58 protein-coding genes (1 of these 58 running past the window's edge) are annotated in these 53582 nt (G+C 67.2%); 20 read left to right on the top strand and 38 right to left on the bottom strand.

The features are described 5' to 3' along the window. Nucleotides 1–324, bottom strand: partial view of an EF-P lysine aminoacylase EpmA gene (gene epmA, locus ASE63_RS16490; protein WP_056803439.1) — the beginning only. Its footprint begins 741 nt before the window's first position; the window shows 324 of its 1065 coding nt (coding positions 1–324); the start codon lies at nucleotides 322–324; its stop codon lies off the left edge, out of view. A gap of 118 nt (nucleotides 325–442) precedes the next feature. Here epmA and efp point away from each other — a divergent pair, with 118 nt between their 5' ends. Together efp and ASE63_RS16480 are read left to right on the top strand one after the other, a co-directional pair. Next, the gene (efp, locus tag ASE63_RS16485) at nucleotides 443–1012 is read left to right on the top strand and encodes an elongation factor P (protein WP_056803435.1); all 570 of its coding nucleotides are present in this window, start codon (nucleotides 443–445) and stop codon (nucleotides 1010–1012) included. Nucleotides 1013–1122: 110 nt separating this feature from the next. After that, the gene (locus ASE63_RS16480; RefSeq protein WP_056803431.1) at nucleotides 1123–1641 is read left to right on the top strand and encodes a DUF1993 domain-containing protein; all 519 of its coding nucleotides are present in this window, start codon (nucleotides 1123–1125) and stop codon (nucleotides 1639–1641) included. 234 nt (nucleotides 1642–1875) lie between these two features. Here the strand turns inward: ASE63_RS16480 and ASE63_RS16475 are convergent, their stop codons facing one another. From ASE63_RS16475 to ASE63_RS16430, 10 genes are all read right to left on the bottom strand, one after another. Beyond that, a complete protein-coding gene (locus ASE63_RS16475; RefSeq protein ID WP_056803425.1) occupies nucleotides 1876–2532 on the bottom strand; it encodes an MBL fold metallo-hydrolase in 657 nt (218 codons plus the stop codon). A gap of 26 nt (nucleotides 2533–2558) precedes the next feature. Next, entirely contained in the window at nucleotides 2559–2894 is a 336-nt protein-coding gene (locus ASE63_RS16470; protein ID WP_056803421.1) for a hypothetical protein, read from the bottom strand. Then, on the bottom strand, nucleotides 2891–4507 hold the full coding sequence (locus ASE63_RS16465) for a fumarate hydratase (protein WP_056803471.1): 1617 nt from the start codon (nucleotides 4505–4507) through the stop codon (nucleotides 2891–2893). Before ASE63_RS16465 ends, ASE63_RS16470 begins: the two co-directional genes overlap by 4 nt. A 151-nt stretch (nucleotides 4508–4658) precedes the next feature. Further along, nucleotides 4659–5120, bottom strand: a complete 462-nt coding sequence (gene ptsN, locus ASE63_RS16460; protein ID WP_056803468.1) for a PTS IIA-like nitrogen regulatory protein PtsN — start codon at nucleotides 5118–5120, stop codon at nucleotides 4659–4661. Nucleotides 5121–5207: 87 nt separating this feature from the next. Continuing rightward, nucleotides 5208–5795 carry a ribosome-associated translation inhibitor RaiA gene (raiA, locus tag ASE63_RS16455; protein WP_056803418.1) on the bottom strand — a complete coding sequence of 196 codons (588 nt, stop codon included), beginning with the start codon at nucleotides 5793–5795 and terminating at the stop codon, nucleotides 5208–5210. A 118-nt stretch (nucleotides 5796–5913) separates the two neighbouring features. Continuing rightward, nucleotides 5914–7443: an RNA polymerase factor sigma-54 gene (rpoN, locus tag ASE63_RS16450; protein WP_056803413.1), complete on the bottom strand. Its 1530-nt coding sequence runs from the start codon at nucleotides 7441–7443 to the stop codon at nucleotides 5914–5916. Between the two features lie 209 nt (nucleotides 7444–7652). Then, entirely contained in the window at nucleotides 7653–8525 is an 873-nt protein-coding gene (gene lptB / locus ASE63_RS16445) for an LPS export ABC transporter ATP-binding protein (RefSeq protein WP_056803410.1), read from the bottom strand. 94 nt (nucleotides 8526–8619) lie between these two features. Continuing rightward, nucleotides 8620–9324 carry an LptA/OstA family protein gene (locus ASE63_RS16440; protein ID WP_244491424.1) on the bottom strand — a complete coding sequence of 235 codons (705 nt, stop codon included), beginning with the start codon at nucleotides 9322–9324 and terminating at the stop codon, nucleotides 8620–8622. Between the two features lie 13 nt (nucleotides 9325–9337). Beyond that, a complete protein-coding gene (gene lptC, locus ASE63_RS16435; RefSeq protein ID WP_056803403.1) occupies nucleotides 9338–10111 on the bottom strand; it encodes an LPS export ABC transporter periplasmic protein LptC in 774 nt (257 codons plus the stop codon). 114 nt (nucleotides 10112–10225) lie between these two features. Then, complete coding sequence (locus tag ASE63_RS16430; RefSeq protein ID WP_056803400.1) at nucleotides 10226–10840, bottom strand: ribonuclease D; 615 nt, start codon at nucleotides 10838–10840, stop codon at nucleotides 10226–10228. 234 nt (nucleotides 10841–11074) lie between these two features. Between ASE63_RS16430 and ASE63_RS16425 the strand changes: the two genes are divergently transcribed. From ASE63_RS16425 to ASE63_RS16415, 3 genes are all read left to right on the top strand, one after another. Continuing rightward, nucleotides 11075–11554 carry a DUF805 domain-containing protein gene (locus ASE63_RS16425; protein WP_056803397.1) on the top strand — a complete coding sequence of 160 codons (480 nt, stop codon included), beginning with the start codon at nucleotides 11075–11077 and terminating at the stop codon, nucleotides 11552–11554. Next, complete coding sequence (gene dapE / locus ASE63_RS16420; RefSeq protein WP_056803394.1) at nucleotides 11497–12699, top strand: succinyl-diaminopimelate desuccinylase; 1203 nt, start codon at nucleotides 11497–11499, stop codon at nucleotides 12697–12699. Before ASE63_RS16425 ends, dapE begins: the two co-directional genes overlap by 58 nt. 67 nt (nucleotides 12700–12766) lie before the next feature. Then, the gene (locus ASE63_RS16415) at nucleotides 12767–13351 is read left to right on the top strand and encodes a hypothetical protein (RefSeq protein ID WP_156410416.1); all 585 of its coding nucleotides are present in this window, start codon (nucleotides 12767–12769) and stop codon (nucleotides 13349–13351) included. A 22-nt stretch (nucleotides 13352–13373) separates the two neighbouring features. On the opposite strand, the gene truA is transcribed toward ASE63_RS16415, so the two are convergent. From truA to def, 3 genes are all read right to left on the bottom strand, one after another. Then, nucleotides 13374–14123 carry a tRNA pseudouridine(38-40) synthase TruA gene (gene truA / locus ASE63_RS16410; RefSeq protein ID WP_056803387.1) on the bottom strand — a complete coding sequence of 250 codons (750 nt, stop codon included), beginning with the start codon at nucleotides 14121–14123 and terminating at the stop codon, nucleotides 13374–13376. Then, nucleotides 14123–15052 carry a methionyl-tRNA formyltransferase gene (fmt, locus tag ASE63_RS16405; protein WP_056803385.1) on the bottom strand — a complete coding sequence of 310 codons (930 nt, stop codon included), beginning with the start codon at nucleotides 15050–15052 and terminating at the stop codon, nucleotides 14123–14125. The genes truA and fmt overlap by 1 nt, the downstream gene beginning before the upstream one ends. A gap of 133 nt (nucleotides 15053–15185) precedes the next feature. Next, the gene (gene def, locus ASE63_RS16400; protein ID WP_056803382.1) at nucleotides 15186–15764 is read right to left on the bottom strand and encodes a peptide deformylase; all 579 of its coding nucleotides are present in this window, start codon (nucleotides 15762–15764) and stop codon (nucleotides 15186–15188) included. 122 nt (nucleotides 15765–15886) lie between these two features. On the opposite strand from def, the gene rmuC reads away from it, so the two are divergent. Continuing rightward, nucleotides 15887–17071, top strand: coding sequence for a DNA recombination protein RmuC (gene rmuC, locus ASE63_RS16395; RefSeq protein WP_056803379.1), 1185 nt, complete (start codon nucleotides 15887–15889; stop codon nucleotides 17069–17071). Between the two features lie 37 nt (nucleotides 17072–17108). Here rmuC and ASE63_RS16390 read toward each other — a convergent pair whose 3' ends face one another. The 5 genes from ASE63_RS16390 to ASE63_RS16370 form a co-directional block, all read right to left on the bottom strand. Further along, entirely contained in the window at nucleotides 17109–18110 is a 1002-nt protein-coding gene (locus ASE63_RS16390; protein WP_056803375.1) for an alpha/beta hydrolase, read from the bottom strand. A gap of 112 nt (nucleotides 18111–18222) precedes the next feature. Continuing rightward, entirely contained in the window at nucleotides 18223–18732 is a 510-nt protein-coding gene (locus ASE63_RS16385; RefSeq protein ID WP_056803372.1) for an OsmC family protein, read from the bottom strand. A 67-nt stretch (nucleotides 18733–18799) separates the two neighbouring features. Continuing rightward, nucleotides 18800–19582: an ABC transporter ATP-binding protein gene (locus tag ASE63_RS16380; RefSeq protein WP_056803370.1), complete on the bottom strand. Its 783-nt coding sequence runs from the start codon at nucleotides 19580–19582 to the stop codon at nucleotides 18800–18802. 11 nt (nucleotides 19583–19593) lie between these two features. Then, nucleotides 19594–20352, bottom strand: coding sequence for an ABC transporter permease (locus ASE63_RS16375; RefSeq protein WP_244491426.1), 759 nt, complete (start codon nucleotides 20350–20352; stop codon nucleotides 19594–19596). Nucleotides 20353–20441: 89 nt separating this feature from the next. Then, a complete protein-coding gene (locus ASE63_RS16370; RefSeq protein WP_056803363.1) occupies nucleotides 20442–21407 on the bottom strand; it encodes an aliphatic sulfonate ABC transporter substrate-binding protein in 966 nt (321 codons plus the stop codon). A gap of 356 nt (nucleotides 21408–21763) precedes the next feature. Here ASE63_RS16370 and ASE63_RS16365 point away from each other — a divergent pair, with 356 nt between their 5' ends. The 3 genes from ASE63_RS16365 (at nucleotide 21764) to ASE63_RS16355 (ending at nucleotide 25886) form a co-directional block, all read left to right on the top strand. Then, entirely contained in the window at nucleotides 21764–24499 is a 2736-nt protein-coding gene (locus ASE63_RS16365) for a [protein-PII] uridylyltransferase (protein WP_244491425.1), read from the top strand. Nucleotides 24500–24592: 93 nt separating this feature from the next. Then, nucleotides 24593–25198, top strand: a complete 606-nt coding sequence (grpE, locus tag ASE63_RS16360) for a nucleotide exchange factor GrpE (RefSeq protein WP_056803360.1) — start codon at nucleotides 24593–24595, stop codon at nucleotides 25196–25198. Between the two features lie 64 nt (nucleotides 25199–25262). Beyond that, entirely contained in the window at nucleotides 25263–25886 is a 624-nt protein-coding gene (locus ASE63_RS16355) for a trimeric intracellular cation channel family protein (RefSeq protein WP_056803358.1), read from the top strand. A gap of 11 nt (nucleotides 25887–25897) precedes the next feature. On the opposite strand, the gene ASE63_RS16350 is transcribed toward ASE63_RS16355, so the two are convergent. The 3 genes from ASE63_RS16350 to ASE63_RS16340 form a co-directional block, all read right to left on the bottom strand. Further along, nucleotides 25898–26521 carry an alpha-ketoglutarate-dependent dioxygenase AlkB gene (locus ASE63_RS16350; protein ID WP_056803355.1) on the bottom strand — a complete coding sequence of 208 codons (624 nt, stop codon included), beginning with the start codon at nucleotides 26519–26521 and terminating at the stop codon, nucleotides 25898–25900. Between the two features lie 12 nt (nucleotides 26522–26533). Then, on the bottom strand, nucleotides 26534–27340 hold the full coding sequence (gene dapB, locus ASE63_RS16345; protein WP_056803461.1) for a 4-hydroxy-tetrahydrodipicolinate reductase: 807 nt from the start codon (nucleotides 27338–27340) through the stop codon (nucleotides 26534–26536). A 213-nt stretch (nucleotides 27341–27553) separates the two neighbouring features. Continuing rightward, nucleotides 27554–28567: a Tim44 domain-containing protein gene (locus ASE63_RS16340; RefSeq protein WP_056803352.1), complete on the bottom strand. Its 1014-nt coding sequence runs from the start codon at nucleotides 28565–28567 to the stop codon at nucleotides 27554–27556. 200 nt (nucleotides 28568–28767) lie between these two features. On the opposite strand from ASE63_RS16340, the gene ASE63_RS16335 reads away from it, so the two are divergent. Further along, nucleotides 28768–29103, top strand: a complete 336-nt coding sequence (locus tag ASE63_RS16335; protein WP_056803349.1) for a hypothetical protein — start codon at nucleotides 28768–28770, stop codon at nucleotides 29101–29103. 723 nt (nucleotides 29104–29826) lie between these two features. Continuing rightward, nucleotides 29827–30999: an extensin family protein gene (locus tag ASE63_RS16330; RefSeq protein WP_056803346.1), complete on the top strand. Its 1173-nt coding sequence runs from the start codon at nucleotides 29827–29829 to the stop codon at nucleotides 30997–30999. Between the two features lie 97 nt (nucleotides 31000–31096). Here ASE63_RS16330 and mepA read toward each other — a convergent pair whose 3' ends face one another. Further along, on the bottom strand, nucleotides 31097–32044 hold the full coding sequence (mepA, locus tag ASE63_RS16325; RefSeq protein ID WP_056803343.1) for a penicillin-insensitive murein endopeptidase: 948 nt from the start codon (nucleotides 32042–32044) through the stop codon (nucleotides 31097–31099). 148 nt (nucleotides 32045–32192) lie between these two features. Between mepA and ASE63_RS16320 the strand changes: the two genes are divergently transcribed. Together ASE63_RS16320 and ASE63_RS26675 are read left to right on the top strand one after the other, a co-directional pair. After that, nucleotides 32193–33179 (top strand): tripartite tricarboxylate transporter substrate binding protein, encoded by a 987-nt coding sequence (locus tag ASE63_RS16320; RefSeq protein ID WP_056803340.1) that lies wholly within the window; start codon nucleotides 32193–32195, stop codon nucleotides 33177–33179. Between the two features lie 132 nt (nucleotides 33180–33311). Continuing rightward, nucleotides 33312–33485 carry a DUF3309 family protein gene (locus ASE63_RS26675; protein WP_082610017.1) on the top strand — a complete coding sequence of 58 codons (174 nt, stop codon included), beginning with the start codon at nucleotides 33312–33314 and terminating at the stop codon, nucleotides 33483–33485. A 142-nt stretch (nucleotides 33486–33627) separates the two neighbouring features. Here the strand turns inward: ASE63_RS26675 and ASE63_RS16315 are convergent, their stop codons facing one another. The 6 genes from ASE63_RS16315 to rpsA form a co-directional block, all read right to left on the bottom strand. Beyond that, entirely contained in the window at nucleotides 33628–34578 is a 951-nt protein-coding gene (locus tag ASE63_RS16315) for an ornithine cyclodeaminase family protein (RefSeq protein ID WP_056803335.1), read from the bottom strand. Next, nucleotides 34578–34916 (bottom strand): LapA family protein, encoded by a 339-nt coding sequence (locus ASE63_RS16310; RefSeq protein ID WP_056803332.1) that lies wholly within the window; start codon nucleotides 34914–34916, stop codon nucleotides 34578–34580. The genes ASE63_RS16315 and ASE63_RS16310 overlap by 1 nt, the downstream gene beginning before the upstream one ends. 205 nt (nucleotides 34917–35121) lie before the next feature. Further along, a complete protein-coding gene (gene ihfB / locus ASE63_RS16305) occupies nucleotides 35122–35406 on the bottom strand; it encodes an integration host factor subunit beta (RefSeq protein WP_056803327.1) in 285 nt (94 codons plus the stop codon). 28 nt (nucleotides 35407–35434) lie between these two features. Continuing rightward, nucleotides 35435–36403 (bottom strand): signal peptide peptidase SppA, encoded by a 969-nt coding sequence (gene sppA, locus ASE63_RS16300; protein WP_056803324.1) that lies wholly within the window; start codon nucleotides 36401–36403, stop codon nucleotides 35435–35437. Nucleotides 36404–36585: 182 nt separating this feature from the next. Continuing rightward, nucleotides 36586–37875, bottom strand: coding sequence for an Hsp70 family protein (locus ASE63_RS16295; protein ID WP_056803322.1), 1290 nt, complete (start codon nucleotides 37873–37875; stop codon nucleotides 36586–36588). Nucleotides 37876–38070: 195 nt separating this feature from the next. Further along, entirely contained in the window at nucleotides 38071–39774 is a 1704-nt protein-coding gene (gene rpsA, locus ASE63_RS16290) for a 30S ribosomal protein S1 (RefSeq protein WP_056803319.1), read from the bottom strand. A 408-nt stretch (nucleotides 39775–40182) separates the two neighbouring features. Between rpsA and ASE63_RS16285 the strand changes: the two genes are divergently transcribed. Together ASE63_RS16285 and ASE63_RS16280 are read left to right on the top strand one after the other, a co-directional pair. After that, a complete protein-coding gene (locus ASE63_RS16285; protein WP_056803315.1) occupies nucleotides 40183–40740 on the top strand; it encodes a LemA family protein in 558 nt (185 codons plus the stop codon). A gap of 34 nt (nucleotides 40741–40774) precedes the next feature. After that, nucleotides 40775–41842 (top strand): M48 family metallopeptidase, encoded by a 1068-nt coding sequence (locus ASE63_RS16280; protein ID WP_056803312.1) that lies wholly within the window; start codon nucleotides 40775–40777, stop codon nucleotides 41840–41842. A 23-nt stretch (nucleotides 41843–41865) separates the two neighbouring features. Here ASE63_RS16280 and ASE63_RS16275 read toward each other — a convergent pair whose 3' ends face one another. Further along, complete coding sequence (locus ASE63_RS16275; protein WP_056803309.1) at nucleotides 41866–42474, bottom strand: 2-hydroxychromene-2-carboxylate isomerase; 609 nt, start codon at nucleotides 42472–42474, stop codon at nucleotides 41866–41868. 252 nt (nucleotides 42475–42726) lie between these two features. Here ASE63_RS16275 and ASE63_RS16270 point away from each other — a divergent pair, with 252 nt between their 5' ends. Continuing rightward, nucleotides 42727–43959 (top strand): argininosuccinate synthase, encoded by a 1233-nt coding sequence (locus tag ASE63_RS16270; RefSeq protein WP_056803306.1) that lies wholly within the window; start codon nucleotides 42727–42729, stop codon nucleotides 43957–43959. A gap of 103 nt (nucleotides 43960–44062) precedes the next feature. After that, nucleotides 44063–44428 carry a hypothetical protein gene (locus tag ASE63_RS16265; RefSeq protein WP_056803303.1) on the top strand — a complete coding sequence of 122 codons (366 nt, stop codon included), beginning with the start codon at nucleotides 44063–44065 and terminating at the stop codon, nucleotides 44426–44428. A gap of 5 nt (nucleotides 44429–44433) precedes the next feature. Here ASE63_RS16265 and ASE63_RS16260 read toward each other — a convergent pair whose 3' ends face one another. The 5 genes from ASE63_RS16260 to fabA all read right to left on the bottom strand — a co-directional run bounded on the left by ASE63_RS16260 (nucleotide 44434) and on the right by fabA (nucleotide 47816). After that, complete coding sequence (locus ASE63_RS16260) at nucleotides 44434–44679, bottom strand: DUF2188 domain-containing protein (protein WP_056803300.1); 246 nt, start codon at nucleotides 44677–44679, stop codon at nucleotides 44434–44436. A 49-nt stretch (nucleotides 44680–44728) separates the two neighbouring features. Then, entirely contained in the window at nucleotides 44729–45562 is an 834-nt protein-coding gene (fabI, locus tag ASE63_RS16255; protein WP_056803298.1) for an enoyl-ACP reductase FabI, read from the bottom strand. A 111-nt stretch (nucleotides 45563–45673) separates the two neighbouring features. Next, nucleotides 45674–45946, bottom strand: coding sequence for a DUF3303 family protein (locus tag ASE63_RS16250; RefSeq protein ID WP_056803295.1), 273 nt, complete (start codon nucleotides 45944–45946; stop codon nucleotides 45674–45676). A 10-nt stretch (nucleotides 45947–45956) separates the two neighbouring features. Further along, nucleotides 45957–47183, bottom strand: a complete 1227-nt coding sequence (gene fabB / locus ASE63_RS16245) for a beta-ketoacyl-ACP synthase I (protein ID WP_056803292.1) — start codon at nucleotides 47181–47183, stop codon at nucleotides 45957–45959. A 120-nt stretch (nucleotides 47184–47303) separates the two neighbouring features. After that, the gene (gene fabA, locus ASE63_RS16240; RefSeq protein ID WP_082610022.1) at nucleotides 47304–47816 is read right to left on the bottom strand and encodes a 3-hydroxyacyl-[acyl-carrier-protein] dehydratase FabA; all 513 of its coding nucleotides are present in this window, start codon (nucleotides 47814–47816) and stop codon (nucleotides 47304–47306) included. Between the two features lie 291 nt (nucleotides 47817–48107). Between fabA and irr the strand changes: the two genes are divergently transcribed. Then, the gene (gene irr, locus ASE63_RS16235; protein ID WP_056803285.1) at nucleotides 48108–48572 is read left to right on the top strand and encodes a Fur family transcriptional regulator Irr; all 465 of its coding nucleotides are present in this window, start codon (nucleotides 48108–48110) and stop codon (nucleotides 48570–48572) included. Between the two features lie 6 nt (nucleotides 48573–48578). Here the strand turns inward: irr and ASE63_RS16230 are convergent, their stop codons facing one another. After that, a complete protein-coding gene (locus ASE63_RS16230) occupies nucleotides 48579–49115 on the bottom strand; it encodes an SH3 domain-containing protein (RefSeq protein ID WP_082610021.1) in 537 nt (178 codons plus the stop codon). 200 nt (nucleotides 49116–49315) lie between these two features. Here ASE63_RS16230 and ASE63_RS16225 point away from each other — a divergent pair, with 200 nt between their 5' ends. Beyond that, nucleotides 49316–50311 (top strand): D-glycerate dehydrogenase, encoded by a 996-nt coding sequence (locus ASE63_RS16225; protein ID WP_056803279.1) that lies wholly within the window; start codon nucleotides 49316–49318, stop codon nucleotides 50309–50311. Nucleotides 50312–50329: 18 nt separating this feature from the next. Here ASE63_RS16225 and ASE63_RS16220 read toward each other — a convergent pair whose 3' ends face one another. Then, nucleotides 50330–50995 carry an HAD-IA family hydrolase gene (locus tag ASE63_RS16220; RefSeq protein WP_056803274.1) on the bottom strand — a complete coding sequence of 222 codons (666 nt, stop codon included), beginning with the start codon at nucleotides 50993–50995 and terminating at the stop codon, nucleotides 50330–50332. A 22-nt stretch (nucleotides 50996–51017) separates the two neighbouring features. Then, nucleotides 51018–52028, bottom strand: a complete 1011-nt coding sequence (locus ASE63_RS16215; RefSeq protein ID WP_056803271.1) for a complex I NDUFA9 subunit family protein — start codon at nucleotides 52026–52028, stop codon at nucleotides 51018–51020. A 1192-nt stretch (nucleotides 52029–53220) separates the two neighbouring features. Between ASE63_RS16215 and ASE63_RS28070 the strand changes: the two genes are divergently transcribed. Further along, nucleotides 53221–53582 (top strand): HAMP domain-containing protein (locus ASE63_RS28070; protein ID WP_210169320.1); only part of this gene is annotated, 362 nt, incomplete at both ends.

The following is a 53582-nucleotide window of genomic DNA, read 5'->3' as shown; positions in this document are numbered from 1 at the left end:
ACGCTCGCGGTTGCGGAAAACGCGGGCGAAATCGAAGATCCGCTCCTCTCCGGCGGCGAGCAGTTTCTTGCAGGCGAATTCCGGCGAGGTGTGCAGATAATAGGGATGAGCGGCTGCAGCGTTGTCGATCAGCGTCGTCGCGAAGCCGTGCAGATGCGTCTCATTGCCAGGCGACAGCTGCAGGATCGCGGCCTCGACCTCGACGAAGTCGCGCGCCTCGAACCAGCCGCGCAGTGCCGCCTTGATGCGCCCCCGAGCCAGCAGAGCCGGGCGGCGGTCGGCATGGATGTCGGGCCGCCAGAAGGGCGGGTGGAACGAACTCATCGAATCTCGCGTCGAAACCGTAGGGCAGCTTTCGCTTCGCGCGCGAATGCGGTAGTTGCGCGGCAAGCGAATTCGCATAGCGCGCGGGAGTGCCGCGCACCAAGCCAAGGACATTCACGTGGTCAAGGTCATCGCATCCTCCGTCCGCAAGGGCAATGTGCTCGAGTTGGACGGCCATCTCTGCACCGTCATCTCGGCCGAAAGCTTCTTCCCCGGCAAGGGCACGCCGACGACGCAGATCGACATGCGCCGCATCGCCGACGGCGTGAAGATGACGCAGCGCTACAAGACGACCGAGCAGGTCGAGCGCGCCTATGTCGAGGACCGCGACTTCACCTATCTCTATCAGGACGGCGAGCAGTACGTCTTCATGAACCCGGAGACCTACGACCAGATCCCGGTCGACAAGGACGTGATCGGCGACGCCGCTCCCTATCTCCAGGAGAACATGAAGGTCTCGCTCTCGGTCTTCGAGGACAAGGCCGTGGCGATCGAACTGCCGCAGCGCGTCACGCTCGAGGTCGTCGAGACCGAGCCGGTGACCAAGGGCCAGACCGCCTCTTCCTCCTACAAGCCGGCGATCCTGTCGAACGGCGTGCGCAGCGCGGTTCCGCCGCATATCGGCGTCGGCACCCGCATCGTCGTGATGACGACCGACGGCTCCTATGTCGAGCGCGCCAAGGACTGATGAGAGGCAAGGATTGATCGACGCCGCCTGCTGCAATTGCGGCGGCAGCGCCTATATCGACGACGTAAGCGGGCCCTTTCCGGGCCCGTTTTTCGTTCGAGGATCCCTCCATGTCGCTCACAGTCCAGACTGCCGCCCTTTCCGGCTTCGCACAGACGCTCCGCGCGCTCGACGCCATCCTCGACAAGGCCGCTGAGCAGGCGGAGAGCCGCAAGATCCAGCCCGAGGTGGTGCTGAATGCGCGGCTCGCGCCCGACATGCTGCCCTTTACCCGCCAGATCCAGCTCTGCTGCGATTTCGCCAAGAACGCCGTGGCGCGACTTTCCGGCGGCGACAACCCGCGCATCCCGGACGAGGAGAAGAGCTTTCCCGAGCTGAAGGCGCGCATCGCCAGGACGCTGGCCTTCGTCGCGGCGGCCGATAGTGCGGCCCTCGAGGCGGGACTTACGCGCGACGTCACCTTTCCGCGCGGCCCCTCGGCGACCGTGACGATGACGGGCGAAGCCTATCTCACCCGCTTCGCCATCCCGAATTTCTATTTTCATGCCGCGACCGCCCACGGCATCCTGCGCCATAACGGCTTCCACATCGGCAAGCAGGACTTCCTGCTCGGTGTCTTCGACGCCTGAGGCGAGGAATCGCCGCCGCTGCGAGAACAATTTCCGCAGCGGCCCTTGAAAGGTCAGGACCGCTTCCCCATCTCAGGCGCACGGCGATGTCGAGGGCGTTCCACAGCCTTCCAGCGCCGCAGAAGACGGCCATGAGCCGAACGTTTGACGCCGGATGTACGCGCACCCGTTCAGGACATGGCCGTTGGTTCATCCCGAGGCCCGTAGCGGATTTCCGCTGCGGGTCTTTTCGTATCATCCTTGCAGAAACGGATTGCTCGCCCGTTCCTCGCCCAGCGTGCTCGCCGGGCCGTGACCGGGCAGGAACTGCACGTCGTCTCCGAGCGGCAGCAGCTTTCCCTTGATGCCGGCGATCAGCGTCTCGTGGCTGCCATAGGGAAAATCGGTGCGGCCGACCGAGCCGGCGAAGACGGTGTCGCCCGCCAGCAGGAAGCGCAGATCCTTCTGGAAGAAGGTGACATGGCCGGGCGTATGGCCGGGCACATGCTGCACGGAGAAGACGACTTCGCCGACCGAGATCTCGTCGCCTTCGGCAAGCCAGCGCGCCGGCGCGACCGCGCGCATGTCGTGGATGTCGAAGCGCAGCCCCGCCGTCGGCAGGTCGTCGAGCAGGAACTTGTCCGCCTCATGCGGCCCGATGATCGGAACCGACAGCGTCTCTGCCAGTTCGGCGGCACCGCCGGCATGGTCGAGATGGCCATGGGTCAGCCAGATCGCGGCCGGCGTCACGCCGATCTCCTTGAGCGCTCCCAGGATCAGCGGGACATCCCCGCCGGGATCGACGATGGCGGCCTGCCTGGTCTTCATGCACCAGATGAGCGAGCAGTTCTGCTGGAACGGCGTCACGGGCAGGACGGCGACGCCGAGAGGCGATTGCGGCTGGTCGGTCATCTGCGTTCTTTCCAGTTCGGGAATGGTCAGCGCCTGCCGCCGCAGCGATTGGCGAGCAGCGCGCGGTAATCCGCCAGCTCGGAATCCATCAAGGCGACGCTCTGCTCGCGCTCGCGCCCGGCCTGGCAGCTTGCGAAGACCGCGCGCGCATTCTGCAGGAAGCCGACATGCTCACGCCAGGTCCGGCACTGCGTCGCCTGGTCGGCGTTGGCCACGGCGGAAAGCCGCGTCTGCTGCCGGTGCATCCCGCCCTCGTTCTGGAAGAGGTCGCGCGAACAGGTCGCGGGCCGCGCTTGCGCCGAGGCGAACTGCGCCGGCACGAGCATCAGCAGAGCGAGGGCGGCCGTCGCGAGGTGCCTCATCCGAGGTTAAGCTCCTTGAAGAAGTCGTTGCCCTTGTCGTCGATGACGATGAAGGCCGGGAAGTCCTCGACCTCGATGCGCCAGACGGCCTCCATGCCGAGCTCGGGATATTCCAGAACCTCTACCTTGCGGATGCAGTCCTGCGCGAGCCGGGCTGCCGGGCCGCCGATCGAGCCGAGATAGAAGCCGCCATGGGCCTTGCAGGCTTCCCGCACCGCCGCGGACCGGTTGCCCTTGGCCAGCATCACCATCGAGCCGCCGAAGGACTGGAACTGGTCGACGAAGGAATCCATGCGGCCGGCCGTGGTCGGCCCGAAGGAGCCCGACGCCATGCCTTCTGGGGTCTTGGCTGGGCCGGCGTAATAGACCGGATGGTTCTTGAAATAGTCGGGCATGCCCTGCCCGGTCTCGAGCCGCTCGCGGATCTTGGCATGGGCGGAATCGCGCGCGACGATAATCGTGCCGGTCAACGAAAGCCGCGTCTTGACCGGGTACTTCGTCAGGGTGGCTAGAATCTCGCTCATCGGCCGGTTGAGGTCGACCTTGACGACGTCGCCGCCGAGCGAGGCGTCCTCGACCTCGGGCAGGTATTTCGACGGATCGGTCTCCAACGCTTCGAGGAAGATGCCATCCTTCGTGATCTTGCCCTTGGCCTGACGATCGGCCGAGCAGGAGACGCCGAGCCCGATCGGCAGCGAGGCGCCGTGGCGCGGCAGGCGGATGACGCGCACGTCATGGCAGAAGTATTTGCCGCCGAACTGGGCGCCGACGCCAAGCGCCTGCGTCAGCTTGTGGACCTCTTCCTCCATCTCCAGATCGCGGAAGGCATGGCCCGAGGGCGATCCTTGCGTCGGCAGAGCGTCGAGATATTTGGTCGAGGCGAGCTTGACCGTCTTCAGGTTCTGCTCGGCCGAGGTGCCGCCGATGACGATGGCGAGATGGTAGGGCGGGCAGGCCGCCGTGCCGAGCGTCAGGATCTTCTCCTTCAGGAACGCCATCATCCGGTCCTTGGTCAGGAGCGAGGGAGTCGCCTGGAAGAGGAAGGTCTTGTTCGCCGAGCCGCCGCCCTTGGCGACGAACAGGAATTTGTAGGCGTCCTCACCCTCCGCATAGATGTCGATCTGCGCCGGCAGGTTGGTCGCCGTGTTCTTCTCCTCGAACATGGAGAGGGCTGCGACCTGGGAATAGCGCAGGTTGCGCTTGAGATAGGCGTCATGGACGCCCTCGCCCAGGGCCTCCTCGTCCTGCCCTTCCGTCCAGACCATGCGGCCCTTCTTGCCCATGATGATGGCGGTGCCGGTATCCTGGCACATCGGTAGGAGGCCACCTGCGGCGATGTTGGCGTTCTTGAGCAGGTCGTAGGCGACGAACTTGTCGTTCGAGGTCGCCTCCGGATCGGCCAGGATCTTGGAGAGCTGCGCGAGATGGCCCGGGCGCAGCAGATGGTTGATGTCGATGAATGCCTGCTCGCTAAGGCGGCGGATCGCGTCGCGCGAGACGCTCAGCACCTCGCGGTCGCCGATCTTCTGAACCGACACGCCCTCGCTGCCCAGCTTGCGATAGGGCGTCTCGTCCTTTCCGAGCGGGAAGAGATCGACATGCGTGTAGGCCATCGGCAGCACTCCGACATTGAAACGGCGCCCCTCGGCCCGGCGGGGCATGAAGGTCGCGGCACCGAATAGACGAAGTTGCGATCTGGTCAAATGCCAGAGAAGGCGCCGGCCCGCCGCGCCGACGTGGCGCAGCAGGGTGCGCGGGCCGCGATCAGGCTGCCTGCGCCGCCGATTCCGCCAGCACGGCGTAGATCGCGGCGGGATCGCGGATGCTGCGGACCTGTTCGAGCACCGCTTGGTTGCGAAGCACGCGCGCGACGCGGGCCAGCGCCTTGAGATGGTCCGCGCCAGCCCCTTCGGGTGCGATCAGCACGAAGATGATGTCGACCGGCTGGCCGTCGAGCGCGTCGAAATCGATCGGCTTCTCGGCGCGGGCGAAGAGCCCGACCAGACGGTCGATGCCCGGCATGCGTCCGTGCGGGATGGCGATCCCGTCACCGATGCCGGTCGAGCCCAGGCGTTCGCGCTGCAGGAGCGACTCGTAGATGTCGCGCTCGGGCAGGCCGGTGGCCAGCGCCGCGTGCTGTGCCAGTTCCTGCAGCGCCTGTTTCTTGCCATGGGCCCGCAACGGAGAAATCACCGCTGCGGGAGTCAAGAGATCGATCAGCGTCATGCGCCAGTCCAATGCATGTCCCGTGCCGCGCTCACGCGAGCATTGCGGCAGGGTCAGGTTCGGGGCCTGCGCGGTCGCCCGCCAAGCCTACGACAGAGCAGACGGCGGATCGATCCAACCGATATTGCCGTCGCGGCGGCGGTATACGACGTTCGTCCGGCCATTGCCAGCATGCCGGAAGATCACCACCGGCGCACCGGTCATATCGAGCTCCGCTACGGCGTCGCTGATCGTCAGGACATGGAGAGATTTGGTCGATTCGGCCACGATGACGGGGTTATCGCCGCCAGTCCCGAACTCGACCTCCTCGATTTCCTCGTCTGGCGCGGCAATCACATAGCTGGGGATTTCGGCGGCAGGTTCGCGGCCATTGGTCGAAGCGGAGCGATCCTTGAGCCGGCGTTTGTAGCGGCGCAGCCGCTTTTCGATGCGCTCCGCCATCTTGTCGAGGCTGGCATAGGCGTCGTGCGCCGTGCCCGAAGCCTCGAGCGTGATTCCCGAAGAAAGATGCAGGACGCCGTCCGTCTTGAAGGCAGTTCCATCCTTGCCGACGGTGACATGCCCCTGAAAACCGCCTTCGTAATATTTGCCGAGAGCGGCGGCGACACGGGACTCTGCCTGACCGCGCAGGGCCTCGCCGACATCGAGATTCCTGCCGGAGATTCGCAAGCTCATGGAGTGCTTCCCCTTGTTTAGCCATGGCCTGGGAGGTGGCCATCACTAGGAGCTAAGAACTGCCCCCCGGGGATGTCAATGACATGGCGCAAACGAACACGTCTGCCTTGCGCCGGCCTCAGCGACCGCCCATGGCCATGGCGACTTTCTCCCGCCGACGCTCCATCGACGAAGGAATCCGCAATGATTCGCGGTATTTTGCCACGGTGCGGCGTGCGATATCGATGCCGCCGGCCTTGAGCCGCGCGACGATCGCATCGTCGGAGAGCACCTCGGCCGGAGCCTCGTCGTCGATCATCTGCCGGATGCGGAAACGCACGGCCTCGGCCGAATGCGCCTCGCCATAGCCCGTGGCAGCGATCGCGGCGGAGAAGAAGTATTTCATCTCGAAAATGCCGCGCGAGCAGATCAGATATTTGTTCGAGGTGACGCGCGAAACGGTCGATTCATGCATGCCGATCGCATCCGCCACCGTCTTCAGGTTGAGCGGGCGCAGATGCTCGACGCCATGGGCGAAGAAGCCGTCCTGCTGGCGCACGATCTCGCTCGCGACCTTCAGGATGGTGCGGGCGCGCTGCTCCAGCGACCGGGTGAGCCAGTTCGCCGTCTGCAGGCATTCGGCGATGAAGGCCTTGTCCACATCGTTGCGGGCAGCCCCTGAGACGCGGGCATGGTAGGTCTGGTTGATCAGGACGCGCGGCAGCGTGTCGGGGTTGAGATCGACCAGCCAGGAGCCGTCCGGCGCGGCGCGGATGAAGACGTCCGGCACCACCGTCTCGGCCGCGGAACCGCCGAAGCCCCGGCCCGGCTTGGGATCGAGCCGCCTGATCTCCGAGACCATGTCGGCGATGTCCTCGTCGTCGACGCCGCAAAGGCGCTTCAGCGCGGCGAAGTCCCGCTTGGCCACGAGGTGGAGATTGGCGACGAGCGCCTGCATCGCGGGATCGAAGCGGTCGCGATCGCGCAGCTGGATCGCGAGGCATTCGGCGACGTCGCGCGCCGCGACGCCGGAAGGATCGAAGCCCTGGACAATGCGCAGCACGCTCTCGACGCGGGCGACCGAAGCCCCCAGCCGCTCCGCGATCTCGGTCACGGGCTCGGTAAGATAGCCGGAATCGTCGACCGCATCGATGAGGTGCTGGCCGATCAGCCGCTCGGCCGGTTCCTGGATCGCAAGATCCAACTGCGCGCCGAGATGGTCGCGCAACGAGGCCTCGGCGGTCAGGCTGCTCTCGAAGCCCTCCGCGCCCTCCTCGAAGGAGCCGCCGCTGCCACCATAGGCGCCGCCGATGATCGGCAGGCTGTCGGCACCGCGGCTGTCGAGCCGCGCCACGCTGGGCTGCTCGCCCTGGAAGACGTTGTCCAGCCTGGTGCCCAGGCGCTCTTCCATGCCGTCTTGGCTGTGCAGGCTCTCCGCCCGCGCAAAGCTCTCGGGATCGGCAGCATGGGGGCTGTCGGTTCCATTGGCATGAAGCGGACCGTCGCCGGCCTCGTCACGTTCCAGCAGCGGATTGCGCTCGAGCTCGCCCTCGACGAAGTTCTGAAGTTCGAGATGCGACAGCTGCAGGAGCTTGATCGCCTGCAGCAGCTGCGGTGTCATGACCAGGGACTGGCCCTGTCGCAACTCCATGCGCGGCATCATCGCCATGTCGGCATAGACCTCTTCACGCCAGCGCGCCGCGTCGGCACGCTTTTTGCTTCGACGGAAGACTAGCGCCGTCCAGCAGGCACGTCAAAGCCTTGCCTGCGCATTGTGCAGGAAAATTGCCGCACCGCAACATGCGCTGGAAATGCGGCAGCTCCGCCGCATGATCGGTATCGATTCGCTTCCGAGGACCGAGCCGTCGGAGAGAGCGCTCAGAGCCTGAAGTCCTCGCCGAGATAAACGCGGCGAACGTCCGGGTTGGCGATGATCTCCGCCGGAGAGCCCTCGGTCAGCACGCGGCCCGTATGGATGATGTAGGCGCGGTCGACGAGACCGAGCGTCTCGCGGACGTTATGGTCCGTGATCAGAACGCCGATGCCGCGGTCGGTGAGCTGCCGCACCAGCGCCTGAATGTCGCCGACCGCGATCGGATCGATGCCGGCGAAAGGCTCGTCGAGCAGGATGAAGGACGGCTTGCCGGCCAGCGCGCGCGCGATCTCGCAGCGCCGCCGCTCGCCGCCCGAGAGCGCGATCGAAGGCGCCTTGCGCAGGCGGGCGATGGTGAACTCCTCGAGCAGTTGGTCGAGCTGGCGCTCGCGGGCCTTGCGGTCCGGCTCCACCACCTCGAGCACCGCGCGGATGTTGTCTTCGACGCTGAGGCCACGGAAGATCGAGGCCTCCTGAGGCAGGTAGCCGATGCCGAGGCGCGCGCGCTGGTACATCGGCAGCTTCGTGATGTCGTGGCCTTCGAGCGAAATCGTGCCGAGATCGGCCGCGACCAGACCCGTGATCATGTAGAAGATCGTCGTCTTGCCGGCGCCGTTCGGGCCAAGAAGCCCGACAGCTTCGCCCTGGCGCAGATACAGGCTCGCATCGGTGACGACGGTGCGGCCGCCATAGCTCTTGCGCAGGCCGCTCACCGCGAGAATGCCTTGGCCGCCGATCGCCGCAGCCTCGGCCGAGCGCAGTCCGGCGGCGCTTTCAGCGCGACCGAACAGGCGGCCGAACAGCCCCCCGCCGCGCCGGTAAACCGGAGCCGGCTCGGTTGACGCCACATCGGCTTGCGGCATGTCGGATTGCGGCATGTGGGACGTCGTCACGGCAGTCGGCTGCGCCTGTTCTGGAGTTGCTCTTCGCGGGTCGCCAAACAGCGCCGGAGCGCCACGGCGCGACGCCGGCTCAATTGCCGGGCGCCGCCGGTCTGGCGGGCGTTCCTGCGGCGGGTTTCTCGCCCGGCTTGGCGCCCTCGGCCGCGTTCGGCACGAAGAAGCCCTGCACGCGCCCGCCCTCGACCTTGGCGACGCCGGTGACCGTGTCGTAGGTCAGCCTCTCGCCGCGCGTGATGTTGGGGCCGTCGTTCAGGGCGACATTGCCCGTCATGATGACCTTGTTGGCGGCGCGGTCGAAGACCGCATTGTCGGAGGTCGCAGCCTGGGTCTTCGAGACGACGGTGACAGGCCCCTTGCATTCGATCCGCTTGATCGAGCTGTCATTCGATTGCCCGGGCGCACCACCTGCGGCCGGCGCCGCGGTGGCCGCCGGCGCGGGCGCAGCCCCTGCCTGCTGGCCGCCGCGCCCCTCGTAGAACACCGTCATGATCGAGCAGCGGACGGTGGTCTCGCCCTGAACAGCGACGACATTGCCGCTGAATACGGCCCGGTTGTCCTTGTCGAGCACGTCGAGCTTGTCGGCATCGATCTTGATCGGCTCCTTGCTGTCGCCGCCGAGCCCGCCGAGCGCGGAGCCCGACGTGTTGCTGCGGCCGCGGCCCTGCTGGGCGAAGCCGTCCTGCGGCAGGAAGGCGAGCAGCGCCATGGCCGCAGCCGCCACTGCCACGCCCTTACGGAAGGCGCCGCCAATCCCGGGCGGACTGAAATGGCTCATGTCCGTCTGCATCTTACTGTCCCACCCCATTCGCCTGGCCTTGCGCCTTCGATGCGTCTCCGGATGCCTCGCGGCCGGGCGCAAGCAATTCCGGAGCCGGCGTGCTGCCTTCCCGCTCGGGGCCGGCGATCACGCCGGCAGGCGCGTTGGGAATGTAGACACGTACGCGCCCCTGGAAAGCGATCAGCGCGCCATTATCCTTCACGTCCAAGGTGTCCGCATCGACCGTCGTCGTGCCGAGGCTCACCTTCACCGGCTCCTTCGAGACCACCGTGCCGCTCTTGAAGTCGACATCGGCGGTGCGCATGCGGATGTCGTAGCCAGCCTCGGTCGTAACCCGGACATCGTCGACGAGCCGCAGGCTCTCTTTCTGCGTGTCGAAATGGCCCGTCTTGGCGTTCACCGTCACCCAGCCCTCGCGCTCCATCTGCAGCCTGGCCGTCAGCGTCTGCAACTCGACCTGCGTCGGGTTGCGGATCTCCTGGAGTGCAGCCTCGGCCCGCACCTCATAGGGGCGGTTGCCTTGGCGGTAGCCCGAAAGGCGCGGCGTATCCATCTTGACCTTGCCTTCGGAGATCCCGACGGCACCGAGCGACACGCTGGCGACGCCCTGCAGCGGATTGAGAAACGGGGTGACGACCACGGCGAGTACCGCGAGGCCCGCGCCGAACGGGATCACGCGGCGAAGGACATGCACCAGCATGGTGTGCCGCCGCGCGGCACCGAAGGCCGCCTGCCGGCGCGCAAAGGACCCATCGGGGCGGGCGGCCCAATCATTCGATGTCATCGCCACAGTCATGTCCCGCGCAATGGCAGTCGCTAACGGCTTTTTCGTGTCGCCGGCGCGCGCCCTCGCGCCGCTCACGTTCAGCCAGACTGACGCTGGATGGCTTGGAATTTGTCAAGTATGCGCGAAAATATCGGTCTCCGGCCAGCCCTTCAGATCGAGCTCGGCCCGGAACGGCAGGAAATCGAAGCAGGCCCTGGCCAGATGGCTGCGCCCCTCGCGGGCGAGCATGGCCTCGAGCCGCGCATGCAGCGCATGGAGATGCAGCACGTCGGAGGCCGCATAGGCGAGCTGGGCCTCGCTCAGCGTGTCCGCGCCCCAGTCCGAGGATTGCTGCTGCTTCGAGAGGTCGATGCCGAGCAGCTCGCGTACCAGGTCCTTCAGGCCGTGCCGGTCGGTATAGGTCCGGGCGAGCTTCGAGGCGATCTTGGTGCAGTAGACCGGGCCTGTCACGGCGCCAAAGGCATGGCGCAGCACGGCGATGTCGAAGCGCGCGAAATGGAACAGCTTGAGGACCGCAGGGTCCTCAAGCAGCCGTACGAGATTGGCCGGACGCTCGCCGTCCTTCGGGATCTGGACGACATCCGCGGTGCCATCGCCGCGCGAAAGCTGGACGACGCAAAGCCGGTCCCGGTGCGGGTTGAGGCCGAGGGTTTCGGTGTCGATCGCCACGCTGGCGCCGGCATCGAACCCGTCAGGCAGGTCGCCGCGATGGAAACGGATGGTCATGTCGCAAACCTCGCTCGGGCATCCGCGGCCCCTCGACCGGGTGGCTCGCATGACCGCGCCACGCCCTGTCTCGCCTACGGAATGCCAACACCTGCCGCCGCAGCTAGCGGTGCGGCACGCGGCATTCAAGCCTTTTCTGCAACGAGGCTTTAGTGACTGCGTTAACCTTTTATTCACCATAAGCTTCCCGCCGCCGCCGCGGCATGGCAGAAAGGCAGCATCGGAGCCCGAACGATGTCCCTTTTCCGCCTGCTGACAGACTTCGACGGACGCATCGGCCTCGCCCGTTTCTGGCTGGGCAGCGCGCTGATGGCGTTCCTCCTGCTCGGGGTCCAGCAAATGGCCCCTGCCCTGTTCGGGCATGATGCCGGGCGGGCGGTCGCATTCGCCCATGCCTTCGCGCTGTTCCCCTGGGCTGCGCTCGCGGCCAAGCGGGCCGTGGATCGAGGCAGCAGCGGGCTTTACGGAATCGCGCTGATCTGCGCGATCGTGCTGCCTGGCCAGCTCCAGCCCTGGCTGCCCTATGCCTGGGCGCCGTCGCTCGACACGGTGTCGCTGATCGCCTGGCTCTTCGCCCTGGTCGATCTCGGCCTGATGCCTTCGGCCAAGGGCGGTGAAGCGCTTGCGGCCGACGGCCCGGATGCTAAAGCGGGGGCATGGACACAAGCCCGCTCCCACGCCCCGACTTCGATCCCCTCGACCCGGTCGCCCTGACGCAGGCGCTGGTCCGCTGCCCATCGGTGACGCCGCATGAAGGCGGGGCGCTGGCCCTGCTGGAGGCAGTGCTGGCGGCCGAAGGCTACAGCGTGCAGCGGCCGGTCTTCAGCGCACCCGGCACGCCCGAGGTCGAGAACCTCTATGCCCGGATCGGCACGGAGGCTCCCGTCTTCGTGATCGCCGGCCATACCGATGTCGTGCCGGTCGGCGATGCGGCGGCCTGGACGCGTGACCCATTCGGCGGAGAAGTCACTGACGGCGTGCTCCATGGCCGCGGCGCCTGCGACATGAAGGGCGGGCTGGCCGCGATGGCCAGCGCGGCGCTGCGCTTCCGGCGCGAGAATCCGGACGCGCCCGGCTCGATCGCCTTTCTCGTCACTGGCGACGAGGAGGGGCCGGCGGTCAACGGCACCGTGAAGCTGCTCGAATGGGCGCACGCACGCGGCGAGCGCTTCGACCACTGCCTGCTCGGAGAGCCAACCAACCCGGCCTCGATGAGCGACATGATCAAGATCGGCCGGCGCGGATCGCTGACCGGGCGGCTCACGGTCCACGGCAAGCAGGGCCATGTCGGCTACCCCCATCTCGCCGAGAACCCGATCCGCGGCATGGTGCGGCTGCTGGCAGCACTCGATGCTACGCCGCTCGACGGCGGCACCACGCATTTCGACCCGAGTAATCTCGAATTCACCACCCTCGACGTCGGCAATCCCGCGTCGAACGTCGTGCCGGCCCAGGCCAAGGCCGTGTTCAACATCCGCTTCAACGATGTCTGGACGCCGGAATCGCTCGCGGCCGAGATCGAGCGGCGCCTGCGCGAGGCGGCCGGCAACGCCGTGCGGTACGAGATCGGCTTCGAGCCGACCAATGCGGTCGCCTTCCTCACCGAGCCCGGCCCCTTCGTCGCCTTGGTCGCCGCGGCCGTCGAGGCCGAAACGGGCCGGCGCCCGGCGCTTTCGACCACGGGCGGGACCTCGGATGCGCGCTTCATCAAGAGCTACTGCCCGGTCGTCGAGTACGGCGTTGTCGGCCAGACCATGCATCAGGTGAACGAATGCGTCGCGGTCGCGGACCTGCTGGCACTGGAGCGGATCACGCATCGTTTACTCGCCAGCTATTTCGCAGAGCCCCCCTCCGCTTGACGCGCTGGAACCACGGGCCATTATCATCGTTAGACGAAAGTCTAATACGCGGATGATGGAGACCGTGATGAGGCTAGCAGCCGACGACATCGCGCGCTCGCTGCGAGGTTCCTGGCACCTGATGACCCGTGGCGCCGAAGCCCTTTCCGAGCTCGACCTCAGCCGGGACGGGTTCTGGCGCTCCTACCTCGCCTTCGCGCTGATGCTGCCCGCGACGATCGCGATCCTCGCCGCTGCGCGCCTGATGGCCGGGTTGCCGAACAGCGCCGGCCTCTTCACCGCTCCGACGCTGGTGCTGGCGGTCGTCGGAGCGCTCTGCCTCGCCATCCTCGCCGTGCCGGCGCTGCTGATCGCGCTGCGGCCCGCGCTTGCCCAGGCATCGCGCTTCACCAGCTTCGTCATCGCCTGGAACTGGGCCGGCATCGTCTCGGCCAGCCTGATGGCAGTCCCGGCCGCGGTCTTCGCGATCGGCTGGTCGACGCCGCAGCTCGCTCTGGTGCAATCGGCCTTCTTTGTCGGGATCGTGCTCAGACTGCGATATTGCGTGGCGCGCGCCGCCTTCGGCCCGGAAGGCCGCGCCATCGCGCTGCCCCTGGTCGTCGCCAGCATCGTGCTGGACTATGGCGTGATCCGGCTGTTCGGGCTTTTCTGATCTTGGCGCGAAACGCGAGGCCTCAAACGTCGTTCGGGTAATCGACGCCTGCGAGATAGAGCCCGCAGGACGGCGCCAGCGCGGCGCATTGCGAGCGGTCGCGTGCCGCCAGCACCTTGCCCAGCTTGTTCTCCGGCCAGCGCCCGGCGCCGACCATCTTGAGGCAGCCGACGATCGAGCGGACCTGGTGGTGCAGGAAGGAGCGGGCATGCGTGTAGACCACGATCTCGTCGCCCTCCCGCCTCACATCGAGCCGGTCCAGCGTCCGCATCGGGCTGTTGGCCTGACATTCGGCCGCGCGGAAGGTGGTGAAGTCGTGATGGCCGAGCAGGGCCTTGGCCGAGCGATCCATCGCCTCGTGGTCGAGCTTGACGGGCACATGCCAGAGCCGGTCGCGGTCGAGCGCCGGCTGGGCACGCCGGTCGATGATGCGGTAGATGTAGTAACGCCGCATGGCGGAAATCCGCGCATCGAACGTGTCCGGCACCGCCTCGGCGCTGACGATCGCGACGGGCAGGCGCTTCAGCCGGGCATTGCCCGCGTCTCGCACGACATCGGTGCGCCACTCCCTGTCGAGGTCGACATGGGCGACCTGATGCGTGGCGTGGACGCCGGCATCGGTTCGCCCGGCACAGTGCAGCCGCACGGCGTGGCCGCAGAAGGCCTCGATCGATTCCTCGACGCTCTGCTGCACAGATTGCCCGTTGAGCTGGCGCTGCCAGCCCGAGAAGGGCGTGCCGTCATATTCGATGACCAGCTTGTAGCGCGGCATCAGAGCTTCGCGCCGGCTGCGAGCCTCGCGCCGCGCAGGAACTCGGCGCCACTCATCGGCCGCCCGCCGGCACGCTGGACCTGGAGCAGCTTCACGGCGCCTTCGGCGCAGGCGACCGTGCCCTCGTCGTCCAGCAGCATGCCAGGCTCGGCCGCCCCTCCCGCAAGAGCCGTGCGCAGGACCTTGAGGCGCTCCGCCCCCTTGCCGAGGTCGATTTCGGCAAAAGCGCCCGGGAACGGCGAAAGGCCCCGCGCCAGATCATGCACCTGCTTCGCCGGGCGGGCCCAGTTCAGCTTGGCCTCGGCATTGCCGATCTTGGCGGCATAGGTCACGCCCTCTTCCGGCTGCGGCGTGAAGCGCAAGCCACCGCGGCCCAGTGCCGCCAGTGCCCGCACCATCAGGTCCGCGCCGAGTGGAGCCAACTGGTCGTGCAGTTCGCCAGCGGTCATGTCCGGGCCGATCGCCAGTCGCTCGACCATTCCGACCGGGCCGGTATCGAGGCCTGCCTCCATCTTCATGACGCAGACGCCGCTCTCGGCATCGCCCGCCATGACGGCACGCTGGATCGGCGCCGCGCCGCGCCAGCGCGGCAGCAGCGAGGCGTGGAGATTGAGGCAGCCCAGCTCCGGCAGGTCGAGGATCGCCTGCGGCAGGATCATGCCATAGGCGACGACGACGGCGACATCGGCCTGATGCGAGGCGATCTGCTCGGCCGCCTCGGGCGTCTTCAGCGTCCTGGGCGTGAACACCGGGATGCCGAAGCGCTCGGCGGCCTTGTGCACGGGAGACGGCTTCAGATCGAGGCCGCGCCCGGCCTGCGCAGGCGCACGGGTGTAGCAGCTGACGACCTCGTGGCCCTGCCCGATGATCTCGGTGAGGGTCGGCACCGCGAAATCGGGCGTGCCCATGAAAACAACGCGCAGGCTCATAGGTCGGACTTACCTCGGTTCGGCTGGTAGCGCCCGCCGGTCAATGATCATACGAGCCCTCATCGTGAGGAGCGGGCGAGAGCCCGCAGCTCCTCGGGATGAGGGCTGAGGACGTTGCGTACCTTGGCTCCGCCTAGCGTCTGGCCTGCTTGGCGAAGCGCTTGGTGACGCGCTCGCGCTTGAGGCGCGAGAGATAGTCGATGAAGAGCACGCCGTTGAGATGGTCGACCTCGTGCTGCAGGCAGGTCGCCAGCAGCCCGTCAGCCTCGATCTCCTGCTCCTTGCCGTCGAGGTCCATGTACCTGACCTTGACAGAGGCCGGGCGCTCGACCTCCTCGTAGTATTCAGGGATCGAGAGGCAGCCTTCCTCGTAGACGCTGTGCTCCTCCGACGACCAGGTGATCTCCGGATTGATGAAGACCATCGGGTTGCGGGGCTGCTTGTCGCGCGCTTCCTGATCGGCGCCTGCGCCTTCCTCGTCCTCGCCCGCCTCCGCGGCCTCGTCCTCCTCGGAGCGCTTGGCGACGTCGAGCGTCACGACGCGCTTCGGCACGCCGATCTGGATAGCCGCGAGGCCGATTCCCGGCGCGTCGTACATCGTCTCGAACATGTCGGCGACGAGCGTGCGGATTTCGGGCGTGATCTCCTCGACCGGGGTCGAGACCAGCCGAAGCTGGGCATCAGGCAGGATGACGAGTGGGCGGATGGCCATGAAGGGGGCTTTTCTGCACGGAAATGGCGTGGTGACGCCGCGACATAAGCCCTTGCACGCGGCCGGTCAAACTGTTCCGCTTTCGTTCGAATTGATTCACCGGAATCGGCTAGGCTCTCCCGATGACAGAGATCGCCTTCATACTGCTCGAACGGCCCGTCACCTGGGCAGAGGCCGCGCTCGGCTTCGCCATAGCCAGCCTCGCGCTGCTCGTGATCGTCGCGCTCTCCGCCTGGCGTGGCGGCAGTCAGCGTGCCTTCGAGGCCGCCATGGCCGCGGAGCGGGCCCGCGAGATGGACGACAAGGTCGCGGAGATGAGCCGCCTCCAGGCCGAGCTGACAGGGCGGATGCAGTCCATGGCCGAGATCCTCTCAACGCGGCAGGGCGACCTGGCCCGGCTGGTCGCCGACCGGATGGACGGCCTGCGCCAGCAGGTCGGCGCGGGGCTGGAGCAGAACACCCGCCAGACCAATGAGAGCCTCGGCAGGCTGCAGGAGCGGCTTGCGGTCATCGACACCGCCCAGAAGAACCTGACCAGCCTGACCTCGGAGGTCGTGACGCTGCGGGACGTGCTCGCCAACAAGCAGGCGCGCGGCGCCTATGGCCAGGGCCGTATGGAAGCGATCATCCGCGACGGCCTCCCGAGCGCCTTTTTCGCGTTTCAACCCCAGCTCTCGAATGGCAGGCGACCGGACTGCCTGGTGACGCTGCCGGGCGACGGGCGCGGCCTCGTCATCGATGCCAAGTTCCCGCTGGAAAGCTTCACACAGCTCCGGGAGGCCCGCGGCGAGGATGCGCGCAAGGCTGCCGGCTCGCGCGTGCGCAACGATGTCGGCGTGCATGTGAAGGATATCGCCGAGCGCTATTTCCTGCCCGGCGAGACGCAGGACATCGCCCTGCTCTTCGTGCCGTCGGAGTCGATCTATGCCGATCTGCACGAGCATTTCGACGACGTGATCCAGAAGGCGCATCGCGCCCGGATCATGATCGTCTCGCCGTCGCTGCTGGCATTGGCGATCCAGCTGATGCAGTCGCTGGTGCGCGATGCGCGGATGCGCGAGGAGGCGCAGGTCATCCAGAGCGAGGTCGGCAAGCTGCTCGCCGATGTGCGACGCCTCGGCGAGCGGGCCGAGAAGCTCGACCAGCATTTCCGCCAGGCCCAGGACGACGTCGCCGGCATCCGCACCTCGGCCGGCAAGATCACCAGCCGCGGCGAGCGGATCGTCGCGCTCGACTTCGACGACGCCAAAGCCGAGCCGACTCTGCCCTTCGCCCAGGGGCTGGCCTTGAAGAACGCGGCAGAGTGAAAGGCCGCGTTCTCGGAGGCTCCTGCGCGAGCCGCTGTTACTTCACCGCCGCGAGCAGCGCCTTGTGGAATTCGACCGGGGCCTCGACCTGCGGCGAATGGCCGAGCTCCGGGAACGCCACGAGCTCCGCCTTCGGGATGGCCTTGGCCGCGGCCTGGCCGAGCTCGGCGTAAAGTCCGAGCTCCTTCTGCAGCTCCTGCGTGGCGCGGTTGCTGCCCGGCGCCGTGCGGTCTCGGCCGCCGATCATCAACGTCGTCGGCACGGCGATCCGCGGAAACTCGTGCACGACCGGCTGGGTGAAGACCATCTCGGAGGTCTGCGCCTGGTTCCAGGCGACGATTTCGCGCCCCTCGCCGGCATACATCCCCGCCAGCATCCCGACCCAGCGGTCATATTCCGGCTTCCACTGGCCGTTGTAGTAGATGCGCTGCTGATAGGCCTTGATGCCCTCGAAATTCGTCTTGAGCTCGCCCTGGAAGGCCTCAGCCAGCGGCTGGAAGGGCACGCCCTTGGCCTGCCAGTCCTCGAGCCCGATCGGATTGACCATCACCAGCCGCTCGACCGCCTGCGGATACATCAGCGCGTAGCGCGCCGCGAGCATGCCGCCCATCGAATGGCCCAGCACGATCGGCTTCTCGACGCCGATCTCCTGAAGCAGACCATTCGTATTGGCGGCGAGCTGCTGGAAGCTGAACTGGTAGCCCTGCGGTTTGGTCGACTTGCAGAAGCCGACCTGATCCGGCGCGACGACGCGGAAGCCGGCGCCCGAAAGCGTCTTGATCGTCTCGTCCCAGGTGCCGGCGCAGAAGTTCTTGCCGTGCAGCAGCACCACGGTGCGCCCGTTCGCCTGCCCGGTTGGCGCGACATCGAGATAGGCCATCTCGACATCCTGCCGCTGCGAGGCGAAGCGATGGGTCTTCACCTCGCGCCCGTAATCGAACCCCTCGAGGCGGGCGCCGAAGCGCTCGCTTCCCGGAGTCTGGGCGACAGCGGCAGTGGAGAGCAGCGCGAAGGCGGCGGCGGAAACGGCAAAACGCATAGTCAGTCCCTTGCGAAAGTCACAATGGGACCTGTTAGGCATCGCCGGCCGGCAGCTTCGTGACGCGCCGGATAACTCCGAGTCACGTTTCCATCAGCTGCCGCAGCGGTACTCAGCCGCGCTGGAGGCTAGCAGAGAGCTCCGGCTTCACGTTCAGCGTCTGGAAGACGACGCAGTAGCGCTCGGTGAGCTTCAGCAGCGAGTCGAGCTTCTCCTGCGGCGCGTCGGTCTCGACGTCGAAGAAGAGCCGGATCGCCTTGAAGCCGACGGCGGCATCCCTGGCGACGCCGAGCGTGCCGCGGAAGTCGAGATCGCCCTCGGCACGGACGACGCCCTTCTTCAACTCGATCTCGAGCGCGGTCGCGACCGCTTTCAACGTGACGCCGGCGCAGGCGACCAGCGCCTCCAGCAGCATGTCGCCGGAGCAGAGCTCGGCGCCGCTGCCGCCGGTCGCCGGATGCAGGCCGGCGAGCGCGATGGCGCGGCCGGTCTCGACCTTGCAGGCGATGTGCTGGTCGTCGAGCTCGCCCTTCGCCTTCAGCGTGATGACGGCGGCATCGGGATTGTTGCGGTACTCGTCCTTGAGCGGGGCCTGGAGGGCGCGCAGAGCGGTGACGTCCATGGGTGTTTTGCCTCGGTTCAGCGTCGATCCTGACTGTGACCTTGGTAGCTGCTGTCGCGGCCCGCGGCTACCACCACATGCCCGCCGTCTCGGCCGTCTTCTGCTGATGGGGCGCCTCGTCGCGCAGCGACCGATCGAGACTGCGCAGGATCTCGCGCTTGGCCGCCTCGAAGGCCGGCGAGAGCCGGTCGCGCGGGCGGGCGAGCGGATTGTCGAACTCGTCGAAGATGCGCCCGGGCTTGGGCTGCATCACGACGATGCGGTCAGCCAGCGTCACCGCCTCCTCGACATCATGCGTCACCATCACGACGGTCGGGCGGCTCTCGGCCCAGAGCGCCAGCAGGTGGCCATGCAGGCTGGCGCGCGTGGTGGCGTCGAGCGCCGAGAAGGGCTCGTCCATCAGCAGGAGCTTTGGCCGCGTCACCAGAGCGCGGGCGATCGCGACACGCTGCTGCTGGCCGCCGGAGAGCTCGCGCGGCCAGCGTCCTTCATGACCGGCGAGGCCGACGCGGACGAGCGCATTGGTGACCAGCCCCTCACGCTCGAAGGCCGAGAGATGCGACAGGCCGAAGCCGACATTCTCGGCGACCGAGAGCCAGGGGAACAGGCGCGGCTCCTGGAAGATGACGCCGACATCAGCGCGCGGCTCGGTGATCGTCTCGCCGCTCAGGAGGATGCGCCCGGCGCTCGGCCGGTCGAGGCCTGCGATCAGCCGCAGCAGCGTGGTCTTGCCGCAGCCGGAGCCGCCGACCAACGCCAGGATTTCCCCGGCAGCGACCTCGATCGTGACGGCGGACAGGGCCTGCGTGCCGTCCGCATAGGTTTTGGACAGGGTCTCGAAGCTCAGCATCGAGGGGGCTTTCAGAGTTTGTCGCGCGCCGTGTCCTGCCAGGCGAGAACCGGCCGCGTGAGTGCGACGAGCAGCCCGTCCGCCAGCTTGCCGAGCACGGCGAAGCTGATGATGGCCGCGATGATGGTGTCGGGGCGGCCGAGCTGCTGGCCGTCCACGAGCAGATAGCCCAGCCCCTCGCTCGCCCCCATGATCTCGGCCGCGACCACGAACATGAAGCCTAAGCCCAGGCCCGAGCGCAGCGCCGTGATCCAGGCCGGCAGGATCGCCGGCAGCAGCACGCGGCGCGCCATCGCCAGCCGGCCAAGCCGGAAGACGCGGCCGACCTCGACGATCTTGCGGTCGATGCCCTGGATCGCCGCCGCGACGCCAAGATAGACCGGGAAGAACACGCCGACCGCGATCAGCGCGACCTTCGACGCCTCGAAGATGCCGAGCCAGAGGATGAAGAGCGGCACCCAGGCGATCGAGGGGATGGCGCGCAGGGACTGCAGCGTGGGGTCGAGCAGGTTGCGCGCCACCGGCAGCGCGCCGGTGATGGCGCCGAGCACAGTGCCGGCCGCCGCGCCGAGCCCGAAGCCCGCGGCGACACGCCAGAGCGTCGCTGTCGCATGGGTGAGCAATTCGCCCGAGGCCGCGAGCGACCAGAGCGTGTTGCCGACGACGCTGGGCGGCGGCATCAGCCGGCCATTGGCGAGGCCGGTCCGAACCGCGATTTCCCAGAAGATCGCCAGCAGCACCGGCAGGACGAAGCCGGCGAGCGCGAGCATCCGGCGGCGTGGCCGGGGGCGGGCCGGACCACCCTGCTCAGCCGTGCCTGCCGCCTCGATGCCGAGCGCGCTCATCCGGCCCTGCCGCCTCAGTTCGTGACGGCGAAGCTGCGGTCGAGCAGATCGTCGACCACCGCCTTCACGTCGGCGGTCGCGGGCAGCACGCCGGCTTCCTGGAGGGCAAGGCCGGCGGCAAGGATCGTGTCGGCCTGGGCCTGGCCGATGCTCGAATGGGTGAGTTCGGTGCGGGTCAGCTGGCGCTCGATCACGGCATCCGAGAGCTTGGTGTAGGCCACCAGCGTCTTCTTCAGCTCGGCCGGGTTCGCCAGCGCCTGCGCGCGCGCCTGCTCATAGGCGGCGAGGACCTTGCGAACGAGCGCCGGGTTCTCCTTGGCGAAGGCCTCGCGGACATTGAGCACGCCCCAGGTGTTGTCTTCCGCCTTGCGGTGGAACAGCTTCGCGCCGCTCTCGACTTCGGCTGCGGCCATCAGCGGATCGAGGCCGGCCCAGGCCTCGACATCGCCGCGCTCCAGGGCGAGGCGTCCGTCGGCATGCTGGAGCAGGACGAGCCTGACGTCCTTCTCGGTCAGCTTGGCCTCCGCGAGCGCGCGAACCAGGAAGATGTGCGGATCGGTGCCGCGGGTCACGGCGACGCGCCTGCCCTTGAGATCGGCGACCTTGGTGATCTCGCTCTTGGCGCCGGTGACCAGCGCCGTCCATTCCGGCCGCGAATAGACATAGATCGACTTGATCGGGTTGCCGTTGATCTTGCCGATCAGCGCGGCGGCGCCTGCTGTCGAGCCGAAATCGAGCGAGCCGGCATTGAGGAATTCGAGCGCCTTGTTCGAGCCGGCCGACTGCACCCAGCGCACGGTGATACCGTCCGCTGCCAGTGCCTTCTCGAGGATGCCACTGTCCTTCAGCACGAGGCTGACGGGGTTATATGTGGCGTAATCGACGCGGATTTCCTTCGGCTGGGCGAAGGCGGCCTGCGAGGCGAGCGAGATCGAGGCGGCGGCGAGCCCTGCAAGGGCGAGGCGGCGGGTGATCGACATGGACGGTCCTCTCGATGTGCGGAGGGACCGAGCGACAGGATGATGCCCGTACCCCACGCTTTAGCTGCACTTGTTTCGCGCCCGCAAGCTGGTGGCTCAAATCGGCGCGTATCCGCCTTTTAGGTCCGATCGTTCTGTATGTCAAACACCACGCGACACTGCGTTCAATTGGATATTTCACAATTTTTTCTGTCTAATTAAACGACTTGGCGAATTCAGGCCGCGTGGTAACCAGCCATGACGGCGCTCGCGCCGACAGACGCTGCAATCGAGGTCAGGCCTTGTCATCCATCGCCGATCAGCCGGTGCTCGAACTCGGCCCCGTGCTGGAAAACCCGCCGCGCGCGGTTTCCCAGCTGCTGGCGCACGCGCGAGGCGGAAGCCATACCGACATCCGCAACCAGCTCGTCGCCGGTCTGCGCCAGGTCCTCAACCAGGGCCACGCCTCGGCGCGCGAATTGCTGAAGCGCCCGCGTCACGGCCTGATCTGCGCGCGGCATCTTTCGGCGGTGATGGATGCGGTCGTCGGCTGCCTGCATGTCGCGGCGACCGAGCACTTCTACCCGGCGCTCAACCCGTCGCAGTCCGAGCGCATCGCCGTCGTCGCGGTCGGCGGCTATGGCCGCGGCACGCTGGCGCCGGGCTCGGATGTCGACCTGCTCTTCCTCTTCCCGCACAAGCAAACCGCCTGGGGCGAAAGCGTGGTCGAGGCGATGCTCTATCCGCTCTGGGACCTCAAGCTGAAGGTCGGCCACTCCGTCCGCTCGGTCGATGACTGCGTGCGCGAGGCGCGCGCCGACATGACGATCCGCACCGCACTGCTGGAAGCCCGCTTCATCGCTGGCGACACGCTGGTCTTCCACGAGATGCTGCGCCGCTTCGGCGCCGAGGTGGTCGAGGGCACGGCGCCCGCCTTCACCGAAGCCAAGCTGGCCGAGCGCGAGACCCGCGTGCGGCGGGCCGGCACGTCGCGCTATCTGGTCGAGCCCAACGTCAAGGACGGCAAGGGCGGCTTGCGCGACCTCAACACCCTGTTCTGGATCGCGAAATACGCCTACCGGGTCAACGATGTGCGCGAGCTCGTCGCGGCCGGATTGTTCGACCGAAAGGAACTCCTGATGTTCCAGCGCTCGGAGGAGTTCCTCTGGCGCGTGCGCTGCTGGCTGCACTTCATCACCGGGCGGTCCGAGGAACGCCTCTCCTTCGACCTGCAGCGGCAAGTGGCTTCCGCGATCGGCTATGCCGGGCGCAGCGGCCAGGCGCCGGTCGAGCGCTTCATGAAGGCCTATTTTCTCGTCGCCAAGGATGTCGGCGACCTGACGGCGATCGTCTGCGCGGCGCTGGAGGCGCGCCAGCAGAAGCCGCGCGCTTCGCTGTCGCGGCTGCTCGGTTCCTTCACCAAGCGCAAGCGGGTGCGGGCGCTGGGCCACCCCGATTTCACGCTGAAGAGCCAGCGGCTGAACGTCGTCGACGAAGAGGCCTTCCAGCGCGACCCGGTCAACCTGCTGCGGCTCTACGAGATCGCCAGCCGTGACGATATCGCCGTCCATCCCGATGCCAGCCGGCTCGTGACGCAGTCGCTGCGGCTGGTGACGCCGCAACTGCGCAACGACCGTGAGGCCAACCGCATCTTCCTGGAGATCCTGACGGCGCGGCGCTCGCCGGAAGCGGTGCTGCGGCGCATGAACGAATCCGGACTGCTCGGAAAGTTCGTGCCCGATTTCGGGCGGATCGTCGCGATGATGCAGTTCAACATGTATCATCACTACACCGTCGACGAGCACCTGATCCGCGCGATCGGCGTGCTCTCGGAGATCGATGCCGGCATCCTCGAATCCGAGCACCCGCTCGCCAACGAGATCATGCCGACGATCGCCAATCGTCGCGCGCTCTATGTCGCGCTCTTCCTGCACGACGTCGCCAAGGGACGGATCGAGGACCACTCGCTCGCCGGCGCCCGGATCGCCCGCAAGCTCGGGCCGCGGCTAGGCCTGACGGACGCGCAGGCCGAAACCGCCGCCTGGCTGGTGGAGCACCATCTCGACATGTCGACCGTGGCGCAGAGCCGCGACCTCGGCGACCCCAAGACGATCGAGAGCTTCGCCGCCATCGTTCAGACGCTGGAGCGGCTGAAGCTCCTGCTGTTGCTGACGGTCGCCGACATCAAGGCGGTCGGCCCCGGCGTCTGGAACGGCTGGAAGGGCCAGCTCCTGCGCACCCTTTATTCCGAGACCGAGATCGTCCTCGCCGGAGGCCATTCGCAGTTCGAGCGGAAGGCGCGCGTCCAGCGCAAGCAGGACGATCTGAAGGAGCGCCTCGCGGACTGGGCACCGGCCGAGCGCGACGCCTATTTCGCCCGCCACTACCCGGCCTACTGGATCAAGACCGATCTCAAACGCCAGGAGCAGCACGCCCGCTTCATCCGCCAGGGCGAGCAGGAGGGGCGCACCACCGCGACGCTGGTCGAGACCGACCAGTTCCGCGGCGTGACCGTGCTGACCGTGCTGGCGCCCGATCATCCCCGCCTGCTCGCGATCGTCACCGGGGCCTGCGCGGCCGCCGGCGGCAACATCGTCGACGCCCAGATCTTCACGACGACCGACGGGCTGGTGCTCGACACGATCGCCATCTCGCGCGCCTTCGACCGCGACGACGACGAGTTGCGCCGGGCCGAGCGGATCGCGGCCGCAATCGAGCGCGCGCTCAAGGGCGAGATCAAGATCGCGGACCTCGTCGCCCAGCGCCGCGCGCCGCCGCCGCGGGGCCAGACCTTCCAGCTCGCGCCCGAGGTCATCATCGACAACGTGCTTTCGGCGCGCCACACGGTGCTGGAAGTGGCGGGGCTGGACCGGCCCGGGCTGCTCTACGATCTCACCACCGCGATCGGGAAGCTCAACCTCAACATCGCCTCGGCGCATATCGCGACCTTCGGCGAGAAGGCGGTCGACGTTTTCTACGTCACCGACCTGACCAATGCGAAGATCGTCTCGACCGCGCGCCAGTTGACCATCCGCAAGGCGCTGCTCGAGGTCTTCGGCCCGGAGGCCGAAAAGGCGCCGGCCGCAAAGGCGAAAGCACCGGCCCGTGCTTGATTTAACCGGCCACAAGCCCGATATCGGCCACGAACGCAGCCGCGCGCCGCTGAAGCGCGGCTGCCATGATTTGGTAGGGAATTGGATCACGCCATGACGCAGAACCCTGCGACGGACAACCCAAACGCAGAGCCCACGCCGGACGAGACCGCGACCCTGTCGCCCGAAGAGATCATCCAGGCCAATTTCGCCAAGCTCGAAGCCGAGCGCGACGATTTCAAGGACAAGCTCCTGCGCACGCTCGCCGACATGGAGAATCTGCGCCGCCGCACCGAACGCGAGATCGGCGACGCCAAGGCCTATGCGGTGACGAGCTTCGCCCGCGACATGCTGGGCTCGGCCGACAATCTGCGCCGGGCGCTGGAAAGCCTCCCCGAGGCGGCGCGCTCGGCCGAGAACGCGGCGCTGCAGGCGCTCGTCGAGGGCGTCGAACTGACGGAGCGCGAGCTTCTGAAGACGCTGGAACGTCACGGCGTCCGCAAGATCGACCCGCAGGGCGAGAAGTTCGACCCGAACCTGCATCAGGCCATGTTCGAGGCCCCCGATCCGGCGATCGCAAAGGGGTTGGTTTCGAAGGTGGTGCAGACCGGATACAAGATCGGCGAACGCGTGCTGAGGCCCGCCCTCGTCGGTGTCTCCGCCGGCGCGCCCAAGCCTCAGTCCGCCGAGGGCGAGGACGCCGCCTCATCTGGGCACTAGGACACATGGGAGCACGGCTCATGCAAAAGGCCGGCTCCCTCAGTCCAGCGTCCTGCTCTGAACCATGATCGAGTTCGCCGGCGTCTCCGTCTTCGCGTTGACCGGCGCTCTCGTCGCCGCCCGCAAGGGTATGGACCCGTTCGGCTTCATCCTGCTGGCCAGCGTCACCGGCGCTGGCGGCGGCACGCTGCGGGACCTCCTGCTCAACCGCAGCGTCTGGTGGGTGGATGCGCCGCTCGGCGTCGTGGTCTGCATCGCGGTCGCGCTCATCGCCTGGATCGTCGCCTTCGTGCGGCCGGGCCTTCTCGACGACTGGGGCGCCAAGCGCCTGCTGATCTGGGCCGATGCGGCGGGGCTGTCCCTCTTTGCCGTCGTCGGCACGAAGACGGCGCTCGCCGCCGATGTGCCGCTGCTCTCGGCGATCGCGCTCGGGGCAATGACAGCCTCCTTCGGCGGCATCCTGCGCGACATCCTGGCCGGCGACCGCGCGATGGTGCTGTGGAGCCGGGATTTCTACGTGACCGCCGCCGCCTGCGGTGCAGCCACCACCGCGCTGATGACGCATTTCGGCTTCGGTCCGCTCGCCGTCATGACCGGCGGGCTTGCGGCAGGCTTCGGCCTGCGGGCGGGCTCGATCCTATTCGGCTGGTCCTTCCCGCATCTGCCGGGACACGACGCGCCGCGCTGAGGCGCGGTCGGTCAGGCGCGGGGTTTCGTCACCCGTCGCAAGGTCAGGTTGATGCGCCCGCCCTGCGGCAGCAGGCTGGACAAGCCGGCGATGATCCGGTCGATGCCGTGATAGGCCAGCCTCGCCTCGCCGCCGAAGAGCAGCGCATCGCCGGAGGCGAGCTTCAGCGAGACGGTCTTGCCGCCGCGCTGCGTTCCGCCGATCCGGAACACCGCCGTGTCGCCAAGCGACAGCGAGAGCACCGGCGCATCGAATTCCTGCTCGTCGCGGTCCTGATGCAGGCCCATCTTCGCCCCGGCCTCGTAGAAATTGACCAGGCAGGCCTCGGGCAGATGAGCGTAGCCGGCCAGGTCGCGCCAGGCCTGCGTCAGAGCGACAGGCATCGGCGGCCAGGGCTCGCCGGTCACCGGATGCAGCGGCTGATAGCGATAGCCTGTCTCGTCCGAGACCCAGCCGAGCGAGCCACAATTGGTCATGCGGACGGAGAACGGCTTTCCGGTCTTCGGCATGCGCGGCTGGAAGAATGGCGCCTGCCGCGCCACCTCGCGGAGTTCGACGACGAGCGCCGCTTGCGCTTCCGGCGGGAGATAACCCGGCCAGTGGACGACGCCCGGAGCGACGACGAGCCGGGTCACGGCACGACCCCCTTACAGCGCATCGAGGCCAAGCACATCGGCCATCGAATAGAGGCCGGGCGCGCGCCCCTTGCTCCAGAGCGCGGCCTTGACCGCGCCCTGCGCGAACAGGCTGCGATCCTCGGCGATGTGGCTGAGCTCGAGGCGCTCGCCCATGCTGGCGAAGACGACCTTGTGGTCGCCGACGACGGTGCCGCCGCGCAGCGTCGCGAAGCCGATCGTGCCGGGCTCCCGCGCACCCGTATGCCCGTCGCGGACGGCGACACGCTTCTCCGCCAGATCGACCGCCCGCCCCTGCGCCGCCGCCTCTCCGAGCAGGACCGCGGTGCCGGAGGGGGCATCGACCTTCATGCGATGATGCATCTCGACGATCTCGATGTCCCAGTCGGTCCCGAGCGTCGCTGAGACCTTGCGGACCAGCGCCGCAAGTAGATTGACGCCGAGGCTCATATTGCCGGAGCGGATGATGGCCGTCCGGCTCGCCGCCGCCTCGAGCGCGGCCAAATGTCGTGGCTCCAGCCCCGTCGTGCCGACGATATGGGCGATACCGGCCTGGGCGGCGAGCGCGGCGAAGGCGACGGTCGAATCGGGGGTGGTGAAGTCGAGCACCGCATCGGCCGCGGCGAAGGCGGAGGCCGCGTCGTCCGTGACCGTCACCTTGTTGGCCGGCAACCCTGCGAGCAATCCGGCATCCTGGCCCAGCATTGCGGAACCGGGCCGCTCGACCGCTGCCGCCAGCACACAGCCCGGCGCCTCGTGGACCGCCTTGACCAGCATCCGGCCCATCCGGCCGGCGGCTCCGACGACGACGAGGCGCAAATCGGTCATGGGGTCAGGTCTCCGGCAGAACGAGGATCTCGCCTTCGCCTATAGGACGGTTCTCGCAACCGCGACACCCGAAAGCCGTGCCTGCTCCAATCCGAGCCCTATATTGAGGAGACGATCAGAAATCCGGAGCTGGGCCCCGCGCCCAACGAAAAACGGCCGAGTTGCCCCGGCCGTTCTCGGATCATCTTGCGTAAGCAGCGAGGCTCAGGCGGCCTGCTGGATCGCGGAAAGCTTCCACGGGCCGCCGCGCGAACGCGCGAAGGTCCAGTGCTCCGTGACTTCCTGAGGCACGGTCGCGTTGCCGTCGACGACCTTGCCGCTGGCGCGCTCGTAAAGCGCGTTGATCAGGCTGAAGCGCATAGCCACCGTCGCGTAGTCGAAACCGTCCTCGGTCCAGGCCTCGGCGAGGTCGCCCTGCAGCAACTTGACGTCGGAAACACGGTCGACCAAGCCCTTGGCGGCGTTGCCGGACAGGTCCTCGTCGAAATAGCCGAACATCTCGGGCGTGACGCGATCGCGCAGGCCCTTCTCGTCCTCGTTCGAATAGGCCTCGTTGATCTCGCTCAGCAGGCGCTCGAAGGTGCCGAAATCGTTACCGGACAGCTCGAGCGGCTGACTCTGCGGCTCGGCGGCCGGACGGCCCGCGGCAGCCCCACCCAAGGCAGCAGCGCCCATGCCGGAACCGCCCATGGCGCCCATGCGATTGCCCGGCTGGGGCTGCTGCATGTTGCGCCCGAGCGGCGCGCCGGCGCTGGCGAGCTGCGGCTGCGACCGGCGGCGGAAGAAGCGCAGCGCCAGCCAGATCGCACCGCCGATCAGGGCGATCTGCAGCAGGAAGCCGAGCATCCCGGCCATCGAAGCCAGCCCGCTGAAGAAGCCGGAGCCGGACAGCATGCCGAAGAGGCCGGCGCCGAGCAGGCCCGCACCGACGCCCATCATCAGGTTGCGCGCCATCGAGGGCCGCGCGGCCTGGGCCGCAGCAGCGGCGCCGGCTGCCGGAGCCGCCTGGGACGGCGAAGGCTGGGCGCTGCGCTGGAACGGCTGGGCGCCGGTCGGCGCGGTGTTGGTCGAAGGCGGCGCCTGGTAGGTCCGCGAGCCGCGGCTGCCGAAACCACCCTTACCGCCGGGGCGAGCCTCGGCGATCACCGGAACGAGAAGCAACGCACCAGCGAGCACGGCAACGACACGGCCTCGGCGGGCCAACGAAATCAGTGACATGGATCCTCCCGGGAGCCCCCCTTGGGCTCTCTCGCGGTGGAATATGGCCCATGACTGCCGGCTTCGCAAGGTCGCCTCGAACAAGCGGCTGTAATATAACAATATTCTGAAAGTATCTCGGCGCTGTGCCAATCGGTCGCATTGTGATAGACTGTCGCCATCGCCGCTGCGTTGTTGAAACTCGCCCATGGGAGCGAGCCATGATCGCTGTTGCGCCCAGGCTCTCCGACAAGAAAACTGGCCCAACCGGGCCTGTTCATTGGTCGTGGCGAACTCTGCCCCCGGCACTTCTCGCAGCGCTGCTTCTCCTGATCACGACCGAGGCGCTGGCTGGCGACGCTGCGGTCGCGCTCGAACCGCCCCGCCTGGCCCAGGCGCCGGAGCCGCTCTGCTTCTGCTGGAACGAGGGCCGGAAGATTGCCGAGGGCGCCGCTTCCTGCATCCGCACGACACAAGGGCGGCGCATCGCCCAATGCGGCCGGGTCATCAACATGATGTCCTGGCACGTCACGGACACGCCTTGCCCCGAAAGTTGAGCCGGCGCGCCTCCGCGGCCGAGCAGGCGCATTCTCGGCCGCTGCTTTCCCAGCCAGACATGCAAACGCCGCCGGGAGAGGCTCCCGACGGCGTGCCATAAAGGCTCTCGTGGTCCTTTTGACTTGAGACTGACGTCCGTCAGAACGCTCCCAGCACGATCAGCATCATGAAAACGAAGGCCGCCCCCATGATCAATCGGTCGAGACGTAGCGTGAGGCTCATCACACCCTCCTTTGTCATTGACCTGACACGAACCTAGCCAGATCCGGCGGCGGCCGCAAGGGGGCGAGAGCGTGGCGGCCACGCGGCAGAGGCTAGAGTATCCTTAACCATGCGTTAAATCATTGAATAGTTTTGGGGATAATCTGATCGCAACCGCCCGTTCGACGAGGCTCTTTGCCCCATCCGCCACAGCGATGACATGATCCCAGCAGCCGAATCCACAATGATCTAAACGGTTGCCGGCAAGCCGCGCGGAAGAGGCCCGGGCGACAGGGCAAGGCTGAGAACGCCGGCAACAACCAGATGCCGGTCGCCGCCTTTCACCTGAGCGCCAAAGCTCTCCTCAGACACGCCCGCCTCCCACGGTCGGACGACCGGTTAACCGATCCGGGCAGCCGTTTAACCCCGCATTTACCGAGCGGCCAAACTTAATCGCGCTGTGGCGCGGCGGGCTCAGGCGGTTGAGAAACCGTTCACCAAACGGCTCGCATTTGAACGGTATGCGACGCGTTCATCTCGCCCTCATCGCGCTCGGTCTGCTCGGCTCCGGCCTTGCCGGCTGCGGCAAGTTCCAGAAACCCCAGCGTGCCGCCTGGCGCGACCAGGCGGAGGCCGCCTGCCTGTCCTCGCGCCAGGTGCAGCTCTCCTCCTATGTCAGCCTGCGCGGAAAACCGATCGAAGGCCCCGGCACCTGCGGCATGGAGAAGCCGCTCAGGGTCTCCGCCTTCTCCAATGGCGGCATCGGGCTGACCAGCACGGCCACCTTGTCCTGCCCCGTGGTCGCGACGACCGACAAATGGCTGTCGGAGGTCGTCCAGCCGGCGGCGCAGAACGTACTCGGCGCGCAGGTCATCGAGATGCGCACCGGCTCCTATTCCTGCCGGGCCATGAACAACGGCACCGGCACCCGGCGCACCTCCGAGCACGCCTTCGGCAACGCCGTCGACGTGTTCTCCTTCCGCCTCAACGACGGCCGCAACATCACCGTGAAGGATGGTTGGCGCGGCTCGCCGGCGGAGCAGAACTTCCTGCGCGAGGTCTTCGTCGGCGCCTGCCAACATTTCTCGACCGTGCTCGGCCCGGGCGCCGACGCGTTCCATTACGACCATTTCCACATCGATCTGGCGCGGCATTCCAAGGGCCGGCACATCTGCAGGCCGGTGATCAAGTACACGCCGAATTACGACCTGCCACCGCCCGATCCGGCCCGGCCCTATTCGATGGCGCAGCCGAAGCTGCGCGACACCGCGCCGGCGATGGTCGCCGGCGGGGGCGGCCTGCTGCGCCAGCCCAGCGGCGGCGGCATGCGCCCGCCGGGCGCGGTCGCGAATGCCGGTGCCTACCCGGTCGCGACTCATGGTGCCGGCCAGCATAACGGCGGACACGGGCTGGAGAGCCAGCGCCGCTTCCTGGAAGAATACGACAACCGGCCGCTGAACCCGCCGCGCGCGAACCGGCCCGGACAGGGCTACCAGCCGCAAGCCCTGCCGAGCGAGCAGCGTGGCCCGCTGATGCTGCCGGGTGCGATGCCGGCCACCGAGGAGACCATCATCGGCGACGATGAGGGCACGGGGGTTCTGGATCAGGACGGCTATGACCAGGCGCAGCCGGCGATCAGCCCGTCGCGGGACCCGTTCGCCTACAGCTCGGGCCGAGGTACGCCGCGGCGCTAGATGCGGGCCAGGGCGCACCAATTTTGCACGGAACCGCCCGTCGTCATCCCGAGCTTGCCCGGGACGACGACATGTTTCCGAGAAACCTCAGCACATTCTAGCGCGAGACCAGCACCTGCCGGCATTCGTCCGGCAGGGCATCGAGCGACATCGGCGGCTTTGGCTTCGGCCTGGGGCCGGGCCTGGGCTTCGGCGGGTTGAAGATGGCGTTGTGCTGGCGCTCGATCCAGCCCGTGAGCTCCGTGCCGCAGCCGTCGCCGAAATTCGGCGGCTCCTGGCCGCTGCAGCCCGGCATGCCGGGCGGGCAGCTCATGCGGATGTGGAAATGGTAGTTGTGGCCCCAGATCGGCCGGACCTTGTTCAGCCATGAGCGGTCCGAGCCGGCCTCGCGGCAAAGCGCGACCTTCAGCGCCGGATTGACGAAGATGCGCTCGACCCGAGGCTCGCCGGCGGCAGCCTTGATCAGCCTTGTATGGGCCGGCGTCCAGTTCTTCGGGTCGACATCGCGCCAGTCGGAGCGCGCCATGTTGACCGCCGGCATGTTCTCGCGGGCGTCGCCGCCGAGGCGGCTCCTCGGCATCGGCGTCAACCAGATGTCGGCATCGAGGCCGATCTGGTGCGAGGCATGGCCGGTCAGCATCGGCCCGCCGCGCGGCTGAGAGATATCGCCGACCAGCAGCCCCGGCCAGCCGGTGATCTTCGGCACGTCGCGCGCGAACTCTTCAAGATAGTCGATCAGGACCGGGTGGCCCCAGTTGCGGTTGCGGTTGAGCCGCATCACCTGCCAGCTCGGCCCGTCGACGGGCAGCGCTGTCGCGCCGGCAAGGCAGCCACGCGCATAGGAGCCGATCGCACGGGCCTGCATGTTGGCCGGGGCGGTCCTCTGGCCGAAAAGGGAACGCGCAGCTTCCGGAAAGGCCGCGATATTGGCCGCGCGTCGTCTCGCCTCCTCCTCGGCTGTCGATTGGGCCCGAACGGCCGCGGGAGCGAGCGCAAGAAGCAGAAGGGCGGAGCAGGCGGCGATTCGGCGCTTCAGCGAGGACATCCGCGGAGAATCGGGGGCTAGGACCCGAAAGGTCAAGCCTCGATTGCCCACCAATTGCCGATGGACAATTCTCCAAGAGGACGCCAGCCTTCGCTGACGGGAGCCGGACGCTCAAGATCCGCACCGCACTGGGGAAGGAGAACGGCTGATGAAGCAGATCGGAATCGACCGCCGCGCTGTGCTCGGAGGGCTCGGCGCAGCGGCGCTGGTGAACCCGCTCGTGGGATTCGCGCAGGCGCCCTGGCCGCAGGGCCGCACGCTCAAGCTCGTCGTGCCCTTCCCGCCGGCTGGAGCGACCGATGTCCTCGGCCGGCTGGTCGCGGACAAGCTCGGGCAGACATGGGGGACCAACTTCGTCATCGAGAACCGGCCCGGGGCCGGTGGCAATATCGGCACGGACGCCGTCGCCAAGGCCGAACCCAACGGCGACACGCTGCTGATCGTCTCGGTCGGCATGGCCACGAACCAGTATCTCTACGCCAAACTCAACTACGATCCGGTCAAGGATCTCGCCCCGGTCACGATGGTCGCGCTGGTGCCGAACCTGCTCGTGGTCAACAACAACCTGCCCGTGAAGAGCGTCGCCGAGCTGATCGCCTATGCCAAGGCCAATCCGGGCAAGCTCAGCTACGGCTCCTCCGGCATCGGGACCTCGGTGCATCTGTCGGGCGAGTATTTCCAGAAGCTGACCGGGACCAAGATGGTGCATGTGCCCTATCGCGGCACGGCGCAGGCGACCCAGGATCTGATCGGCGGGCGGATCGACCTGATCTTCGACAACATTCCCCAGGCGCTGCCGCATGTCCGCGCAGGCTCGATCCGCGGCCTCGGCATCACCACCGCCAAGCGCTCGGCGGCCGCGCCGGAATTCGCGCCGATCGCAGACACGGTGCCCGGCTTCGACGTCTCGTCCTGGTTCGCGCTCTTCGCACCGGCCAGGACACCGCAGGCGGTCATCGACAAGATCCAGGCCGATACCAAGGCCGGCCTCGCCGACCCCGCGCTTCGCGGCAAGATGGACGCGCTTGCGGCCGAACCCTTGGGTAATACACCGGCCGAGCTGGCCGCCTTCCTGCAGGCCGAAATGAAGAAGTGGGGCGACCTGATCAGGGAGGTCGGGACCAAAGTCGAGTAGCGCCTTTCCAGGCTTCGCGGCTTCCATCCGGAAGAGCGATCAGATCTCACCCGGAACTCCCGGTGCACGCCCGGCGTTCTCTTCGGCATCACGTCGCGCTGGAGCGCGGCGCAGCGTCAAGAGGTCCACGCCATGTCCACGCTCGTCATCGTTCTGCTCGTCATTCTCCTGCTGGGTGGCGGTGGCTATTACGGACACCGCAGTTATGGCGCGACCGGGCTCGGCGGCGTGCTCGGCCTCGCCCTCGTCATCGTGCTGATCCTGTGGTTCCTGGGCGCGCTCGGCGGCGCGCCGGTCCGGGCCTGACGGGCTCCGGCCTGACGGGAAAGAGTCGCGCGTGGGATGCTGGAGCGCCGGACCGAAAGGCGGAAGCCACTTTTCGGTCCGACGTTGAAACAAGGGGACGGATCGCCGGTTCGCGTCCGAATGGACGCGCGGTGATCTCGCCTCAGCCGTCCGCGCGCCTTTCCCAGATCGCGATCGCAGCCGCCAGGTCCTCGAGCGCCACGCCCACCGATTTGAACAGCGTGATCTCGCCCTCCTCCGACCGTCCGGCGATCCGGCCATGGCAGAGATCGGCCATCGTGCCGGCGACCCGCTCGGCGGCATAGCTGCCCTCGTCGATTCCGATGGCTACGTCGCCGCCTTCATCGACCGCCTTCTTGGAATCCACGACGACGCGGGCCCGTTCGAGCGCATCCGCATCGGCTTCGCGCATCTGCATCGTGAAGGCGCCGACGAGGTCGAGATGGGCGTCACGCTTGAGCCAACGACCGTGGATCAGCGGCTGGGTCGCGTTGGTGGCGCAGGAAATGACATCCGCCGTGCGCGCCTCGCCTTCGAGATCCTCCACCGCCCTCGCCTCGATTCCGTCGGCCGCGAGTTCGTCGACCACGGCCGCGGCCGCCTCGGGGCGCCGCGCCCAGATCGCGATGTCGGTCAGCGGGCGCACCGCGCGATGCGCCTTGATCAGGAACGGCGCAAGCGAGCCGGCGCCGACCATCAGCATCCGGGAGGATTCCGGGTTCGACATGTAGCGCGACGCCAGCGCGGAGGCGGCGGCGGTGCGCCACAGCGTCAGCCGGTTGCCGTCCATCACAGCCAGCGGTTCGCCGGTGCGGCCGTTCATCAGCAGATAGGCGCCCATGACCCCCGGCAGGTTGCGCGCGCCGTTGCCGAAAAAGACGGAGAGGATCTTGGTGCCGATATAGGGGGTATCGGCATCCGGCGTGCTCCAGGCCGGCATGATCAGCAGGACGGCCTCTTCACCCGGCCGCTCGATCTTGTGGTTCGTGCGCGGCGGCGCCACCACCTCGCGGCGAAAGGCGTCTGCAAGCGTGTCGATCAGGCCGGGAAAGGTTAGCGCGGCATCGATGTCGGCAGGTTCGAAAAGCTTCATCAGCCACGTCCGTTGGTAAGCGCCGGCAAGGCGGAATCAGGCACGGCGGCACGCAGCGCCTGCGTCTCCGAGCGCAGCGTCTCGGCCTCGCGGCGGTTGCGGCGTGCGGCCTTGCGGTATCTGCGCTGAGACAGCCAGGTGGCGAAGCCCCCGATCAGTACGCCGACCGCGAGCGCCGCCAGGACGACGGCGAAGAGCGGGACATCGAAGGCGAAGACGGGCGTGTCACGGCTGATCGGGTCGAAGGAAACCCGCACCGGCGCCCGGTTGGCGACCGAGAACAGCACGATCGCCAGTGCGATCGGCACCAGGACGATGGCCTTGAAGAAGGATTTCATCGCTGGTCCTTTCGGCGGGTTCCCGCTGGAGCATTTTCGAGCGAAGTGGACACCGGCTCGCATAAAGAAAATGCGATAAAACAGAGATTCAGATCATTTTCACGGCTCGAAGACGCGCGCAAACGATCTGGAGCGATCCCGCGAGGCGGGCGGGCAGAAGCCCGCTTATCCCGCCCTCATCCTGCGGAGGCTGCCGCCCAATGGATCAGACCTTGCCGTTGAGCCTCAGGCGCAGCTCCTTGCCCGTCTTGAAGACGGGAACGAACTTCTCCTCGACCTCGACCGCATCGCCGGTGCGCGGGTTGCGCCCGACGCGGGCCGAACGGGCCTTGCGGGAGAAGGCGCCGAAGCCCCTGAGCTCGACCCTGTCGCCGCGCGAGAGCGCCTTGACGACCTCGTCGAGGATCGCCGTGACGATATTCTCGATATCGCGTTGATAGAGATGGCCGTTGCGTTCAGCGATCCGTTGAACGAGTTCTGATTTTATCATCGCTGCAATATAACCGCTTGTATCAACATCACTTTTCGACTGCAGGCTGCCAGAGCGCCAAAGGCGCGTCAAGCTGCAAACCGAGTGGCTGCTCGGCCGCGCGGGCGAGGATGCCCGCCAGCGTCCCGAGCCCTGCGGCGCGGGCCATGGCCTCGCCCGCGCTCCAGAGTCCGTAGGAGGAGGATTCGCTCCGGCGGCGCCAATCGCGGACGCGCAATCCCTTGGCGACGCCCTTCTCGCGCTCCAGCCAGGCGATCGCCTCCGGCTCGCCGCCGATCTCGTCGACCAGCTTGAGCTGTGCCGCCTGGCGGCCGGTATGGACGCGCCCATCGGAGACCACCGTCACCTCGGGCTCGGCCAGATTGCGGCGGTCGCGGACCAGCCGCTTGAACCAATCGTAATTGTCGTCGACGACACGCTGCAGCGCTGCCTTCGCCTCCGGCGAGGTCGGCTCGAAGCCGCTCGGCGCCGCCTTGAGCGGGCTCGACTTGATCGACTCGACCTTGACACCGACGGTGTCCAGCAGCTGCGCCACGTTCGGTATCTGGAAGAGCACGCCGATCGAGCCGACGAGCGAGGTCTGGCGCGCCACGATCCGGTCGGAGCCGATCGCGGCGATGTAGCCCCCCGACGCCGCCAGGCCGTCGACGACCGCGACCATCGGCTTCTTGGCCGCGAGCTTGCGCAGCGCATCATAGACGGCCTCGGAGCCGCTGACCGTGCCGCCGGGGCTGTCGATGCGGACAAGCACCGCCGCGGCGCGGCTGTCCTCGAGCGACTTGATCAAATCGAGCGTGCGCCGGTCTCCCGAGATGAAGCCGGAAATCGTGACGCGCGCGATATGGGCCTGCGACAGCGAGCCGGGCGCGCGCCCGGTCCAGGCCAGGCCGGCGACGACCACAGCGCCGAGGACGCCGCATACCGCCAGCAGGCGCCAGAGCGTGATCTTGCGGCGCAGGCTGCGGCGATCGGCGAGCAGATCGGCATCAGATGACATCAGGGCGCTCCTGTCGGCTGGAATCCGGGCGATGAGGTCCGGATCGGCCTGAGATCATTCGGCTCGAGAACAAGACGTGAGATCACGACGCGATCGGCAGACCGGAACCCGCCTGCCGGCATCATGCTCCGGGGTCCGTGGTGTAGCCCTGCGCCGCGCGAGGGGCAAGCGAAGCTCCGGCCTCAGGCTGCGACCCGAGCGCGCGTCCGGTCGAGCGCCAGCAGCGCAAGGCCGGACGCCACCGAGCGGAAGGCATCCCCGACATGGATGCGTGCAGGCCCGAAACGGCGATCGAACAGCGCGCGAACCGCCGGCACATGCGACGTTCCGCCGGTCATGAACACGGCTTCCACCGCACCGGCAGCGATGTTCGCCTCCGCCAGCGCCCTGTCGAGGGCGGTCTCGATCGCGCCGACATCCTCGTCGATCCAGCCGTCGAAATCGGCGCGGGTGATGGTGCGCTCGATCGCGACGCCCACATGGTCGAAGCGCAGCACGGTTTCGTCCGCGGCGGAGAGCGCGATCTTGGCGGCCGACACCGCGCGGTAGAGCTCGTAGCCGAGATCGTACTCGATCACGGTCAGGAGATCCTCGAGCTTGCCGGGCTCGACCGCGTCGCGGATCAGCGCCCTGAGCTCGGCCAGGGTCTCACGGCTCTTCATCAGCGAGAGCTTGTGCCATTGCGCGAAGGCAGCGTGGTAATGCGCCGGCACCGGCAGCAGCTTCTCGAAGGAACGGTACTGCGTGCCCTTGCCGAGACGGGGCGAAACCGCATGCTCGATGATGCGATAGTCGAAGGTGTCGCCGGCGACGCCGACGCCGGCATGGGAGAGCGGGATCGCCTCCAGCCGTCCGGCCTCGCCGGGCTCGAAGCGCATCACCGAGAAGTCGCTCGTGCCGCCGCCGAAATCGGCGACCAGCATGGTCTGCGGCGTCTTCAGGTCGCGGGCGTACCAATAGGCGGCGCCGAGCGGCTCATAGGCGAAATCGACCTGCGGCATGCCGGCCTTGGCGTAGGAGGCGCGTAGCCTGCCGACCGCCAGCGCCTCGTCCGGCCGCTCGCCGGCGAAGACCACGGGACGGCCCGAGACGAGCGGCGTTTCGGCCACGCCGTCCAGCCCGACGGAAAGGTCCGAGAGGAAGACGCCGATCAGGTCCTCGAGCTTGAAGAGCTTGCCGAACAGCCTGGTCTCCTGGAAGGCGCGGCTGGAAAGATACGTCTTGAGGGACTGCAGGAAGCGGTGCTCGCTCGTCATGCCGAGCGCCATGTCGAGCGCATCGGGGCCGCTGACATGGGTCACGCGGGTCTCGAGCGGCCGCCCCTCGCGCCAGAACATCAGCGCCGAGCGATAGGCGTCGACCGCGCCCTGCCGCGTCGCGAATGACCGCGTCGTCACCGCGCCGTCCGCACCGGCCAGCGCGACGACGCTGTTGGTGGTGCCGAAGTCGATACCGATGGCGGCGGGTGTCATGGATTATGTCCTGCTACTTGCGTCATGGTCGGGCTTGACCCGACCATCTCGGAAACCAGCGCGCACTGGTCGAAGAGATTCCCGGGTCTGCGCTTCGCTCCGCCCGAGAATGACGAGCAGCGACGAAACAAAAGCCCGCGCGGATTACTCCGCGCGGGCTGTCTTGGATACCGGGCCGCCGGAGCGGCCTTAGGATCACTTCTTGTCGGTCGTCGCCTTCTTGAGGGCGGCGCCCAGGATGTCGCCGAGCGAGGCGCCGGAGTCGGCGGAGCCGTACTGCGCCATCGCCTCCTTCTCCTCGGCCATCTCCAGGGCCTTGATCGAGACCTGGATCTTGCGGGCCTTCTTGTCGAAGAGGACGACGCGGGCGTCGACCTTCTCGCCAGCCGCGAAGCGCTCGGGGCGCTGCTCGGCACGCTCGCGAGCGATCTCGGCGCGCTTGATGAAGGTGGTCATGTCGGTGCCGGCGATCTTGACGTCGAGACCGGCTTCCTTGACCTCGATCACCTCACAGGTGACGACCTGGCCCTTCTTGAACTCGCCGGCATCCACGAAGGGATCCCCGCCGAGCTGCTTCAGGCCGAGCGAGATGCGCTCCTTCTCGACGTCCACATCGAGAACGACAGCCTGCAGCATGTCGCCCTTCTTGTATTCCTCGATGACCTGCTCGCCCGGACGGTTCCAGTCGAGATCCGAAAGATGGATCATGCCGTCGATGTCGCCTTCAAGGCCCAGGAACAGGCCGAACTCGGTCTTGTTCTTGACCTCGCCCTCGACGACCGCACCGCTCGGATGCTGCTCGGCAAAGACCTCCCACGGATTGCGAAGGGTCTGCTTGAGACCGAGCGAGATGCGGCGCTTGACCTGATCGACCTCGAGGATCGCGACGTCGACTTCCTGCGAGGTCGAGACGATCTTGCCGGGGTGGACGTTCTTCTTGGTCCAGGACATCTCGGAGACGTGGATGAGGCCTTCGATGCCCGGCTCCACTTCGACGAACGCGCCGTAGTCCGTGATGTTGGTGACGCGGCCCTTGAGGCGCGCACCGACGGGGTAACGGGCGGCGATGCCATCCCACGGATCGGCGAGCAGCTGCTTGATGCCAAGCGAGATGCGGTGCGTGTCCTGGTTGATCTTGATGATCTTGACCTTGACCGTCTGGCCGATGGTCACGACCTCGGACGGGTGGTTCACGCGGCGCCAGGCCATGTCGGTGACGTGCAGCAGGCCGTCGATGCCGCCGAGGTCAACGAACGCACCGTATTCGGTGATGTTCTTGACGACGCCGTCGATGACCTGGCCCTCTTCGAGCGAGGCGACCAGCTCGGAACGAGCCTCGGCGCGGGTCTCTTCGAGGACGGTACGGCGCGACACCACGATGTTGCCGCGGCGGCGATCCATCTTGAGGATCTCGAAGGGCTGCGGCTGGCCCATCAGCGGGCCGACGTCGCGGATCGGACGGATGTCCACCTGCGAACGCGGCAGGAAGGCCACGGCGCCGTCGAGATCGACGGTGTAGCCGCCCTTGACGGTGTTGAAGATGACGCCGGAAACCTTCTCGCGGGCCTCGAAGGCCTTCTCGAGCTTGACCCAGCTCTCTTCGCGGCGAGCCTTGTCGCGCGAGATGACGGCTTCGCCGAGCGCGTTCTCGATCCGGTCCAGATAGACCTCGACCTCGTCGCCGACCTTGATGTCCTGGTCACGGCCGGGGCCGTTGAATTCCTTGAGCGCGACGCGCCCTTCCGTCTTCAAGCCGACATCGATGATCGCCATATCCTTTTCGATGGCGACGACGAGGCCCTTGATCACGGAACCTTCGAGGGCTTCGTTCTGGCCGAAGGATTCCTCGAGAAGGGCGGCGAAATCCTCGCGGCCCGCAAAGCTTTCTACAGCTGACATGTATTCTCCTGACGCCGGCCGCGTATCCCGCGGATGTCCGGCAAGCGCCCGATTGGGTTGGTGTTGCAGGCCGAATGCTCCCGTCGGCGCCCCTCGTCGGGGCTTGCCGCCACGCCGGCGCATCGAGGCGCCGGGCGGGGCGAACGGCGCAAGGCCGCCGGGTCCACATCCGCATCCGAACGATCCGCCCCAAACACGAAACGGGAGCCGGCCACGAAGACCGCCCCCGGCGCATGATCGATCACGGCCCTTCGGACAGCCGCGATGTAGTCGAAAGCGTGGCCGATCGCAAGGATGTTGAAGCCCGGCCTGCCCCTGCCGCGATCGACCGCCGCCCCGGCGCTTCCCCAGCGTCCCCCTTCATGCGAGGTTGCGCGCCGGATTTCGCCTGCGCTTGAGGAGCATGCCATGGGCTGGGTTGTCTTGGGGCTGGTCGCCGCCGTCGCCTTCTATCTGATCTCGACCTATAACGGTCTCGTCGCCATGCGGCAGCGGGTCAACCAGGCCTTCGCCGATATCGACGTGCAGTTGAAGCAGCGCCACGACCTCATCCCCAATCTCGTCGAGACGGTGAAGGGCTACGCGACCCATGAGAAGAGCACGCTCGACGCGGTGATCGCGGCCCGCAACGCCGCCCAGGGCGCGACCGGCGTCCACGACAAGGCCGCGGCCGAGCAACAGCTTTCCGGCGCGGTCGGCCGTTTGCTGGCCCTGGGCGAGGCTTATCCCGATCTCAAGGCGAGCGCCAATTTCCAGCAGCTGCAGCTCGACCTCGGGAATGTCGAAGACAAGCTCGCGGCGGCGCGGCGCTTCTTCAACAACGCCGTCAGCGAATTCAATGCCGCGATCCAGGCCTTTCCGGCGGTGCTGTTCGCGCCCCAGATGGGCTTCTCCCAGCGCGAATTCTTCGATGTCGGCGAGGCGAAGCGGGCGGAGATCGAGGTTGCGCCGAGCGTGAAGTTCTGACGAGCGGCCGGGACCGGCGAGCGGGGCGGCGGCGATGGTGGGCCAAGCCTTCGGGCTCTACAGCCATATGCGCAACAACCGGATCAGGTCGCGCTTCCTGATCGCGGGGCTGTTCGCGCTGGTCTATCTCATGACCTGGGGCCTGCTGCTGATGGCTCTCGGCTCCTTCGAGGAGGCAGGCCGGCAATTCCTGGCCTGGCTGCCCTTCGTCACGCTCGGCGCCGGCGCGTGGGTCTTCATTGCCTTTCGCATCAATGTCGGGCTGATCGGCGCGCTTTCGGGCTCGCAGGGCCTGTCGCGGGACGACAACCCGAAGCTCTACCGCATGCTGGAGAACCTGTGCATCTCGCGCGGTCTCAGCGTGCCCAAGCTCGCCATCGTCGAGAGCGAGGCGCTCAACGCCTTCGCCAGTGGCGTGAACGACAAGCAGTTCACCGTGACGGTGACGAGCGGGCTCCTGGCCCAGCTCAACGACGCCGAGGTAGAGGCCGTTCTCGCCCATGAGCTGACCCACATCCGCAATGGCGACGTGCGGCTGATGATCATCGCCGTCGTCATCGCCGGCGTAATCTCGCTCCTCGGCGAGGTCGTGTTCCGCGGCATCGCGCGGCGCAACGTCCGGATGTCCTCCGGCGACTCCCGCAAGGGTGGCGGCATCGCCATCCTGATCGGCTTCGCGGTGATCGCGCTGGCCTGGTTCCTGGCGGTGGTGGTCCGGCTCTCGCTGTCGCGCTCGCGCGAGTACCTGGCCGATGCAGGCGCTGTCGAGCTGACCAAGAACCCCGACGCGATGATCTCGGCCCTGCTCAAGATCGCCGGCCGGGCCGATATCGAGGGCGTGCCGTCCGGCGTGATGGACATGTGCTTCGAGAACGATCCGGATGGATTCGACGACCTGTTCTCGACCCATCCCTCGATCACCAAGCGCGTGCAGGCGCTGGTCGAGATGGCGGGCGGGCGCATGCCGGACATGCCGCCGCATCCGCCGCGCGTGGCAGAACGCCAGGACCTGCCGACGATGGTCGAGGAATCGGCCGCCGGGCTCGATCCGGCGCTGCGCGGCCCCTGGGGACAGCGTCCCGGCGGCAGCGCAAGCCTCTGATCGGGCAGACGCCCGCGGGCGTCTCAGCGGCCGTGTCGCGACCAGTCCAGCGCTTCCTCGAGCCGGTCATCGCCCCAGAACAATTCGCCGTCCTCGGTGACGAAGGTGGGCGCGCCGAAGATGCCGATCGACTTGGCGTATTCGATCTCCGCCCGCAACCGGCCCTTGACCTCCTCGCTGCGCGAAGCCGAAAGGGCCGCGCCGGGGTCCGCGCCGGCCTGCCTCAGCGCGGCGTTCAGAACGGCTTCCTCGGCGATATTGCGGCCTTCGCTGAAGGCGGCGGTGAAGAGCGCCTTGGAGAAGGCCGGCAGCCAGCCGGCCTCGCGGCCGGCCAGCGCGATGCGTGCGGCGACCAGCGAGTTCTGCGGAAACGGGCTCGGCTTCACCATGGGAACGCCGCTGCGCGCGGTCTGGCGCTCGAGATCGCGCCACATATAGCGGCCCTTGCTGGGAAAGAGGTTGAAGGGCGAGGTCGACCAACCCTGGGCGGCGAAGATCGGGCCGATCAGAAAGGGGCGCCAGCGCAACGCCACGCCCGCGGCTTCGGCCATGGCCTCGATCCGCAACGCGCTGAGAAAGGAATAGGGCGACGCGAACTCAAACCAGAAGTCCAGCACAGGACGATTCGGCATTCAGCCTCCGAAGTCGATCTTCAAGGGGTACCGTCGCGCATGCCGAGCTTCCACCCGGCAACACCCGACCGCAAGCGGGGATGCAGCGTCGCGACGACGAAAGCGGCGTTCTCAACACCGATCCATCAACCGGCGACGCGAAACCGATCAGAAGGTTCCGATTGCGTCGTTTCGATGCCTGCGATAGTGCGCCATCGTGTTCAAAAAGCGGCCCCCCGGGCCGGACTGCCACAGCAGCAGGAAGAGACCGAGATGACCGAGAAGAGCGTGAAGAAGGTGGTGCTTGCCTATTCCGGCGGCCTGGATACCTCGATCATCCTGAAATGGCTGCAGACCACCTACAACTGCGAGGTGGTGACGTTCACCGCCGATCTCGGCCAGGGCGAGGAACTCGGCCCGGCCCGTGACAAGGCCCTGCTGCTCGGCATCAAGCCGGAAAACATCTTCATCGAGGACCTGCGCGAGGAATTCGTGCGGGACTACGTCTTCCCGATGTTCCGGGCCAATGCCGCCTATGAGGGCGTCTACCTGCTGGGAACCTCGATCGCACGCCCGCTGATCGGCAAGAGGCTGATCGAGATCGCCGAGAAGGTCGGCGCCGACGCCGTTTCCCATGGCGCCACCGGCAAGGGCAACGACCAGGTCCGCTTCGAGCTGACCGCCTATGCGCTGAAGCCCGACGTCGTCGTGATCGCGCCCTGGCGCGAATGGGACCTGCGTTCGCGCGAGCAGCTGATCGCCTTCGCCGAGCAGCACCAGATCCCGATCGCCAAGGACAAGCGCGGCGAGGCGCCGTTCTCGGTCGACGCGAACCTGCTGCACGCCTCTTCCGAGGGCAAGGTGCTGGAGGATCCCGCGCAGGAGGTTCCGGACTACGTCTATTCGCGCACGATCTCGCCGGAGGACGCGCCCGACAAGCCGACCTACATCACGATCGACTTCGAGGGCGGCGACGCCTCCGCCATCGACGGCGAGAAGCTCTCGCCCGCGACCCTGCTGGCCAAGCTCAACGACCTCGGCCGCGACAACGGCATCGGGCGGCTCGATCTCGTCGAGAACCGCTTCGTCGGCATGAAGAGCCGCGGCATGTACGAGACGCCCGGCGGCACGATCCTGCACGCGGCGCATCGCGCCATCGAGTCGATCACGCTCGACCGCGGCGCCGCCCATCTCAAGGACCAGATCATGCCGCAATATGCGGAGCTGATCTATAACGGCTTCTGGTTCTCGCCGGAGCGCGAGATGCTGCAGGCGCTGATCGACAAGAGCCAGGAATTCGTCACCGGCCAGGTCCGCCTCAAGCTCTACAAGGGCGGCGTCCATGTCGTCGGCCGCTCGAGCCCCTACTCGCTCTACGACCAGGACCTCGTCACCTTCGAGGAGGGCGCCGTGGCCTACGACCACCGCGACGCCGCCGGCTTCATCAAGCTGAACGCGCTGCGCCTGCGCACGCTCGGCCAGCGCAAGAAGAAGCTGGGGCTCTGAACACCATCACGCGCGCTGCGACACTGTCGCCGCAGCGCGCGTGACATATCTGAAACCGCCGCGCCGTTCGCGCGTTTGGCACTTACCCAATCGTGAGTGCCCCATGACCCAGATCGCCAACATCGCACTGCTGGCCGCCGCCCTGGCCGCCACCCCTGCCCTCGCGCAGACGGCAGGGCCGACCTCCGGCGCGCCTTCCGAAAAGCCCGCCTCTCCCGAGATCGCCGCCTGCAAGACCGCGGCGCTGGTGACGCTCGCAACGCGCGAGCCCGAGATCAAGGACATTTATATCGACGAGGACGGGGCGACCATCGCGGTTTCCGAGACCAAGGTCGGCGAGACCCCGATCACCCGCATCGTCATGGCCGAGGCCTATCTGCGGACCGACCGCTCGGACAAGCCGCGGCAATTCCTTTGCCTGATCGGCGAGAAGGGCAAGGTCGTGCTGACCTTCTTCACGGCCAGATAGGCTGGCTATGGCTGATCGACGACTTTCGTCGCCGGCCTGTCGCGGCCATCGGCCAGTTCCTCGTGCCACTGGCCGTTCTCGTCCTGATAGACGATGCCGTCCGTCGCGCCCGCCAGCGTCTGCCGCGCGGCGGCCGCGGTCGCCGCCTTCAGCGCGGCGTCATGCGACCTGAAGGTCTCCGACAGCGCATTGCCGACCTTGTAGGCCCAGCCGCCGTCGTGCTCGACGATTTCATATCTGACCATGACCATCGCATTCTCCTTCCTGGGAGGAGAACCGTGGTTCGTCGCGACGGTTCCCTTACTCGCCATTGCCCGTGTCGGCGGCGCGCAAGCCGTCCAGCACGGGCATCGAGGTGATGTGGTAGCCCGCATCGACATGATGGATGTCGCCGGTGACGCCACCGGACAGATCCGAGAGATAATATAGCGCCGAACCGCCGATTTCCTCCAGCGAGACCGACTTCCGCAGGGGCGAATTGGCCCGCTGCCAGGAGTACATCGCCCGCGCATCGGAGATGCCGGCGCCGGCCAGCGTACGGACCGGTCCGGGAGAAAGCGCGTTCACGCGGATGCCGCGCGGCCCGTAATCGGCCGCGAGATAGCGCACGCTCGCCTCGAGCGCCGCCTTGGCGACGCCCATGACGTTGTAGTTCGGCATGATCCGGGTCGAGCCACCATAGGTCAGCGTGATCATGCTGCCGCCATGCGGCATGCGCTCGGCGGCACGCTTCGCGGCTTCCGTGAAGGAGAAGCAGGAGATCACCATGGTGCGCGAAAAATTGTCGCGGCTGGTGTCGGCATAGAGCCCCTTCAGCTCGTTCTTGTCGGAAAAGCCGATGGCGTGGACGATGAAGTCGAGCGTGTTCCGCTCCGGATCCCCGCCCCAGGCCTCATCGATCGCGGCGAAGGCGGCATCGACGGTGGCGATATCCTCGACGTCGCAGGGCAGGACGAGCTTCGAGCCGACGCTCTCGGCCAGCGGCTTCACCCGCTTGCCCAGCGCCTCGCCCTGATAGGTGAAGGCCATCTCGGCGCCGTGCGCATGCAAGGTGCGGGCGATGCCCCAGGCGATCGAGTTCTGGTTGGCGACGCCCATCACCAGGCCGCGCTTGTTATGCATCAAGGGGTGCATGGGATTTCCCGAAAGATGAACGTCGAGGATTTCGAAGGGAGAGGTCTGGTAGAAAAAAGTCTGGCCGGCGCATCGAATTGAACATGGTTTGGCGCCGCGTCCGCAACAGCGTCAGAGGTGCTTCTTCATAGCCGCCGCAGTCGCCTTCGAGCCGGCGATGGGCACGATCTCGAAGCGAGCGAGATCGCTCCAGGACAGGACCCACTCCTGCAGCAATGCGATGTCGTCGCATTCCATAACCTGGAAGCAGCGGGAGAGGTCCGCCGCAATCCAGCTGTCGACATAGGTCAGCCCTTCCGGTGCCATCCGGCCACGCTCGGCGAAGCGACGATAGACGTCCTTCACGCGAGCCTGGTCGAAATGTTCGATCACCATGAAGAGCATGGCGGACGGCTCAGGCTTCGAGCTTCTTCATTACGATGGTGGCGTTGGTGCCGCCGAAGCCGAAGGAGTTGGAGAGCACGCAGCCGAGGCCGGCATTGTCGATGCGCTTGCGCACGATCGGCATGTCGGCGAAGGCCGGGTCGAGCTCGTCGATATGGGCGCTCTCGCAGATGAAGTCGTTGTTCAGCATCAGCAGCGAGTAGATCGCCTCCTGAACGCCGGTCGCACCGAGCGAATGGCCGGTGAGCGACTTCGTCGCCGAGATCGGCGGTGCCTTGTCGCCGGTGCCGAAGACCTCGCGGATCGCCTCGATCTCCTTGGCGTCGCCGACCGGGGTCGAGGTGCCGTGCGGGTTGATGTAGTCGACCTTGGCCTTCACGCCGTCCAGCGCCATGCGCATGCAGCGCACCGCGCCCTCGCCCGACGGAGCGACCATGTCGTAGCCGTCCGAGGTCGCGCCATAGCCGACGATCTCGCCATAGATCTTGGCGCCGCGTGCCTTGGCGTGCTCAAGTTCCTCAAGCACGACGACGCCGGCACCGCCGGCGATCACGAAGCCGTCGCGATTGAGATCGTAGGCCCGCGAGGCGCGCGCGGCGGTCTGGTTGTAGTCCGTGGACATCGCGCCCATGGCATCGAACAACACGGAGAGCGTCCAGTCCAGCTCCTCGCAGCCGCCGGCGAAGATCACGTCCTGCTTGCCCCACTGGATCAGCTCATAGGCGTTGCCGATGCAGTGGTTGGAGGTCGCGCAGGCGGACGAGATCGAATAGTTCACGCCCTTGATCTTGAACCAGGTGGCGAGCGTGGCCGAAGCGGTCGACGACATGCCCTTCGGCACGGCGAAAGGGCCGACCTTCTTCGAGGAGCCGCTCTCGCGCGCCTTGTCGTAGGCGTCGATCAGCGCCCGCGTCGAGGGACCGCCCGAGCCCATGACGATGCCGGTGCGCTCGTGGCTGATCTCTTTCTCTTCCAGCCCGGAGTCGGCAATGGCCTGCTCCATCGCGACCTGGTTCCAGGCCGAGCCGCCGCCATGAAAGCGCATGGCGCGCCGGTCGAGCACGGTCGACGGATCAAGCGTCGGGACGCCGGCGACCTGGCTGCGGAAGCCGTGCTCGGCAAATTCGGGCATGAAGCGAATGCCGGATTTCGCCTCGCGCAGCGAGGACAGCACTTCCTGCGTATCGTTGCCGATGGACGAGACGATGCCCATCCCGGTGACCACAACGCGTCTCATGCTTCTGACTCCGGCTCTATAAAGCGCCGACGGGCCGCTCTTGGCTCCGGCGCTTCGATGTCGTTCCCGCGCAGATGGACCGTGCGGGTCATGGACGCAAGGCCGCGCCGCGGCTTTTCCTCAGGCTGCGTCCGGCTTGAACAGGCCGACGCGCATGTCGCTGACCGTGTAGATTCGCTTGCCGTCAGCCTCCAGCCAGCCATCCGCGATACCGAGGACGAGCTTCGACTTGAAGACGCGCTTGAATTCGACGCCGTAGACGACCTGCTTGACGCTCGGCAGCACCTGATCGGCGAACTTGACCTCGCCGACGCCGAGCGCACGGCCGCGGCCCGGCAGGCCGAGCCAGCCCAGGAAGAAGCCGGTGAGCTGCCAGAGCGCATCGAGCCCGAGGCAGCCTGGCATCACCGGATCACCCTTGAAATGGCAGTCGAAGAACCAGAGGTCCGGCTTGATGTCGAACTCGGCGCGGACGAAGCCCTTGCCGTGCGGCCCGCCATCCTCGGCGATCTCGGCGATCCGATCGAACATCAGCATGGGCGGCAGCGGCAGTTGCGCATTGCCCGGCCCGAACAGCTCCCCGCGGCCACAGGCGAGGATCTCCTCGTAGCTGAAAGACGATTGCCGCTGCATACTCGATCCGCTCCATTCCAGCCGCCGGTCGGCGACGATCATCACGCTGTGCCTACCACGTTGCTGCGGCGAAACGAAAGGGCGCGGGGCGAAGTCGGGCCGACATGCCGTGGCCGGACGCGGAAGGCAGAGCCACCGCGGCTTCTCGTGGTTTTCGCCGTGAACCACGCCCTGTGGAGGCTAGCTCGTTTCTGCTGCGCTTGCGAGCAATCCTGCGAAGCCTTACATCCAGTCTAAACAAGCGCACTGACGGACCAGCGCGCCGGACAGAGAAAGGCTTGGCCGAAAGCGATGAGCGATCTCACTTCCCAAGACGAGGGCTATGGATCGACCGCGCGCAAGGGCTGCCCGTTCCACGACATCCGCGAGCGGCTGCGGCGCGTGGGGCTGCGACCGACGCGGCAGCGCGTCTCGCTGGGCTGGGTCCTGTTCGCCCGGGGTGACCGGCACATCAGCGCCGAGATGCTCTATGAAGAGGCGATGAAGGAGCGGATTCCGGTCTCGCTGGCGACGATCTACAACACGCTGCACCAGTTCACCCAGGCCGGGCTGCTGCGCGAGCTGGCAATCGACGGCGCAAAGACCTTCTTCGACACCGACAGCAGCGAGCATCATCATTTCGTCGTCGACGGCGAGAACACGGTGATCGACATCGCCGCCAACGCGGTTGACGTCGCGGCCCTGCCCGCTCCCCCCGAGGGCTACGAGATTTCTCGCGTCGACGTGGTCGTGCGGCTGCGCAAGATCGGGAACTGAGCGCCCTCAATCGACCTTTTCATTCGGGTAGACGCCCCAGAGTCGGTCCTGGCGGAGAAATCCCGACGTATTGCCGATGCTGATCCGGCACCAGGAGCTGGAGCAGGACGCCACATTGGCGATGACGCCGGGCTGCAGCCGCGCCACCACGCTTGATTCCTCGTCGGCTTCCTTGCGCAGCGGAAAGGTCTCGTCCTTGACCTTCGACCAGGGCGCGACGAGCGCGGTGCGCCGCCCCGAGAGCAGGCTGTGCAGGACCCAGCCTTCCGATCCGTCTGCATCGCGCACCCGGCGCCAGGTCTCGAACTCGGCGACGATCTCCACCGGCAGGCCGGCGCGCTGATAGACCCAACGCGTCCTGTGGTCCTTGGAGGGCCCCTCGCGCAGATTGACGCGGTCGGTCTTCAGGCTGACATAGCGCGGAACGGGCAACCCGGTGACGGAGCCGGCCTGCATGTCCTGCGCCCGAGCGGATTGGCCGGCGGCCAGGGTCGCAAGCAGCGCCAGCCCGGGCAGAACGCCACCTCTCGACAAACCCGCCATCCGTTCGATCCCCATTCCATAGCCGCCACAAAACGCCCGGATACCCCCGGCGAAGGGTCATGTTGTCATCCGCCGCCCCGCCACTTAGAGATCGGGCGGAGCCGAGCGATCACGCCATCTCATTCCTGAAGCCCCGCAGTTAATGAGGGGTTGAGGCCAAAAGGCGGCGGCCGCGGCGAGCAGGGCAGGAGGAGCCGTCCATGACGAAGAAGAAGCCGCTCGTCGTCGTCACGCGCAAGCTGCCCGCAGTGGTCGAGACCCGGATGCGCGAGCTCTTCGACGCGCGTCTCAACATCGACGACGTCCCGATGAGCCAGGCTGCGCTCGTGGAAGCGGTAAAGACCGCCGATGTCCTGGTCCCCACGGTGACGGACCGCATCGATGCGGCGCTGATCGCCCAGGCCGGCGAGCAGCTGCGGCTCATCGCGAATTTCGGCAACGGCGTCGACAATATCGATGTCACCAGTGCCGTGCAGCGCGGCATCACGGTGACGAATACGCCGGGCGTGCTGACCAATGACACGGCCGACATGACGATCGCTCTGATCCTCGCCGTGGCGCGCCGCATCGCGGAAGGCGCGCGCGTCATCCCCGATGACGAATGGGCCGGCTGGTCGCCGACCTGGATGCTCGGCCGGCGGATCACCGGCAAGCGGCTCGGCATCGTCGGCATGGGACGCATCGGCCAGGCCGTGGCCCTGCGCGCCGCCGCCTTCGGCCTCTCGATCCACTACCACAACCGCCGCCGCCTCGATTCCCGGATCGAGGAGAAACTCGACGCGACCTATTGGGATTCGCTCGACCAGATGCTGGCGCGGATGGACATCGTCTCGGTCAACTGCCCGCATACGCCGGCGACCTATCACCTGCTCTCGGCGCGGCGCCTGAAGCTGATGAAGCCCGACGCCATCCTGGTGAACACCGCGCGCGGCGAGATCGTCGACGAGACGGCGCTGTCGCGTATGCTGGAGGCCGGCGAGCTGGCCGGCGCCGGGCTCGACGTCTTCGAGAGCGAGCCCGCGGTCAATCCGCGGCTGCTCAAGCTCGCGCGGAAGCACAAGATCGTGGTGCTGCCGCATATGGGCTCGGCCACGCATGAGGGCCGCGCCGACATGGGCGAGAAGGTCATCGTCAACATCAAGACCTTCATGGACGGCCACAAGCCGCCGGACCGCGTGCTGCCGAGCATGCTCTGAGGAAGCATTGCGTGCCGCTCAGGCGCGCAACCCCGCGACGATGCCCGGCCAAGCGGCAAAGTCGTCGATGATCGCGAGTGCCCCGGCCTCGCGCAGGCGCGCCTCGCTGCGCCGGCGATCATGCGAGACGCCGACGAAGCCGGCGACCCGCATTCCCGCAGCCCGCGCCGCCAGCACGCCCGGCACCGAATCCTCGATCACCAGACAGTCCCGCGGCTCGGCGCCCATCTGCGCGGCGGCGAAGAGGAAGACGTCGGGATGCGGCTTGCCGCGCGCGACCTGCGAGGCGGAGAAGATGTGCGGGTCGAACAGGTCGATCAGGCCGGTGATTGCGAGGTTGCGGCGCAACGGCACAAGGCTGGTCGAAGATGCGACGCAGCGGCGGCCTCCGATCGCACCGAGCGCCTCACGCACGCCCGGCAGCGCACGCAGCTCCGCTTCGAGACGCAGCGCCACCGCATCCTCGATCTTCTGCTCAAAATCGGCCGGCAGCGCCCGTCCATGCGCCGCCTCGATGATCTTGACGCCGTCGGACCAGGGGATGCCGACGACGCTGTCGACGTAATGGTCGAGAGTCCAGTTCGTCAGGCCGAGCGCATGGCAGGCTGAGAGGCTGACCTCGCCATAGAGCGTCTCGGTATCGATCAGCGTGCCGTCGCAGTCATAGATGACGAGTTCCGGCATCGCCCAAGCCCTGCTCGGCCGCTCAGCTAGCGCGGGCGGTGTCGAACTGGCCGGTCTTGCGGAAGCGCCAGAGATAGGATGGAACGACCGCCTCGACAGAGACCGGTTCGATGCCGAGCCCTGCGAAGCTCCGCCCCTCGGCCACGGCCGCATCTGAAACGACATTGTCGCTTTCGAGCAGCGTCACCTGGTCGCGCGTCAGCATCAGCGCGGCCGGCATGAGGCCGAGCGTCAGCGCGTTGACGATCTCCAGGATCCTGGCCTGCAACCGTGCCAGCGGGAAGGGCAGCGAGACCAGCAGGCGCTTGCGGCCGGTGACTTCGCAGATATAGGCGACGAGCTCGCGGAAGCTCTTCACCTCCGGCCCGCCGAGCTCATAGACTCGTCCCCCGGCAACACGGCCGTCGACGGCGCGGGCGATCGCTTCCGCAACGTCGCCGACGAAGGCCGGCTGGAACTTCGTCTCGCCACCGCCGACAAGCGGCAGCACCGGCAACATGCGCGCCAGGGCGGCGAAGCGGTTGAAGAAGCCGTCCTCGGGCCCGAACATGATCGAGGGCCGCAGAATCGCCGCCTGCGGCACGGCTGCCTGCACGGCCGCCTCCCCTTCCGCCTTGCTGCGCGCGTAGAGCGAGCGCGAATCAGGCGCGGCGCCGATGGCCGAGACATGGACGAGGCGGGTTATGCCAGCCGCCGCACAGGCCTGGGCCACGGCGCGGGAGCCATTGGCCTGGACGCCCTGGAAGCTCTGGCGCCCGCCCTCCTGCAGGATACCGACGAGGTTGACGACCGCATCAGCGCCCTTAACCGCAGCCGCGACCGAGGCGGGGTAGCGCAAATTGGCCTGAACCGCATGGATCTGGCCGACCATGCCGAGCGGCTGCAGGAAGCCGGCGAGATCGGGCCGGCGCACCGCGACACGCACCCGGTAGCCGCGCTTGACGAGCGCCCGCACGACATGGCGACCGACGAAGCCGGAGCCGCCGAATACCGTGACGAGCTGTTGGCTCGGAAGGGACAGATCGTTCGCCATTTGTCGGCAAGCCTCGCAGAGCCGTGGATTGGAACGCTCCTAAAGCATTTCTCCCTACTCTGGAAAGCGCTTTGCGCGCGCCCTGCCCGTCAAAGCTTCGTTAAGGCAAGCCCGTTAGCTTCCCGGCCCAGTCGCTCGAACAAGCAAGCCGGAGTGCCGCCCGCGGACATCGCGGGCGCAGCGCAGAACCGGCGGGAAGCCAGGCTCCCCTCACCAGCGATCGGGAAACGGCCAGGCCGGCGCTGCGAGCGCCGGGTCGAACCATGTCTGCCGCCCGCACAAAGCAGCCTCTAGTAGCCAACAGGACCGCTCCATGCTGCAGCACGCCTCAATCGTGACGAAATTTACCGGGGTCGTCGCCATGATGAGCGCCGTCGCCGTCGTCATCGCCCTTGTCGGCTGGAGCGGGTTGACACAGCTCAAGCGCTCCATGCTCGACGTCGAGCAGACCGGCGGCGTCGCGCGCGAGGCGATGGACCTGCGCATCGACATCATCGCGATCAGCCGCATGACCTATCAACTTGCGCGGCAGCCGGAGAACCACGCCGATTTCGCGACCGAGTCGGCGCGGCGCATGAGCGAGATGCTGGCCCGCCTGCCGATCCTCGAAAACCTGGCCGATGCGGAGGAAAGGCGCCTGATCGGCGAAATGCGTGCCAAGCTCGGCGCTTATTTCGACCAGATCCGCGCCATGGTGGCCACGTCCCGCTCGTCCGGAGCCGATCGCAACAACGTCGAGGCCGCGCTCATGACCTCGCTCGACGGGCAGAAGGCGGTCACCGACGCCGTAAAGGCCTATACCACCTATTCCGGCAAGACGATCGAGGCGACGCGCGGCGCCGCCTTCGCCGCCGTAGACCGCTTCCTGATGGTGCAAGTCACTGTCGCGGTGCTCGGCATCTTCAGCGGCCTGGCGTTAAGCCTGTTCATCGCGCGCCGCGGCATCCAGCTGCCCCTGCGCGGCCTGACCGGCACGATGGATCGGATCGCGGCTGGCGATCTGGACAGTGCCGTCGACGGCGCCGACCGGCGCGACGAAATCGGAAAGATGGCAGCCTCGCTGCAGATCTTCCGCGACGACCTGCGCAAGGTCCGCGCGCTTGAGGCCCAGGAGCAGGCAGCGGCTGAGGCGCGTCTCGCCCGGGCGCAGTCGATGGAGGCGGTGGTGTCCGATGTCGGCGAGGTCGTGGCNCGCGCGCTTGAGGCCCAGGAGCAGGCAGCGGCTGAGGCGCGTCTCGCCCGGGCGCAGTCGATGGAGGCGGTGGTGTCCGATGTCGGCGAGGTCGTGGCTGCGGCGGCGGCCGGCGATTTCTCGGCGCGGCTGAAGATCGACGAGGCCGACGAGCAGATGCAGCGCCTGGTCGCGGGGATCAACGAGATCAACGCGGTGGTGGATTCGGCGACGAACGAGTTCTCGCGGGCCCTGTCGGCGGTGGCCGGGGGCGACCTGACGGTGCGGGTGGATTCGGCCTATCGCGGCAAGTTCGCCGAGCTGAAGGGCGCGATCAACGACACCGTCGACCGGCTGTCCGCGACGGTGCGCACGATCCAGGT

This window comes from Allobosea sp. Root381 (genome assembly GCF_001429395.1).
Taxonomy (GTDB): Bacteria; Pseudomonadota; Alphaproteobacteria; order Rhizobiales; family Beijerinckiaceae; genus Allobosea.
The sequence above is the reverse complement of the archived record's forward strand: the minus strand, read 5'-3'. Positions and strand labels throughout refer to the sequence as shown.

What these genes read in the sequence shown, in the direction of transcription:
- ASE63_RS16480 (WP_056803431.1), top strand. Translation starts at nt 1,123, where the DNA reads ATGTCGCTCACAGTCCAGACTGCCGCCCTTTCCGGCTTCGCACAGACG.
- ASE63_RS16475 (WP_056803425.1), bottom strand. Translation starts at nt 2,532, where the DNA reads ATGACCGACCAGCCGCAATCGCCTCTCGGCGTCGCCGTCCTGCCCGTG.
- ASE63_RS16470 (WP_056803421.1), bottom strand. Translation starts at nt 2,894, where the DNA reads ATGAGGCACCTCGCGACGGCCGCCCTCGCTCTGCTGATGCTCGTGCCG.
- ASE63_RS16465 (WP_056803471.1), bottom strand. Translation starts at nt 4,507, where the DNA reads ATGGCCTACACGCATGTCGATCTCTTCCCGCTCGGAAAGGACGAGACG.
- ptsN (WP_056803468.1), bottom strand. Translation starts at nt 5,120, where the DNA reads ATGACGCTGATCGATCTCTTGACTCCCGCAGCGGTGATTTCTCCGTTG.
- raiA (WP_056803418.1), bottom strand. Translation starts at nt 5,795, where the DNA reads ATGAGCTTGCGAATCTCCGGCAGGAATCTCGATGTCGGCGAGGCCCTG.
- rpoN (WP_056803413.1), bottom strand. Translation starts at nt 7,443, where the DNA reads ATGGCGATGATGCCGCGCATGGAGTTGCGACAGGGCCAGTCCCTGGTC.
- lptB (WP_056803410.1), bottom strand. Translation starts at nt 8,525, where the DNA reads ATGCCGCAATCCGACATGCCGCAAGCCGATGTGGCGTCAACCGAGCCG.
- ASE63_RS16440 (WP_244491424.1), bottom strand. Translation starts at nt 9,324, where the DNA reads ATGAGCCATTTCAGTCCGCCCGGGATTGGCGGCGCCTTCCGTAAGGGC.
- lptC (WP_056803403.1), bottom strand. Translation starts at nt 10,111, where the DNA reads ATGACATCGAATGATTGGGCCGCCCGCCCCGATGGGTCCTTTGCGCGC.
- ASE63_RS16430 (WP_056803400.1), bottom strand. Translation starts at nt 10,840, where the DNA reads ATGACCATCCGTTTCCATCGCGGCGACCTGCCTGACGGGTTCGATGCC.
- ASE63_RS16425 (WP_056803397.1), top strand. Translation starts at nt 11,075, where the DNA reads ATGTCCCTTTTCCGCCTGCTGACAGACTTCGACGGACGCATCGGCCTC.
- dapE (WP_056803394.1), top strand. Translation starts at nt 11,497, where the DNA reads ATGGACACAAGCCCGCTCCCACGCCCCGACTTCGATCCCCTCGACCCG.
- ASE63_RS16415 (WP_156410416.1), top strand. Translation starts at nt 12,767, where the DNA reads ATGAGGCTAGCAGCCGACGACATCGCGCGCTCGCTGCGAGGTTCCTGG.
- truA (WP_056803387.1), bottom strand. Translation starts at nt 14,123, where the DNA reads ATGCCGCGCTACAAGCTGGTCATCGAATATGACGGCACGCCCTTCTCG.
- fmt (WP_056803385.1), bottom strand. Translation starts at nt 15,052, where the DNA reads ATGAGCCTGCGCGTTGTTTTCATGGGCACGCCCGATTTCGCGGTGCCG.
- def (WP_056803382.1), bottom strand. Translation starts at nt 15,764, where the DNA reads ATGGCCATCCGCCCACTCGTCATCCTGCCTGATGCCCAGCTTCGGCTG.
- rmuC (WP_056803379.1), top strand. Translation starts at nt 15,887, where the DNA reads ATGACAGAGATCGCCTTCATACTGCTCGAACGGCCCGTCACCTGGGCA.
- ASE63_RS16390 (WP_056803375.1), bottom strand. Translation starts at nt 18,110, where the DNA reads ATGCGTTTTGCCGTTTCCGCCGCCGCCTTCGCGCTGCTCTCCACTGCC.
- ASE63_RS16385 (WP_056803372.1), bottom strand. Translation starts at nt 18,732, where the DNA reads ATGGACGTCACCGCTCTGCGCGCCCTCCAGGCCCCGCTCAAGGACGAG.
- ASE63_RS16380 (WP_056803370.1), bottom strand. Translation starts at nt 19,582, where the DNA reads ATGCTGAGCTTCGAGACCCTGTCCAAAACCTATGCGGACGGCACGCAG.
- ASE63_RS16375 (WP_244491426.1), bottom strand. Translation starts at nt 20,352, where the DNA reads ATGCTCGCGCTCGCCGGCTTCGTCCTGCCGGTGCTGCTGGCGATCTTC.
- ASE63_RS16370 (WP_056803363.1), bottom strand. Translation starts at nt 21,407, where the DNA reads ATGTCGATCACCCGCCGCCTCGCCCTTGCAGGGCTCGCCGCCGCCTCG.
- grpE (WP_056803360.1), top strand. Translation starts at nt 24,593, where the DNA reads ATGACGCAGAACCCTGCGACGGACAACCCAAACGCAGAGCCCACGCCG.
- ASE63_RS16355 (WP_056803358.1), top strand. Translation starts at nt 25,263, where the DNA reads ATGATCGAGTTCGCCGGCGTCTCCGTCTTCGCGTTGACCGGCGCTCTC.
- ASE63_RS16340 (WP_056803352.1), bottom strand. Translation starts at nt 28,567, where the DNA reads ATGTCACTGATTTCGTTGGCCCGCCGAGGCCGTGTCGTTGCCGTGCTC.
- ASE63_RS16335 (WP_056803349.1), top strand. Translation starts at nt 28,768, where the DNA reads ATGATCGCTGTTGCGCCCAGGCTCTCCGACAAGAAAACTGGCCCAACC.
- ASE63_RS16330 (WP_056803346.1), top strand. Translation starts at nt 29,827, where the DNA reads ATGCGACGCGTTCATCTCGCCCTCATCGCGCTCGGTCTGCTCGGCTCC.
- mepA (WP_056803343.1), bottom strand. Translation starts at nt 32,044, where the DNA reads ATGTCCTCGCTGAAGCGCCGAATCGCCGCCTGCTCCGCCCTTCTGCTT.
- ASE63_RS16320 (WP_056803340.1), top strand. Translation starts at nt 32,193, where the DNA reads ATGAAGCAGATCGGAATCGACCGCCGCGCTGTGCTCGGAGGGCTCGGC.
- ASE63_RS26675 (WP_082610017.1), top strand. Translation starts at nt 33,312, where the DNA reads ATGTCCACGCTCGTCATCGTTCTGCTCGTCATTCTCCTGCTGGGTGGC.
- ASE63_RS16315 (WP_056803335.1), bottom strand. Translation starts at nt 34,578, where the DNA reads ATGAAGCTTTTCGAACCTGCCGACATCGATGCCGCGCTAACCTTTCCC.
- ASE63_RS16310 (WP_056803332.1), bottom strand. Translation starts at nt 34,916, where the DNA reads ATGAAATCCTTCTTCAAGGCCATCGTCCTGGTGCCGATCGCACTGGCG.
- ihfB (WP_056803327.1), bottom strand. Translation starts at nt 35,406, where the DNA reads ATGATAAAATCAGAACTCGTTCAACGGATCGCTGAACGCAACGGCCAT.
- sppA (WP_056803324.1), bottom strand. Translation starts at nt 36,403, where the DNA reads ATGTCATCTGATGCCGATCTGCTCGCCGATCGCCGCAGCCTGCGCCGC.
- ASE63_RS16295 (WP_056803322.1), bottom strand. Translation starts at nt 37,875, where the DNA reads ATGACACCCGCCGCCATCGGTATCGACTTCGGCACCACCAACAGCGTC.
- rpsA (WP_056803319.1), bottom strand. Translation starts at nt 39,774, where the DNA reads ATGTCAGCTGTAGAAAGCTTTGCGGGCCGCGAGGATTTCGCCGCCCTT.
- ASE63_RS16285 (WP_056803315.1), top strand. Translation starts at nt 40,183, where the DNA reads ATGGGCTGGGTTGTCTTGGGGCTGGTCGCCGCCGTCGCCTTCTATCTG.
- ASE63_RS16280 (WP_056803312.1), top strand. Translation starts at nt 40,775, where the DNA reads ATGGTGGGCCAAGCCTTCGGGCTCTACAGCCATATGCGCAACAACCGG.
- ASE63_RS16275 (WP_056803309.1), bottom strand. Translation starts at nt 42,474, where the DNA reads ATGCCGAATCGTCCTGTGCTGGACTTCTGGTTTGAGTTCGCGTCGCCC.
- ASE63_RS16270 (WP_056803306.1), top strand. Translation starts at nt 42,727, where the DNA reads ATGACCGAGAAGAGCGTGAAGAAGGTGGTGCTTGCCTATTCCGGCGGC.
- ASE63_RS16265 (WP_056803303.1), top strand. Translation starts at nt 44,063, where the DNA reads ATGACCCAGATCGCCAACATCGCACTGCTGGCCGCCGCCCTGGCCGCC.
- ASE63_RS16260 (WP_056803300.1), bottom strand. Translation starts at nt 44,679, where the DNA reads ATGGTCATGGTCAGATATGAAATCGTCGAGCACGACGGCGGCTGGGCC.
- fabI (WP_056803298.1), bottom strand. Translation starts at nt 45,562, where the DNA reads ATGCACCCCTTGATGCATAACAAGCGCGGCCTGGTGATGGGCGTCGCC.
- ASE63_RS16250 (WP_056803295.1), bottom strand. Translation starts at nt 45,946, where the DNA reads ATGCTCTTCATGGTGATCGAACATTTCGACCAGGCTCGCGTGAAGGAC.
- fabB (WP_056803292.1), bottom strand. Translation starts at nt 47,183, where the DNA reads ATGAGACGCGTTGTGGTCACCGGGATGGGCATCGTCTCGTCCATCGGC.
- fabA (WP_082610022.1), bottom strand. Translation starts at nt 47,816, where the DNA reads ATGCAGCGGCAATCGTCTTTCAGCTACGAGGAGATCCTCGCCTGTGGC.
- irr (WP_056803285.1), top strand. Translation starts at nt 48,108, where the DNA reads ATGAGCGATCTCACTTCCCAAGACGAGGGCTATGGATCGACCGCGCGC.
- ASE63_RS16230 (WP_082610021.1), bottom strand. Translation starts at nt 49,115, where the DNA reads ATGGCGGGTTTGTCGAGAGGTGGCGTTCTGCCCGGGCTGGCGCTGCTT.
- ASE63_RS16225 (WP_056803279.1), top strand. Translation starts at nt 49,316, where the DNA reads ATGACGAAGAAGAAGCCGCTCGTCGTCGTCACGCGCAAGCTGCCCGCA.
- ASE63_RS16220 (WP_056803274.1), bottom strand. Translation starts at nt 50,995, where the DNA reads ATGCCGGAACTCGTCATCTATGACTGCGACGGCACGCTGATCGATACC.
- ASE63_RS16215 (WP_056803271.1), bottom strand. Translation starts at nt 52,028, where the DNA reads ATGGCGAACGATCTGTCCCTTCCGAGCCAACAGCTCGTCACGGTATTC.